Source organism: Streptomyces sp. NPDC101237, assembly GCF_044767465.1.
Taxonomy (GTDB): domain Bacteria; phylum Actinomycetota; class Actinomycetes; order Streptomycetales; family Streptomycetaceae; genus Streptomyces; species Streptomyces gramineus.
Map to the genome: position 1 here is coordinate 1 of NZ_JBIWNY010000029.1, position 57,671 is coordinate 57,671.

Consider the following 57,671-nt stretch of genomic DNA (forward strand, 5'->3'; position numbering starts at 1 on the left):
GACGAGATCGGCATGGGCGACAACATCTGGCTCGGCGACCGCGACGCCGTCCGCACCCCCATGCAGTGGACCCCCGACCGCAACGCCGGCTTCTCGTCCTGTGATCCGGGACGGCTCTTCCTGCCGACGATCATGGACCCGGTCCACGGCTACCAGGTCACCAACGTCGAGGCGTCCATGTCGTCGCCCTCCTCGCTGCTGCACTGGACCCGCCGGATGATCGAGATCCGCAAGCAGAATCCTGCCTTCGGACTGGGGTCCTATACCGAGCTGCAGTCGTCGAACGCGGCGGTGATCGCGTTCCTGCGGGAGTACGAGGACGACCTCGTCCTCTGTGTGCACAACTTCTCCCGCTTCGCCCAGCCCACCGAGCTGGACCTGCGGCGCTTCAGCGGCCGGCACCCGGTGGAGCTGTTCGGCGGGGTCCGGTTCCCGGCCGTGGGCGAGCTGCCGTACCTGCTGACCCTGGCCGGACACGGCTTCTACTGGTTCCGACTGCGCGCGGAAGGGTAACCGGAACCAAGGCACCCCGGGCGGCGGCCACCGCCCGTCCGCCCGGGGCACGCTTCACCGACGCCCCCGACGACCGGGGAAAGGACGTACCGCCATGGCGGAAACGGTCACCTCTTCCACGCCCCCTCTGCTCGCCTCGCTCGATCCCCTGCTGCGCGAGTGGCTGCCCCGGCAGCGCTGGTTCGCGGGCAAGGGCAGTCCGGTCACCGGCTTCGCCACCGTGGCGGAGACCGAACTCCTGCCGTCCGACAGCAGGCTGGGCCTGCACCACCTGCTGATCCGCGCCGAACAGCCGCCCGCGCCCGCCTCGGCCGGCGACTGCTACCAGCTCCTCATAGGCACGCGCGAGGCGCTGCCGCCGCGGCTTGCGCCCGCGCTGATCGGCCATCTCACCGAGGGTCCGCTGGCCGGACGCACGGTGTACGACGCCCTGTACGACCCCCGGCCCGCCGAGCTGCTCCTGGAGGCCCTGCGCACCCGGGCCCGGATCGGCGGGCTGTCCTTCGAACGCGCCCCCGGCACGGAGATCCGCGACGGACTGGTGGCCCGGCTGCTGACCGCCGAGCAGTCCAACTCCTCGGTCGTCTATGGAGATACGTTCATCCTGAAGCTCCTGCGGCGCGTCGTGCCCGGCGTCAACCCGGACCTGGAGCTGCCCCTGGCCCTGGCCCGCGAGGGCTGCGCCCGGGTGCCCGCCCCGGCGGCCTGGCTGCGGGCGGAACTGCCCGAGGAACCCGGCGCGGCCTGGACGCTGGCCGTCCTGCAGCCCTTCGTGAGCGGCGCGGCCGACGGCTGGGAACTGGCCCTGCGCGAGCTGGCCAAGGGCGAGGACTTCGCCGCGGACGCGCGGGCGCTCGGGCGGGCCACCGCCGAGGTGCACACCGCGCTGGCCCGGGCACTGCCGACCGTCACCCTCGGACACCACCAGCTGGAGTCGACGGTCGCGGGCATGACCGAGCGGCTGACGGCGGCCGCACAGGCGGTGCCCGCGCTGCGCCCCTACGAGGACGGGCTGCGCTCGGCCTACGAGGCGCTGGCGGGCCTCGCCGCCGAGGGCCGCACCTGGACCGCCCAGCGGGTCCACGGCGACCTGCACCTGGGCCAGTGCCTGCGCTCGCCGTCCGGGGAGTGGTCCCTGATCGACTTCGAGGGCGAGCCGGCCCGCCCGCTGGCCGAGCGCCGGCTGCCGCAGCCGCCGGTCCGCGACATCGCCGGCATGCTGCGCTCCTTCGACTACGCGGCCCACTCGGTGACCCCGCCGGCCCGCGCCTGGGCCCAGCTGTGCCGGGCCGCCTACTGCTCCGGGTACGCCGAGATCACCGGCACCGACCCCCGCACCGACCCCGTGATGCTGCGTGCCTACGAGACCGACAAGGCCGTCTACGAGGTCGTCTACGAGGCCCGGCACCGCCCCGACTGGCTGGCCGTGCCCCTGTCGGCCGTCCGCCGCCTCGCCACCTCCGACTCGACCTGACATCCCCGGGAGACGCGTCCGTGACCTCCAAGAAGTCCGTATCCGTAGCCGCCGACGACCGCGACCGGCTGCTGCTGGGCACCCACCACGACCCGCACTCCGTCCTGGGCGCGCATCCGGTGCCGGGCGGCGGGATAGCCGTGCGGGCGTTCCGTCCCTACGCCCGCGGGGTGTCGGTGGTGGCCGGCCGGGATCTGCGGGCCGAACTGCACGACGACGGCGACGGCTTCTTCTCCGTCCTGCTCCCCCTGTCCGACGTGCCGGTCCACCGGCTGCTGGTGGAGTACGAGGGGACGGTCCAGGAGTCCGAGGACTCCTACCGCTTCCTGCCCACGCTGGGCGACCTGGACCTGCACCTGCTGGGCGAGGGCCGGCACGAGCGGCTGTGGGAGGTGCTCGGCGCGCACCCCATGACCCACCAGGGCGTGACCGGCACCCGGTTCGCGGTGTGGGCGCCGAACGCGCGGGGCGTCCGGGTGGCCGGCGGCTTCAACTTCTGGGACGGCACCGGCCATCCGATGCGGTCGCTCGGCTCGTCCGGGGTCTGGGAGCTGTTCGTGCCGGGCGTCGGCGCGGGCGAGCTGTACAAGTTCGACATCACCCGTCCGGACGGATCGCGCACCCTGCGCGCCGACCCGATGGCCCGGCGCACCGAGGTGCCGCCGAGCACGTCGTCCATCGTCGACACGTCCCGGCACGAGTGGACCGACGGCGAGTGGATGGCGCACCGGGGCGACACGCCGGTGCACGAGGCGCCGTTCTCGGTCTACGAGGTGCACCTGCCGTCCTGGCGTCCCGGCCTGACCTACCGCGAACTGGCCGACCAGCTCCCGCGCTACGTCGGCGACCTGGGCTTCACGCACGTCGAGCTGATGCCGGTCGCCGAGCATCCCTTCGGCGGCTCCTGGGGCTACCAGGTCACCGGCTTCTACGCGCCGACGGCCCGCCTCGGCACCCCGGACGACTTCAAGTACCTGGTCGACGCGCTGCACCGGGCCGGCATCGGCGTGATCATGGACTGGGTGCCGGCGCACTTCCCGCGGGACGACTGGGCGCTGGCGGAGTTCGACGGGCGGCCGCTGTACGAGCACTCGGACCCGCTCCGCGCGGCCCATCCGGACTGGGGAACCCTCGAGTTCGACTTCGGGCGCCGTGAGGTGCGCAACTTCCTGGTGGCGAACGCCCTGTACTGGTGCGAGGAGTTCCACATCGACGGGCTGCGGGTGGACGCGGTCGCCTCGATGCTCTACCTGGACTACTCCCGCGAGGAGGGCCAGTGGACGCCCAACGAGCACGGCGGCCGGGAGAACCTGGACGCGGTGGCGTTCCTCCAGGAGATGAACGCGACGGTCTACCGGCGGGTGCCGGGCGTGGTGACGATCGCCGAGGAGTCCACGGCGTGGGACGGCGTGACCCGGCCGACCGACAGCGGCGGTCTCGGTTTCGGCCTGAAGTGGAACATGGGCTGGATGCACGACTCGCTGGAGTACATGTCCCACGAGCCGGTGCACCGCAGGTACCACCACCACGAGATGACCTTCTCGATGGTCTACGCGTACAGCGAGAACTACGTGCTGCCCATCTCCCACGACGAGGTCGTGCACGGAAAACGCTCGCTGGTCTCCAAGATGCCCGGCGACTGGTGGCAGCAGCGCGCCAACCTCCGCGCCTACCTGGGCTTCATGTGGGCCCACCCCGGCAAGCAACTGCTCTTCATGGGGCAGGAGTTCGCCCAGGGTGCGGAGTGGTCGGAGGCGCACGGCCCGGACTGGTGGCTGCTGGACCCGGCCTACGGGGCCGAGGCCGACCACCGGGGCGTGCGCGACCTGGTCCGCGACCTGAACTCCGTCTACCGCGCGACGCCGGCCCTCTGGCAGCGGGACACCTCCATCGCCGGGTTCCAGTGGATCGCGGGCGACGCGGCCGAGGACAACGTCCTGGCCTTCCTGAGGTACGACGCCGAGGGCAGCCCGCTCCTCGCGGTCTCCCACCTCGCCCCGGTGGTCCGCGCCGACTACCGCCTGGGCGTCCCGGACGACGTCCCGGCCTGGCACGAGGCCGTCAACTCGGACGCCGCCCGGTACGGCGGCAGCGGCATCACCAACCCCGACCCGGTGAAGCCGGAGCACCACGAGTCCCACGGCCGCCCCACGAGCATCCGCCTGACCCTGCCCCCGCTGGCTACGGTGTGGCTGCGGCCTGCCTGAGCCCGTCCGGCAGCGGGCCGGTGTGCAGCACGCCCAGGCGCTGGGTGGCCCGGGTCAGCGCCACGTACAGGTCGCTGGTGCCGTAGCGGCCCGGTTCGACCACCAGGACCGAGTCGAACTCCAGGCCCTTGGCCTGGCGCGGGTCCAGCAGCACGACCGTCCGGGTCAGGTCGGGTTCGGCGCCGGCCGTGACGCCGTCCAGGCGGGCGGCCAGGGCGCGGTGCAGGTCGCGCGGTGCGATCACCGCCAGCCGGCCGTCCGCCGGGGTGAGTTCGGCGGCGGCCTTCGCCACGGCGCCGGGCAGGTCGTCGTCGGCCTGCCGGATCCAGGGGCGCACTCCGGTGGACCGCACCGAGCTGGGCGGTTCGAAGTCCGGGTCCCCGGCGCGGACCACGGCCGCGGCGAGGTCCATGATCTCGGACGGGGTGCGGTAGTTGACGCCGAGGCGGGTGTGGTCCCAGCGGTCCTCGACGTACGGTTCGAGGATCTTCGACCACGAGCCCACGCCCGCCGCCTCCGCGGTCTGGGCGGGGTCGCCGACCAGGGTCATGGAGCGGGTCGGGCTGCGCCGCATCAGCAGCCGCCAGGCCATCGGCGACAGCTCCTGCGCCTCGTCGACGATGATGTGCCCGAAGGCCCAGGTGCGGTCGGCCGCCGCGCGTTCGGCGGCGCTGCGGAAGTCCTCCTCCTCGTGGCGTTCGGCGAACCGTTCGGCGTCGATGATGTGGTGCGCGGACAGGACCTCCGAGGCGTCGGGGTCGCTGTCCTCCTTGTCGTCGAACTCGTAGGTCCGGGAGGCGTAGGAGACGTCGAGAACGCCCTGCGCGTAGGCGATCTGGGTCTCGCGCTCGCGTTCGGCGCGGGCCCGGGCGACCCGCTCGTCGACACCGAGCAGCTCGGCCGCCTCGTCGAGCAGAGGGACGTCGGAGACGGTCCAGGCGCGGGTGACCGGGCGCCGGATCGCGGCCGCGTCCTGTTCGCCGACGTACCCCTCGGGCGCGGCGAGGAAGTCGGCGACCAGGCGCTGCGGGGTCAGCCGCGGCCACAGCCGGTCGACGGCGGACCACACCTCGGGGTTCTCGGCGAGTTCGTCGCGGATCTGGGTGACGTCGGAGGCGTCCAGCAGGCTGCTGCCGTCGAAGGGGTCGGTGCCGACCCGCTCGGCGTACAGGTCGGTGAGGGTGTTGAGGATGTGCCCCTCGAAGTACTCGCGGGCCACGTTGTGCGCGAGCCCGGCGGCCCGGGTGCGCTCACGGGCCACGTTCACCAGGCCGTCGTCGAGCATCAGCACCTCGCGGTCGTGCTCGACGGTGACGACCGGGTCGGGCAGCGCCTGCCGGTCGCGTACGACGGCGGCGAGGACGTCCGCCATGTCGGCGCGGCCCTTGACGGCGGCCGCCTGCGGGGTGTCGGCGGCCGTGGCCTTCACGCCCGGGTACAGCTCGCCGACCGTCGCGAGCAGCACGCCGGTCTCGCCGAGCGAGGGCAGCACCTCGCCGATGTAGCCGAGGAAGGCGGGGTTGGGTCCGACGATGAGCACGGCCCGCTTGGCGAGCAGTTCCCGGTGCTCGTACAGGAGGTAGGCGGCCCGGTGCAGCGCGACGGCGGTCTTGCCGGTGCCCGGACCGCCCTCGACGACCAGGATCCCGCGGTGCGGTGCCCGGATGATCTCGTCCTGCTCGGCCTGGATGGTCTGCACGATGTCGTTCATCCGGCCGGTACGGGCCGAGTTGAGGGCGGCCAGCAGCACGGCGTCGCCGGACGGGTCCTCGTGGCCGGTGCGCTCCTGGTCGCCGAGGTCGAGGATCTCGTCGTGCAGGGAGGCGACTTTCCGGCCGTCGGTGGCGATGTGCCGGCGGCGGCGCAGGCCCATCGGGGTGTGGCCGGTGGCCAGGTAGAAGGGGCGGGCGACCGCGGCGCGCCAGTCGATGAGGAGCGGGGTGCGCTCGGCGTCGTCGCGGCGCAGTCCGATCCGGCCGATGTGGTGCTTCGTGCCGGAGGTCAGGTCGATCCGGCCGAAGCAGAGCGAGCCGTCCACGGCGTTCAGCGCGGCCAGCAGCCCGGAGCGCTCGGCGACCAGGATGTCCCGCTCCAGGCGGGCCTGCATCGGCTTGTCGCCGAGGGAGAGGGCGTTCGCGACCGAGTCCTCGGTGTCGCCGCGCAGGGCGTCCACCCGTGCGTACAGTCCGTCGATGAATTCCTGTTCGTGCCGCAATTCATCGTCCGGAAATTCGGTGTTTGACAATTCCACTCCCGCCCGGATATACTGTGCCCACTGAACTTCTTCGTGGCTCGATCGATATCTCTGCCGATCTGAAGTCACGAACTCTTGAATATACGCAAAAAAATCCCCCGAGCGCAATTGCCGGGGGATTTCCTGCGTTCGGGGCGGGTTCAGAGGACGTCGGACAGCTCCTCGCGCAGCCGCCGTCCGGGCCGGGCGCCGACCATCGCCTTCACCGGCTCGCCGTCCCGGAACACCATGAACGTCGGCATCGACAGCACCTTGTAGGCGTTGGTCGTCTCCGGGTTGTGGTCCACGTCCAGCTGGACCACCTTCACCCGCTCGCCCTCCTGCGCCGCGAGGGCCGTGAGCACCGGCGCCATCTGCCGGCACGGCGGGCACCAGTCGGCGGTGAACTCCACCAGCACCGGCCGGTCCGCCCCGATCACCTCCGCCGCGAAGTCCGCGTCCGTCACCTCGGCCACACCCGCTGCCCTGCTCATACGCCGTCCCCTCCCAGCTCGCACACCGGTTCCGGACCACCCGGAACCTCCGCCTCGGCGGCCAGCCGCGCCCGCGCCCGCTCGGCCCGCTCCAGCTGGGCCCCGACCTCGGCCCGCACGGCCTGCAGCTCGCCGATGAGCGAGTCCAGCTCCGTCAGCTTGCGCCGGTAGACCGCGAGCGACGCCGGACAGGTGTCGCCCTGGGGATGCCCGGCCCGCAGGCACTCCACGAACGGCCGGGTCTCCTCCAGCTCGAAGCCGACGTCCTGGAGCGTCCGGATCTGCGTGAGCAGCTTCAGGTCGCGCTCGTCGTAGGTCCGGTGGCCGTTGCCGGAGCGGCGCGCGGGCAGCAGCCCGCGCTCCTCGTAGTACCGCAGGGTGCGGGTGGTGGTGCCGGCCCGCGCGGCCAGCTCGCCGATGCGCATGGGTACGACGGTAGGGCTTGACGCCGACGTCAAGGCAAGCTCGGCTGCATCCCCGCGGATTCCTCGACTTCGAGCAGGGAGGCGCTGCGCCGCTCCTCGTCGAAGGCCCGCCGGCCGCCGCGCAGCCCGAACAGCCGCTTGGCGAGGGCGATGTAGAGCACCGCGAGAACGTTCAGCACCAGGGTGGCGATCTTCAGGTAGCTGACCTTCTCGGTGAGTTCCCAGATCTCCAGCGGCAGGAAGGCGGCGGTGGCGACCACCGTGAGGTATTCGGCCCACCGCTTGGCGTACCAGAGCCCGACCGCCTCGACGAGTTCGATCAGCGCGTACGCCAGCAGCAGCCCGGCCACCAGCAGCAGGGTCGAGTGCCTGTAGCCGAAGGCCTTCTGTATGGAGCCGACGACGGGCGAGTGGTCGAGGTCGTAGTGGAAGTGCTTGAAGACCGGGCGGAAGGTGTCCAGGTACTCGTTGAAGAGCCGGCGCACCGCGTCCTGGCTGTTGCTGAACTTCCACACCGCGACGGCGACGAGCACGATGAACACCCCGCGCACGGCCCGCTCGACCGCCAGGAAGCGCAGGATGAACAGGTCCCGCAGCACCTTCCCGCGCGGTACCAGCGGGGCGTCGGCCGCCGGGCCCGAGCCGTGCGGCTCGCCGAGCGCGAAATCGCCGCAGCGCAGGCAGCGCCAGGCCTCCCCGACCGCGGTCTGGGCGTGCAGCCGGACCCGCAGCCGCGGGTCGTCGGGGGCATAGGTCACGTGCCCCTTGCGCGCGCAGTGCCGACGGTCCCAGTCGATCTTCATCCCCCGTGCCTCCATGCCCTTGCCGACGTGCCGTTCCGGTTGGTCCGGAGCGGCACGTTAGTGGATACGGCCGGCACGTGCGGGTCCGGGGGTCAGTGCGCCCCGCTCCGCGCCGGCTCCCGTTCCTCGGCCGGGGCCTCCGCCACCGCCGGCGTGCGCCCCGGCAGCAGCACCGCCACCAGCACCGTCCCGAGGCCCAGCAGGATCGCGCCGACCAGGCTGGTGTGGGCCACCGCGGAGGCGAAGGAGGAGCCGACGGCGTCCGCCATCTGCTCCGCGCCCTGCTTCAGTTGCCCGGCCTGCGCCTTCAACTGGGCTGCCTGCCGCGGGTCGGTGGCCTGCGCGGCCCGGGCGGCGGTCCGGCGGGCCTGCTCGCCGATGCCCCGGGCGACCGCGTACCCGGCGCCGACCGAGTCCTGGGCGGTGGCCAGCGCGCTCGCGGGGAGCCTGCTGCCGCGGGTGGCGTCGGTGAGGTGGTTGCCGTAGGAGGTGGCGAGCAGCGAGCCGAGGACGGCGATGCCGAGGGAGCCGCCCAACTCCAGCGAGGTGTCGTTGACGGCGCCGCCGACGCCGAGTTCGGACTCCGGGAAGGCGCCCATGATCGCGTCCGTGCACGGCGAGAGCGCGAGGCCGATGGCCAGTCCGAGGATGATCAGCGGGGCCACGAAGTCCCCGTACCCGGAGGCGGCGTCGACGCGGGTGAGCAGGGCGAGCGCGGTGGTGCCGCCGGCCATGCCCGCGGTGACCGTCCACCTCATGCCGACGCGCGGGGTGAGCCAGCCGGTCAGGGCCGATCCGGCGAAGACCGCGCCGGCCAGCGGCAGCATGCGCACGCCGGTGCCGAGGGCGTCGTAGCCGAGGACGAACTGGAGGTGCTGGGTGAGGTAGTAGAAGGCGCCGAAGACGGCCAGGAAGAACAGGGCCACGGCGAGGTTGGAGCCGGCGAAGCGGCGGTGGGCGAAGCGGCGCACGTCCAGGACCGGGTGCGGGTGGCGCAGCTCCCACAGGACGAAGGCGACCAGACCTGCGCCCGCGACCACGGCGGCGGTGACCGCCTTGACGCCCCAGCCGAAGTGCGGCCCCTCGATGATCATGTAGACCAGCGCGCCGATCCAGAGCACGGAGAGCAGTCCGCCGACGTAGTCGATGCGGTCGTGGTGGCCGGCCCTGCTGGGCGGCACGAGGACCAGCGCGCCGACGGCCGCGACGGCGGCGATCGGCACGTTGATGAGGAAGGTCGCGGACCAGCCGTGGTCGCGCAGCAGCGCGCCGGCGACCACCGGCCCCGCGGCGATGGCGAGGCCGGCGGTGGCGGTCCACAGGGTGATGGCCTTGGCCCGCTCGCGGCGGGGGAAGGTGGCGGCGAGCAGCGAGAGGGTGGCCGGCATGATCAGCGCGGCGCCGGTGCCCATCACGGCACGGGCCGCGATCACGGTCGCGGCGCTGTCGGCCAGGTAGCCGAAGACGGCGCCGCCCCCGAACACGGCGAGGCCGAGGACGAGCGCCCCGCGGCGGCTGTACTTGTCGCCGATGGCGCCGAGCAGCAGCATCAGGGCGGCGTACGGGACGGTGTAGCCGTCGATGACCCACTGGAGGTCGGCGCTGCCGAGCCCGAGGTCGGCGGTCATGTCGGGCGCGGCCACCGTGAGGGCGGTGTTGGCCATCACGATGATCAGCAGGCTCAGGCAGAGCACCAGCAGCGCCCACCAGCGGCGCGGATAGGGCCCCTCGGCCGTCTCCACCGGTTCCTTCATGACGAGTCGCATGACAGGGATCGCCTTCCTCACGCGTCCAGGTGCCGTCGGGTCCGTACGGCGGGACTTGCACAGTGGCGTGCAATTGCACAACCATGTGCAATGTAAGGGATCTGCACAGCCTTGTGCAAACGGCGGAGGTGAAGCACGTGCGGAGAGTCGGTGGGCCGGGCCGCCGGGCAGGCACAATGGCAGCCATGACCACGGGTAACCCCTCCCGCGCCGACCTCAACCGGCGGCGCATCCTCGACGTCGCCCTCGCCGAGCTGCTGCGCGACCCCGACGCCTCGATGGACCAGATCGCGCGCGCGGCGGGGGTCGTACGACGGACCGTGTACGGCCATTTCCCGAGCCGGGAGGCGCTGATCGGCACCCTGGTCGACGACGCGGTGCGGACGCTGACGGCGGCCGACGAGGGGGCCCGGCGCCAGACGGCGGATCCGGCGGAGGCGGTGGCCCGCTCGGTGCTCGCCGTCTGGGAGACCGCCGACCGCTACCGGCTGCTGATCGGCCTCGCCCAGCGCACCGTCACCATGCGGGGCATCCGCGACCGGCTCACCCCGCTGCGCGAACAGAAGGTGGAGCTGCTGCGCCGCGGCCTCGACGAGGGCGTCTTCACCTCACCGCTGCCGGCGCCGGCCCTGGCGTACGTGCACGAGCAGCTGCTGTTCGCGGTGATGGAGGCGGTCAACGACGGCCTCCTGGACGCGCGGAAGGCGGGCCGCGCCGCCGCTGTCAGCGCACTGACCGCGGCGGGCGTGCCCGCCTCAAGGGCCACCGAGTTGGTGGCCGAGCTGAGCGAGTAGCCGGATCGGGCTCCGGGCGGCCGGACGCGGGGGAGCTGCCGGCCGCCCGGAGGCTTCGGCCGGACGCCCGGCCCCGGTTCAGGCGGGGCCGGACGTCCGGAGCGGAGGGACCGGGCACGTGGCGCCGGGGTCCGCGGAGCGCGGCCGGCCGGCCGGCGCTCAGGCTTTCGCCAGCTCCTCGCGCTGCTCGGGCACCTCGGGCGTACCCGGCTCCCCGTCGTCCAGCAGCGTCTTCTCGTCGAACGGCAGCTCACCCGCGAGCACCTGCCGCACGCGGCCCTTGTCGATCTCCTTGGTCCAGGTGCCGATCAGGACCGTGGCGACCGCGTTGCCGGCGAAGTTCGTCAGCGCGCGGGCCTCGCTCATGAACCGGTCGATGCCGACGATCAGGCCGACGCCGTCCACCAGCGCGGGCTTGTGCGACTGCAGGCCGCCGGCCAGCGTGGCCAGACCGGCGCCGCTGACCCCGGCCGCGCCCTTGGAGGCCAGCAGCAGGAAGAGCAGCAGCGGGATCTGCTCGCCGACCGACATCGGCGTGCCGAGGGCGTCGGCGATGTAGAGCGACGCCATGGTCATGTAGATCATCGTGCCGTCGAGGTTGAAGGAGTACCCGGTCGGAACGGTGATGCCGACGACCGGCTTGCTGACGCCCAGGTGCTCCATCTTCGCGATGAGCCGCGGCAGCGCGGACTCGGAGGACGAGGTGGACAGGATCAGCAGGAACTCGCGGGCGAGGTACTTGAACAGGGAGAAGATGTTCAGACCCGCGACGGCCCGGAGCATCGCGCCCAGCACCACGAAGACGAACAGCACGCAGGTGACGTAGAAGCCGAGCATCAGCACGGCGAGGCTCTTGAGCGCGTCGAGCCCGGCGGAGCCGACCACGGCCGCGATGGCGCCGAAGGCACCGATCGGCGCGGCCCACATGATCATGCCCAGGATGCGGAAGACCAGCCGCTGGATGTGCTCGACGCCCCGCAGCACCGGCTGCCCGGCCGATCCCATGGCCTGCAGAGCGAACCCGGCGAGCAGCGCGATCAGCAGCGTCTGCAGCACCTGGCCCTCGGTGAAGGCCGAGACGAACGTGGTCGGAATGATCGACAGCACGAAGTCGACGCCGCCGAGCGCCTCGGAGTCCACCTGGGCGTGCCCGGTGGCCTTGAGGGCGTTGGTGATGTGCAGCCCGTCACCGGGGTGCAGGATGTTGCCGACGACCAGGCCGATGGTGAGCGCCACCAGCGACATCACCAGGAAGTAGCCGAGCGCGATCCCGCCGACGGCACCGACCTTCGCGGCCTTGCGCACCGACCCGATGCCGAGCACGATCGTGCAGAAGATGATCGGCGAGATCATCATCTTGATCAGGTTGACGAACCCGGTGCCGAGCGGCTTCAGCTCGACGCCCGCGTCGGGCCAGATGAGCCCCACGGCGATGCCCAGGGCCACCGCGACGATCACGGCGATGTACAGGTAATGGGTACGGTCCCGCTTCGCAGCGGGAGCGGCAGGTGCCGTACTGGGGGTGCTTGCGGCGGCCACGGCTGCCCTCCTTGACGTCTTCGTCGGCATCACCGGCGTGCGGCTCACGTCCGGGGGATATGGGGGTTGCCGTGACTATCTCCCGGCCTGTGAGCCCGGTCACCCTTCCGTTCATTTAGTTCATCGCCGGACCGGGAGGCACACTGCTGGCATGCGCCTCCCGACCGTCCCCCGACCCCGCAGCCTGGCGGGACAGCTCTTCGCCATGCAGGCCGTGCTGATAGCGGTACTGGTCGCCGGGTACGCGCTCTTCAGCTACGTCAGCGACCGCCACCAGGCCGAGCAGGCGGCCGCCCGGCAGGCGGCGGCGGTCGCCAGGTCGGTCGCCGACGCCCCCTCGGTCCGCGCCGCGATCCACACGCCGGACCCCTCCGGGGAGCTGCAGCCCTACGCGCTCCAGGTCATGCGGGACACCGAGGTCGACTTCGTCACGATCATGACCCCGGACGGCATCCGCTGGACCCACCCGGACGAGAACGAGATCGGCCGGCACTACCTGGGCCACATCGAGGCCGCCCAGCAGGGCCACACCTTCAGCGAGACCTACCGGGGCACCCTCGGCCCGTCGGTGCGCACGGTGACGCCGGTCCTGGACAACGGCCGGGTGATCGGTCTGGTGAGCGCGGGCATCCGGGTGGAGGCGATCAGCCGGCGGGTGCAGGAGCAGGTGACCGCGCTGCTCGGCGTCGCGGGCGGCGCGCTGGCGCTGGGCGCGGTCGGCACGTTCGTGATCAACGCCCGGCTGCGGCGGCACACGCACGGCATGAACGCGGCCGAACTGAGCCGGATGCACGACTACCACCAGGCCGCGCTGCACGCCGTCCGCGAGGGCCTGCTGATGCTGGACGGCCAGTTCCGGGTGGCCCTGATCAACGACGGCGGCCGGGAACTGCTCGGCGTGGGCCCCGAGGAGGAGGTGGTGGGCCGCTCGGTGGCCGAACTGGGCCTGCCGGCACCGCTGACCGGCGCGCTGCTGGCCGCCGGACCCCGGGTGGACGAAGTGCATCTGACGGCGGACCGGGTCCTGGTGCTGAACACCTCGCCGGTGTCGGGCGGCGAGCGCCGCGGCACCGTGGCCACCCTCCGGGACGTCACCGAACTCCAGGCGCTCACGGGTGAGTTGGACTCCGAGCGGGGTTTCACGCAGGCTCTCAGGTCGCAGGCGCACGAGGCGGCGAACCGCCTGCACACCGTGGTCTCCCTGATCGAACTGGGGCGCGCCGCGGAGGCCGTCGACTTCGCGACCGCCGAGCTGGAGCTGGCTCAGGCCCTGACCGACCAGGTGGTGGCGGCGGTCAGCGAGCCGGTCCTGGCGGCGCTGCTGCTGGGCAAGACGGCGCAGGCGAACGAGCGGGGCGTCGAGCTGGTGGTCTCGGACGAGAGCCGGCTGGATGACGGTCTGCTACCGGAGAGCCTGTCGGCGCGCGATCTGGTCACCGTCCTCGGCAACCTGATCGACAACGCGGTGGACGCGGCCCAGGGGACGGTACGGGCGCGCGTGACAGTGACCGCCTTCGCGGAGGACGCCGAGCTGGTGATGAGGGTGACGGACACGGGTGCGGGGGTCGACCCCGCCCACGCCGAGCTGGTCTTCCAGCGCGGGTTTTCGACGAAACCGGCGGGACCGGGCGGCCGGGGCCTCGGACTGGCGCTGGTCCGGCAGGCGGTGACGCGTCTCGAGGGCACGCTGACCGTGACGGAGGCGCCGGAGGGCGGCGCGGTGTTCGAGGCGCGGCTGCCGCTGCGGGCGTCGCTGGCGGGAGGCGGGGCCCGGTGACCGGGGAGCCGATCAGGGTCCTGGTCGTCGAGGACGACCCGGTGGCCGCGGACGCGCACGTGATGTACGTGGGCCGGGTGCCGGGGTTCACGGCGGTGGGCAAGGCGCACACCGGCGCGGAGGCCCGACGCGTCCTCGACCGCACGCCGGTGGACCTGCTCCTGCTGGACCTGCACCTGCCGGACGTGCACGGCCTGCAGTTCGCGCGCTCCCTGCGGGCCGCCGGCCACCAGGCCGACGTCATAGCGGTGACGTCGGCGCGGGATCTGGCGGTGGTCCGCGAGGGCGTCTCGCTGGGCGTGGTCCAGTACGTGCTGAAGCCCTTCACCTTCGCGACCCTCCGGGACCGGCTGACCCGCTACGCGGAGTTCCGCGCCGCGGTGGGCGAGGCGAGCGGCCAGGACGAGGTGGACCGCGCCCTCGGCGCCCTGCGGGCCCCCTCGCCCGCCGCGCTCCCCAAGGGGCTCAGCGCCCCGACCCTGGAACGGGTCACGGTCGCGCTGCGGGAGTCGGCGCAGGGCCTGACCGCGGCGGCGCTCGCGGAGACCGTGGGGATCTCCCGGATCACGGCCCGCCGCTACCTGGAACACCTGGTGGAAGCGGGCACGGCGGGACGCAGTCCGTTGTACGGACAGGTGGGGCGGCCGGAGCTGGTGTACCGGTGGGGACGGGGGCGGTAGAGCCGCTCCCCCGCGCGGCCCGGCCGCGGCGCCCGTGCCGCGCGGGCACCGGCGCCGGGGCGTCAGGCGGCGGCCCGTGCCCGTCCCGCCGGCCTCGTGTACAGCAGCACCTGCACGCCGAGTCCCACCACGGCGAGCGCCTCGGCCACCGACAGCCCGACCAGCAGTCCCCCGCCGGACCGGCCGGCCCAGAACACCACCAGCGCCGCCAGCGGCACCGCGCAGAAGGCGGTCAGGTCGATCGCTGCCTGGATCGCCTTGCGGGTCCGCCGCCGGACGTCCGTGCGGTGGTAGGCCTCCCAGCCGAAGCCGGCGAACTCGCCCTCGGCGGCGGCCAGCCGGCCGAGCCGCGGCCCCAGGTCCTCGCGCACGTAGTGCCCGATCGCCGAGATCTTCTCGTCGTTGACCAGGTAGGTCCATCCCAGCACCACGCACACCGGCGGCAGCGCCAGCAGCATCGACGGCTGCCCGGCCTGCGCGGCGGCGGCGATGACGGCGGCCACCACGCCGAGCGTCACGTACAGCAGGTTGTCCCGGAACCCGATCCGCGCCTTCTGCTCGTCCTTGACCGTCTGGTACTCGGCGAGCAGCAACTGCCCGACGGTGACCTCTTGTTCCGGCATCCGGCTCTCCCCCGCTCCGACGGCCCGTCCGACGCCGGACGACCATACCCCCGTCCCCGCGGGCGACCTGCCGCCACCGTCGACGGATGCCCGCGCGCCGGCCCGTCGCCGTCGTCCCGGCCGACGACAGGCCGGCGTCCGCCGACCGCGTCCGCCACCACTGCGACGACGCCCGCGCCATCGAGACGGCAGGCTCCGGCGCGGCGGACGCCCCCCGGGGGCACCGGGACGGCTCGGGGACCTACGGGGTCGACCACGTCGACTTCAGGGGCGGCGTCTTCCGCGGTCCCGTGACCGGCAAGCGGACCGACAAACCCCCGCACGCTCATTGACCTGACTAGACCACTCCACTTACCTTCACTGCGCAAGAGACGAACCCCCAGGCCACAGCGGAGTGGCCGCCCAGGAGGTCGTGCCCGTGCGCCCCACCGCCGTCAGCATCCTTGCCCTCTCCCTCGTCACCGCCGCCGCTTCCCTCACGGCGTGCGGCAGCGGGTCCGGGAGCGGTCCCGACACCGTGAAGATCTCCTTCAAGCAGTCCACGGACAACTCCGTGAAGGTGATGGACACCTATCTCGCGGACATCAAGAAGCAGTTCGAGAAGGAGTACCCGGGCAAGAAGGTCGAGCTGGTCCCGATCAAGGCGCCCGACTCCGAGTACTACACGAAGCTCCAGCAGATGCTCCGGTCGCCGCGGACCGCTCCCGACCTGGTCTACGAGGACACCTTCCTCATCAACTCGGACATCACGAGCGGGTACTTGAAGCCGCTGGACTCCTACCTCGACAAGTGGCAGGACTGGGGGCAGTTCATCGACACGGCGAAGTCGGCGGCCCGCGGCGAGGACGGGAAGACGTACGGCGTCCCCGACGGCACCGACACCCGCGGACTCTGGTTCGACAAGCGCGTGTTCACGAAGGCCGGGCTGCCCCTGGACTGGCAGCCGAAGAACTGGGACGACGTCCTCGCGGCCGCCCGGACCATCAGGAAGAAGGTCCCCGGCGTGACCCCGCTCAACGTCTACACCGGCAAGCCCGCCGGCGAGGCCGCCACCATGCAGGGCCTGGAGATGCTGCTGTACGGGACCAACGACGGGACCAGCGACCCGCTGTACGACAAGGGCAGCAAGAAGTGGATCACGGGGAGCCAGGGGTTCAAGGACGCGCTGTCGTTCGTCGAGACCGTGTACAAGGAGAAGCTCGGGCCGGACGTCTCCGACGCCCTCGACCCCAACTTCAGCACCGCCGTGCGCGGTGACCTCCTGCCCCAGGGCAAGCTCGGCATCGACCTGGACGGGTCGTGGCTGCCGCAGGACTGGCTCCAGGGCAGCGGACACGAGTGGCCCGACTGGTCCAAGCAGCTGGGACTCGCCTACATGCCCACCCAGCACGGCCAGGCCCCCGGCAAGGTGAGCATGTCCGGCGGCTGGACGTGGGCGATCCCGGCCAAGGCCGGCAACCCCGACCTCGCCTTCGACTTCGTCAAGACCATGCAGACCAAGGCGAACGCCCAGAAGTGGTACATCGCCAACTCCGGGATCGCGGTGCGCAAGGACGTCGCGGGCGATCCGTCGTACACGTCCGCCCAGCCCGGCATCAAGTTCTTCACGGACCTGGTCGCCAGCACGCACTACCGGCCCGCCTATCCGGCCTACCCGAAGGTCTCCACCGCCGTCCAGGAGGCCATGGAGAGCGTGACGACCGGTGACGCGTCCGTGGACAAGGCGGCGAGCCAGTACGACGCGACCGTCAAGGACGTGACCGACGGCCAAGTGGTCTCCCCGTGAGCCAGCCCGTGCTCACCCGGCGGCTGCTGCGCGCCCTCCCCCTCACCCCGGCCCTGGTCCTGCTGGTGCTCTTCCTCGGCGGGCCGATCGTCTACTGCGCCTGGATCGCCTTCACCGACCTCCAGCTCACCGGCCAGGCGCACTCCTCCTTCGTCGGCCTCGCCAACTTCCGCAGGGCCTTCCGCGACGACGCCTTCCTGAACGCCGTCTGGCTGACCCTGGTCTTCACCGTGGTGTCCTCGCTGGTCGGGCAGAACACGCTGGGGCTCGCGCTCGCCGCGCTGATGCGGCGGGCGTCGAAGCCGGTGCGGACGCTCACCGGCGGGATCGTGATCACGGCGTGGGTGCTGCCGGAGGTCGTCGCCGGGTTCCTGCTCTACGCCTTCTTCCGGCGCGAGGGAACGCTCAACGCCATCCTGGACCTGCTCCATCTGCCGTCCCAGAACTGGCTGTTCACCCTGCCCATCCTGGCCGTGTCGTTCGCCAACGTGTGGCGGGGCACCGCCTTCTCGATGCTCGTCTACTCCGCCGCGCTCGACGAGATACCGAACGAGATCGAGGAGTCGGCGGAGGTCGACGGCGCCGGCGGCTGGCGGCGGATGTGGCACATCACGCTGCCGATGATCCGCCGCTCCATCGGGACGAACCTGATGCTCAACACCCTGCAGACACTCTCCGTCTTCGGGCTGATCTGGGTGATGACCCGCGGCGGCCCCGGCGACAGGAGCCAGACGCTCCCGTTGTTCATGTACGAACAGGCCTTCCAGAACAGCATGATCGGGTACGGGACGGCCGTCGCCCTGCTGCTGCTCCTGGTCGGCTCGCTCTTCTCCGTCGTCTACATGCGGCTGCTGCGCACGGAGGTGTGAACGGAACAGATGCCCCGCAACCGCCGGCGCTCGCGCCGTCTCGCCGCCGACCTCGGACTGCTCGTCGTGGCCGCCGCCTTCGTGCTGCCGCTCGCCTGGGTGCTGCTCTCCGCCGTCGACCCGCACGCCGATCTGCGGGTGCGGATCCCGGACGGGTTCACCTTCGCCAACTTCGACGCGATCCTCACCCCGGACATCACCTACACCCCGCTCCTGAACAGCCTGATCCTGTGCGGCGGAGCCACCGCGCTCACCGTGGTCTGCGCCGCCCTCGCCGCCTACCCGCTCTCCCGCTTTCGCTCCCGGTTCAACCGGCCGTTCCTGCTGTCCATCCTCTTCGCGACCAGCCTGCCGATCACCGCGATCATGGTGCCGGTGTACGCGCTGTTCGTCCGGGTCAACCTCATCGACACCGTGCAGGGCACCATCCTGTTCTTCGCCGCCTCCCAGCTCCCCTTCGCCATCTGGCTGATGAAGAACTTCATGGACGGCGTGCCGAAGGAGCTGGAGGAGGCCGCCTGGACGGACGGCGCGGGCCCCGCCCAGTCGCTGGTGCGGATCGTGCTGCCGCTGATGGGGCCGGGGCTGGCCGTCGTCACCGTGTTCGCCTTCGTGATGATGTGGGGCAACTTCTTCGTCCCCTTCATGCTGCTGCTCTCCCCGGACCAGATGCCCGCCTCGGTCAGCATCAACGACTTCTTCGGCAACCGCGGCATGGTCGCCTACGGCCAGCTCGCCGCCTTCTCCGTCATCTACTCGACGCCGGTGATCCTGCTCTACGTCCTGGTCGCGCGGAGGCTGGGCGGAGGGTTCGCCCTGGGCGGCGCGGTCAAGGGATGAACGGACCGGGCCCCGCACCGCGTCCGTACGTTCGCACCATCCGTGTTCCTGGCCGAACGGACCGTGGTCACCGCCCGCCCGCGCCCCTACCTTGTGCGCTGTGCGCCGACCCCCAGCTCTGCCGAACCAGCCAGGTCCTCCCTTCAACGCCCCCGCCGCCCGCAGGCTCCGTGCCGGTCTCGGCATGGGCCCCGAGCACGTGGCCCACCATCTGCGGGTCTCGTACGGCATGCCGTACGCCACGCCCGATCTCGTGGTCGCCTGGGAGCGCGGAGCGCTGATCCCCAGCAGTCCCGAACTCACCGCGCTCTCGGGCGTGCTGTGGTGCACGCCCGGCGAACTGATCGGGCGGCCGCGGACGTTGCGCGACCACCGGATCGCGCGCGGGCTGGCTCCCGAGGACGTGGCGCTGGCCGTGGGCCTGGAACTCCACGCCTATCTGGCCGTGGAGGAGGACGGGCGCTGGCCGGGCACGGACCGCCAGTCCGCCGTCCTCGCCGACCTGCTCCGGCTCTCCCTGCCGGACTACGTCACCGTCACCGGCAAGGAGGAGAGGCTGGCCGACCTGCTGCGCAGTGCCGTCACCACCCGCTGGCAGGCGTACGTCCGGCCGGTCGGCAGACTGGTCCCGCTGGACCGCCGGGCGACCGAGAACGCCCTGCGGGCGCTGCACGAGGACTACCAGGGCCGGATGACGGCGACCCTGGCCTGGGGGAACATCCCGGCGAGCGCGTCGGCGGACGACAGGGGCGACGAGTTTCTCGCGGGGATCGTCGCCCACTTCTGGAACACCGTCGAGGACAGACATCCCTAGGGAGCCGCGGAAAACCGCGCGACCAGCCCTCCGCCGGCCCGCGGTCCGGCCACGACCCTGCCGGTCAGAAGACCGACTCGGCCTCGTCCATCCGGTCCTTCGGCACCCGCTTCAGCTCGGTGACCGCCTCCGCGAGCGGCACCATCACGATGTCCGTACCGCGCAGCGCCGTCATCCTCCCGAACTCGCCCTGGTGCGCCGCCTCCACCGCGTGCCACCCGAACCGGGTCGCGAGGACGCGGTCGTAGGCGGTCGGGGTGCCGCCGCGCTGCACGTGGCCGAGGATGACCGGCTTGGCCTCCTTGCCGAGCCGCCGCTCCAGCTCGTACGCGAGCGCCGTGCCGATGCCCTGGAACCGCTCGTGGCCGTACTGGTCGATCTCGCCCTTGCCGTAGTCCATGGAGCCCTCGGCGGGGTGCGCGCCCTCGGCCACGCAGACCACGGCGAACTTCTTGCCGCGGGCGAACCGCTCCTCGACCATCTTGGCCAGGTCGGCGGGGTCGAAGGGCCGCTCGGGGAGGCAGATGCCGTGGGCGCCGGCGGCCATGCCGGACTCCAGGGCGATCCAGCCGGCGTGCCGGCCCATCACCTCGACGACCATCACGCGCTGGTGGGACTCGGCGGTGGTCTTCAGCCGGTCCATGGCCTCGGTGGCGACGCCCACCGCCGTGTCGAAGCCGAACGTGCGGTCGGTCGAGGAGATGTCGTTGTCGATGGTCTTCGGGACGCCGACGACCGGCAGGCCGGCGTCCGACAGCATCCGCGCCGCCGTCAGCGTGCCCTCGCCGCCGATCGGGATCAGCGCGTCGATGCCGAACTCCTCGACCATGTCGGTGGCCCGGTCGCACGCCTCGCGCAGACGGTCCCGCTCCAGCCGCGAGGAGCCCAGGATGGTGCCGCCGAGGGACAGGATGCCGCCGACCGCGTCCAGGTCGAGGGTGCGGTAGTGGCCCTCGAGCAGCCCCCGGAAGCCGTCTTCGAAACCGATGACCTCGTCGTCGTACTGCGCGACCGCGCGATGTACCACCGATCGGATGACGGCGTTCAGGCCGGGGCAGTCGCCGCCTGCGGTGAGAACTCCGATGCGCATGGTGGTGTGTCTCCTGCTCGCTGTCGTTACCGGTGAGCCGATCCGATTGTTTCATGCCGTACGGGGCGGTGAAATCCTGACGGGCGCCTTATCCGGCGTCGGGGGTATTGTCAAGAGCGTCCGCTCACCCCGGTGGGCGATTTTTATGCGGCCGCACAGGAATCACGCAGAGACTCACACAGAGACGGAGTGCACACGTGACGCGCAGCGTGTACGTGACCGGGATCGACCGCGGCGACGGCCGCCAGGTCGTGGAGCTGGGCATGATGGAGCTCCTGACCCGCCAGGTCGACCGGGTGGGCGTCTTCCGCCCGCTCGTCCACGACGGCCCCGACCGCCTGTTCGAGCTGCTGCGTGCGCGGTACCGCCTCTCCCAGGACCCGGCGACCGTCTACGGCATGGACTACCACGCGGCCTCCGCCCTGCAGGCCGAGCGCGGCGCCGACGAACTGGTCTCCACCCTCGTCGACCGCTTCCACCTGGTCGCCCGTGACTACGACGTCGTCCTCGTCCTCGGCACCGACTACGCCGACACCCAGTTCCCGGACGAGCTGTCCCTCAACGCCCGGCTCGCCAACGAGTTCGGCGCCTCGGTGATCCCGGTGGTCGGCGGCCGCGAGCAGAGCGCCGAATCGGTGCTCGCGGAGACCCGGAACGCGTTCCGGGCGTACGACGGCCTCGGCTGCGACGTGCTGGCGATGGTCGCCAACCGGGTCGCCCGCGAGGAGCGGGACGAGATCGCGGGGCGGATCGACGGGCGGCTTCCGGTCCCGGTGTACGTGCTGCCGGACGAGCCCGCGCTGTCCGCGCCGACCGTCTCCCAGATCGCCCACGCGCTCGACGCGGAGGTGCTGCTCGGCGACGACTCGGGGCTGGCCCGGGACACGCTGGACTTCGTGTTCGGCGGCGCGATGCTGCCCAGCTTCCTGCCCGCCCTGACCCCGGGCTGCCTGGTGGTGACCCCCGGCGACCGCGCCGACCTGGTCGTCGGCTCCCTCGCCGCGCACAGCGCCGGCACCCCGCCGATCGCCGGCGTGCTGCTCACCCTGAACGAGCGGCCCAGCGAGGAGATCCTCACCCTCGCCGCCCGGCTCGCCCCGGGCACCCCGGTCCTGTCGGTGCCCGGCAACAGCTTCCCGACCGCCGCCCGGCTGTTCTCCCTGGAGGGCAAGCTGAACGCGGCCACCCCGCGCAAGGCGGAGACCGCGCTCGGCCTGTTCGAGCGGTACGTCGACACCGCCGGCCTCAGCAAGCGGGTCTCCGCGCCGAGCAGCGGTCGCCTCACCCCGATGATGTTCGAGCACCAGCTGCTGGAGCAGGCCCGCTCCGACCGGCGGCGGGTGGTGCTGCCGGAGGGCACCGAGACGCGGGTCCTGCACGCGGCCGAGGTGCTGCTGCGCCGGGGCGTGTGCGACCTGACGCTGCTCGGTCCGGTGGACCAGATCCGCAAGAAGGCCGCCGACCTCGGGATCGACCTCGCCGACGCCCAGCTGATCGACCCGGCCGTCTCCGAGCTGCGCGACACCTTCGCCGAGCGGTACGCGCAGTTGCGGGCGCACCGGGGCGTGACGGTGGAGCTGGCCTACGACGTGGTCACCGACGTCAACTACTTCGGCACGCTGATGGTCCAGGAGGGCCTGGCGGACGGCATGGTCTCGGGGTCCGTGCACTCCACGGCGGCCACCATCCGGCCCGCCTTCGAGATCATCAAGACAAAGCCGGGCTCGTCGATCGTCTCGTCGGTGTTCTTCATGTGCCTGGCGGACAAGGTGCTCTGCTACGGCGACTGCGCGGTCAACCCGGACCCGGACGCCGAGCAGCTCGCCGACATCGCCATCCAGTCGGCCGCCACCGCCGCCCAGTTCGGCGTGGAGCCGCGGATCGCGATGCTGTCGTACTCCACGGGGACGTCGGGTTCGGGAGCGGACGTGGACAAGGTGCGGGAGGCCACCGGGCTGGCGCGCTCGCGGCGGCCCGACCTGAAGATCGAGGGGCCGATCCAGTACGACGCGGCCGTGGAGCCGAGCGTCGCGGCGACCAAGCTGCCCGGCTCCGAGGTGGCCGGACAGGCCAGCGTGCTGATCTTCCCGGACCTCAACACCGGCAACAACACCTACAAGGCCGTGCAGCGGTCGGCCGGCGCGGTCGCCGTCGGTCCGGTGCTGCAGGGGCTGCGCAAGCCCGTCAACGACCTGTCCCGGGGCGCCCTCGTCCAGGACATCGTCACGACCGTCGCCATCACGGCGATCCAGGCCCAGAACCTCGATTCCTCCAACGCGAAGGCCCCCGCCCAGTGAGTCCCACCCGTGTCCTCGTCCTCAACTCCGGTTCCTCCTCGCTGAAGTACCAGCTGCTGGACATGCGGGACAGCAGCCGCCTCGCGGCCGGCCTGGTCGAGCGGATCGGCGAGCAGACCTCCCGGATCCGGCACGCCTGCCTGGCCACCGGCGACACCCGTGAGCACAGCGGCCCGATCGCCGACCACGACGCGGCGTTGAAGGCCGTGTCGCAGGAGCTGTCCAGGGACGGGCTCGGGCTGGACTCGCCGGAACTGACCGCCATCGGGCACCGGGTGGTGCACGGCGGGATGTTCTTCACCGAGCCGACCGTCGTCGACGACGAGGTGCTCGCCGAGATCGAGCGGCTCATCCCGGTCGCGCCGCTGCACAACCCGGCCAACCTGACCGGCATCCGTACCGCGCGGGCGCTCCGTCCCGACCTGCCGCAGGTCGCCGTCTTCGACACGGCGTTCCACACCACCATGCCGGAGTCGGCGGCCCGGTACGCGATCGACCCGAGGATCGCCGACCGGCACCGCATCCGCCGCTACGGTTTCCACGGCACCTCGCACGCCTACGTCTCCCGCGCGACCGCGCGGCTGCTGGGCAGGTCGCCGGAGGAGGTGAACGTCATCGTGCTGCACCTCGGCAACGGGGCGTCCGCCTCGGCGGTCGCGGGCGGCCGGTGCGTGGACACCTCCATGGGGCTGACGCCTCTGGAGGGGCTGGTGATGGGCACGCGTTCCGGTGATCTGGATCCCGCCGTCATTTTCCATTTGGCGCGTGTTGGCGGAATGTCCATGGATGAGATCGACACTCTTCTCAACAAGAGGAGCGGTCTGTTCGGACTGTGCGGTGACAACGACATGCGGGAGATCCGGCGCCGGATCGACGAGGGCGACGAAGAGGCCGAACTCGCCTTCGACATCTACATTCACCGCCTGAAGAAGTACATCGGCGCCTACTACGCGGTGCTCGGCCGGGTGGACGCGGTGGCGTTCACGGCCGGGGTCGGCGAGAACGCGGCGCCGGTGCGGGCGGCCGCCGTCGCCGGCCTGGAGGGGCTGGGACTGGCCGTGGACCCGGAGCTGAACGCCGTACGGGCGGACGGGCCGCGGCTGGTGTCGCCGGCGGACGCGCGGGTCGCCGTCGCCGTGGTGCCGACGGACGAGGAACTGGAGATCGCCACCCAGACCTACGCACTGGTCGGCGCCGGCACGAATGACAGCTGAGCATATCGGCGCCCATTTGTATCTTCCGCCAGACGGAATATTCCGCAGCGAAACAAAACGATAGGATCGCCCCATGCGCCGTTCGAAAATCGTCTGCACCCTCGGCCCCGCGGTCGACACCCACGAGAAGCTCGTCGCCATGATCGAAGCCGGCATGAACGTGGCCCGCTTCAATTTCAGCCACGGCTCGCACGCCGAGCACCAGGGACGCTACGACCGCGTCCGGGCCGCCGCCAAGGAGACCGGCCGGGCCATCGGTGTCCTCGCCGACCTGCAGGGCCCGAAGATCCGTCTGGAGACCTTCGCCGAGGGCCCGGTGGAGCTGGAGCGCGGTGACGAGTTCGTCATCACCACCGAGGACGTCCCCGGCGACAAGACCATCTGCGGCACGACCTACAAGGGCCTGCCGGGCGACGTCTCGCGCGGCGACCAGATCCTCATCAACGACGGCAACGTCGAGCTGAAGGTCCTGGACGTCGAGGGCGCGCGGGTGAAGACCATCGTCATCGAGGGCGGTGTCGTCTCCGACCACAAGGGCATCAACCTGCCCGGCGCGGCCGTCAACGTGCCCGCGCTGTCCGAGAAGGACGTCGAGGACCTCCGGTTCGCGCTGCGCATGGGCTGCGACATGGTCGCGCTGTCCTTCGTGCGGGACGCCAAGGACGTCGACGACGTCCACAAGGTGATGGACGAGGAGGGCCGCCGGGTCCCCGTCGTCGCCAAGGTGGAGAAGCCGCAGGCGGTGGAGAACATGGAGGGCGTCGTGATGGCGTTCGACGCCGTCATGGTGGCCCGCGGCGACCTCGCCGTCGAGTACCCGCTCGAGAAGGTCCCCATGGTGCAGAAGCGCCTGATCGAGCTGTGCCGGCGCAACGCCAAGCCGGTGATCGTGGCGACCCAGATGATGGAGTCGATGATCACCAACTCCCGGCCGACCCGCGCCGAGGCCTCCGACGTGGCCAACGCGATCCTGGACGGCGCGGACGCGGTCATGCTGTCGGCGGAGTCCTCGGTCGGCGCCTACCCGGTCGAGACGGTCAAGACGATGTCGAAGATCGTCGTCGCGGCGGAGCAGGAACTGCTGAGCAAGGGCCTGCAGCCGCTCGTGCCCGGCAAGAAGCCGCGTACGCAGGGTGGTTCGGTGGCCCGCGCGGCCTGCGAGATCGCCGACTTCCTCGGCGGTCGCGGCCTGGTCGCCTTCACCCAGTCCGGCGACACCGCCCGGCGCCTGTCCCGCTACCGGGCCCAGCAGCCGATCATCGCCTTCACCACCGACGAGAACACCCGCAACCAGCTGACGCTCAGCTGGGGCGTGGAGTCGCACGTGGTGCCGTTCGTGAACACCACCGACGAGATGGTCGACATGGTCGACCAGGAGCTCGCCAAGATCAACCGCTTCGACGCGGGCGACACCGTCATCATCACGGCCGGTTCGCCCCCCGGCGTCCCCGGCACCACCAACATGCTCCGGGTCCACCACGTCGGCGGCTCCGCGGGCAACTGAGGCGCCGGTACCGGTTCCCGTACGACACCGAGGGCGCTCCCCGCGACGGGGGCGCCCTCGGTGTCGTACGCGTGGTCCACGCACCGTGGCCCGGTCTCCCGCCTGAGGCGGACGACCGGGCCACGGCTCTGCGCGCGGCTCCCGAACGGGTCTGCGGACGGCGCTCAGCCGGTGCCGTCGGTGGTGTAGACGTGCATGCCGGGGACGTGCAGGGTGCCGCCGAACTGGGCCGCCTGGACGACCTTCACGTTGGTGAAGTAGATCAGCGGGATGTTGAGCGGCGGCGGGCTGTCCGGGCTGAACGTGATCGGGATCAGACCGAAGAGGTTGCCGGAGATCGACTCCGTGTACATCGTGGTGTCGCCGTCACGGATGGTGGACGTCGAGCCGGACCTGGCCTGCACGTGGTAGGTCTTGCCGATCGTCTTGTCCTTGACCGTCTGGTGCAGGTCGCCGATGTCGGTGCCGCCGGAGATGACGTACTTCAGCACCTTCTTCGTCTTCCCGCTGGCCGTCTTCACCTCCACGACACCCTGGTAGTCGGCGCTCTTGAGCAGCAGCGAACTGGCGCTCAGGTACCAGGGGTCGTCCGCCACCGCGACCTTGTTGTCGACACCGCTGACGTCGTCGGTGGCGACCTTGCAGTCGTCGGGCACCGCGCCGGCGCTGTCGGACGGGCTCGGTGTGGCGCCCGCGGTGGCGTCCTCGGCGCCCTTGGTGACCTCGCCGGCCGCCTTGGTCGCCGTGCCGGTGGTGTCCTTCACGGTGTCCGTGACCGTCTTGGCGGCCTTGGTGACCGTGTCCTTGACCGTGCCGGAGGCGCTGTCGTCCTTGGCCGTGCCCGACTTGTCCGTGGACGAGGACTTGTCCGCGGACGGCGACTTGTCCGTGGAGGACGAGGACGCCGAGGCCGACGGCGTCGGGCTCGCGGCCGAGTCCGACGAGGACGAGCCGGCCGCACCGCCGCCGAGGATGCCGCTGATGGCATCGCCGATGGAGCCCAGCAGGCCGCCGCCGGCGCCGTTCGCGGAGGCGGACGGCGAGGGGGTGGCCGTGGCGTCGGAGCCGGACGAGCCCGAGTCGCCCGAGGACGAGGAGGACTTGGACGGGGTCGGGGTCGGGGTCTTCGCGTCGTCGGAACCTGAATCCGACGACGAGGACGTACCCGAGTCCTTGCCCTTGTCCTCGTTCTTGCCCTCACCCTTGTCCGACGACGAGTCCTTGGAGCCGGAGGACGCCGAGGGGGACGGCGTGGCCGACTCCTTGGCGTCGTCGCTCGCGCTCGCGGAGGGCGAGGCGGAGTCCAGGGCGGAGACGCAGTCCTTGTAGTCGTCGGCCTGCTGGCTGTTCGACGCGGTCGACGTGTTGTTCGTGTCGGCGATCGCGAGCGTGGACGTGAACCCCATGCCCATGATCACGGCCGTCGGCATCGCCACGGAGGCGATCGCCTTGCCGGCCGGCATGTGGAACCTGGTGAACAGCGGCTTCTTGGGTGCCGCGTGGCGCGGCCCGGTTCTCCCACGGGACGCGTCCACGTCGATCCCGTGGGTCACCTCGTCAGCCGGCACTGTGCCTCCCGTTCGCCCCGTCCAGCGGGCTCGTTCCTGACAGGTCATTCGCCTTGCCCATGCCGTCCGAGTCCCGCGGGTGGGTGTCCGCACCGGGGGTGTCCGCACCGGGGGTGTGGTCCCCGGTCGGCGGGACGTCGCCCTCCGGCTGCGGCGTGCCCGGCGCCCAGGCGGCCTCGGGCTGCGGCGGGGCGCCCGGCGACCAGGCCACGGCCATCGCCCCGCCGATCAGGGCGAACAGGAAGCCCACGATGAAGCCACCGAAGTTGGACACGGGCAGGGACACCAGCGCCAGCAGGATCGCGGCGACACCCGCGAACGTGCGGATGTGTTTCTGGAACCAGACACTGATGCCGAGGACGACGAGCAGCACACCGATGATCAGGGACCCGGCTCCCGCGGTGGTCGCCATCGCGATGGTGAGATGACCGAGCTGGAGGTGCGCGTACGGGAAGTACATGATCGGGAAACCGGCGATCAGGATGTACAGACCGGCCCAGAACGGCCGCGTGCCCCGCCAGGAGCGGAACTGCAGCCTCCGGCGGTCGAACTGGCCGGGTGCGGCAGGAGTCTCGGCGCTCATGGAAAACAGCTCCCTGGTGCGGCGTTGCTGTGGTGGTGTTGCTGTGGTTGGGCGGTGCCGTCGTGTGCACCGCATGTGAAGACCGCGGGAAGAAGGGTCAGGCGGGGGTGCCGTCGGCGCCCCCGCCCGTCACGGAGTGCTTAGTAGCACTCCGCTCCCTTCGTCGAGATCGACATGTGCAGACCGCTCAGCTTGAAGGTTCCGGCGGTGGTGGCCCACGCCGTCTGCTGAACCTTGGTCAGGGAGGCGTGGTCGGCCTCCTGCGCGAACCCGTTCGGGTTCGTCTGGCCGGCCTTGGCCTCGTCCGACTTGATGCCGGGACCCTTGGTCGAGCTGCCGGCCGCGACACCGATGTTGATGTTGGTGAACGTCGCGTCGGCGCTCAGGTCGTCGAGGTCGATGTACAGCTTGCTGGCCTCGACCGGCTTCTTGGCGTCGGTGCCCGCGTGCAGGATCAGGCTGACGTTTCCGAAGATCGGGACGTTCGGCGTGACCACGGACTGGCACAGGTTGTTGATCGTCGCGCTGTTGAACGCGGAGACCGCAACCGGGTGGATCGTCTTGTCACCGGCGAGGGTGACACCCGAGTCGACGGCTCCGTACTGGACGAAGCCATCACCTTCGAGCTGGTCGGCCGTGACCTTGAACTGCTGGCCCGACACGCTGAACGACGCGGCGAGAGCGCCCTGCGCGAGGGCGACACCTATCGCGGCCGTAGCGGCGACGCTGGGCACCATGACCACAGCGAAGCGCTTCCATCTGGTCCCGCCACGCACCTGGGACTCCATATTTCCTCCTTCTCGGACGTACATCTCCTGGCCCGGAATCGCCCCCAACGGCGGCTCGGCCGGGCAGGGATGGGAGAAGTGCTACGTCCTCGGAAGGGGAGCGCCCGCACTCGGAGGCACGAACCGCACCTCGATCACCGGCGATCACCCCCGAGCGACAACCACTGGTCGCGCCTGACACGCATCACGCACAACCCTGCTGGACAGGCTCCGCCTCGCGGCGAAGACCCCCCTGCCCAAGAGCCGGCGTCACTGCCGCCGACTCTGCTCGGTGGGGACCCAGATGAGCCCGCGGACCCGACCGGCTGTCGGGGTACGGCAATGGACCGAGCGTCGCCGATCGTGGTGCATTCTCGCCGCCCGCACAAGGGGCTTCGTTACTGGGTAGTAACGGCCGGATAACCGATGAACGACCCGGTGGTCTCGGAGAGCGACGCAGGGTCGCATCGAGGGGCAGAGCAAAACAGTTGATCCCTGGACAGAACCAGACAGATCAAGGCCCCTGATTTACTACGAGTAACAGCGGCCGCGATTACCAAGATTTGGTAAAGAGCGGCCGCTGTGACCTCTTCCCGGCGAATCTTTCACGCCGGCATCACAGGACGTGACGTTTAGCGACTGGTCAGAACCGTGTTCAGACCGCGCCTCAGAACAGCGCCCGTGCCAGGGCCCTGCGCGCGTTCACCACCCGCGGGTCGTCCGTGCCGACGACCTCGAAGAGCTCCAGGAGCCGCCGCCGTACGGCGTCCCGGTCCTCCCCCGCCGTCCGCCGCACGGCCTCGATCAGCCGCCCGAAGGCGTCCTCGACGTGGCCGCCCACCAGATCCAGGTCGGCGCCCGCGATCTGCGCCTCGGCGTCGGCCGGCTTGTCGGCGGCCGCCGTCCGCACCGCCTGCGGGTCCATCCCCTGGACCCGCTGGAGCAACTCGGCCTGCGCGAGCCCCAGCTTGGCCTCGCTGTTGCCCGGGTCGTCGCCGAGCACGTTCTTGTACGCCTGGACCGCGCCGGCCAGGTCACCCGCGTCCAGCGCCTGGACGGCGGCTTCGAGGAGGGCGTCGTAGGGGCCGGCGGGTGCCGCGGCGCCGGCCGCCGGGACGGCCCCCGGCTGCGCGTCGGGGTCGACGGTCAGACCGGTCAGACCGAACCGCTCCTCGGCCACCTGGATCAACTGGTCGAGAGTGCCGCGGATCTGGTCCTCGGCGGCGGCGCCCTGGAAGAGCGGCAGCGCCTGCCCGGCGACCACCGCGAACACCGCCGGGATCCCCTGGATCCCGAACTGCTGCATCAGCATCTGGTTGGCGTCGACGTCGATCTTGGCCAGCAGGATGCGGCCGTTGTACTCGACGGCGAGCCGCTCCAGGACCGGGCTCAGCTGCTTGCAGGGCTGACACCACTCGGCCCAGAAGTCGAGGACGACCGGGACTTCGGCGGACCGCTGCAGGACATCGCGCTCAAATCCGGCTTCGTCGACGTCGATGACGAGATCGGCCGGGGCGACGGCACCGGCTCCGCCCTGGCGGGCCGTTTCGGCGCGCGTCTGCTCGGCCTTGGCCTTGGCCTCCTGGGCGGCCTTCACCGCGGCGAGGTCGACGACGCCGCTCATGGACATGTTCCGTGGCTGCATGCGTCTATCCTCCCCCGTTCCCGCGTGTGTGTGAAAAGCGTGGTGAAAGCCGGGCCGAACCTGTGCCCGGCGGGAGCACGGGGTCCCCACCCCGTACCGTGGTCGTCGCCCGTGCGGTCACCCACGAGCTTTCGCTACGAGTCGTAGCGTAATGCCACCGGGAGCCCCCGCGACACCCCTTCCCGGTGATCTCCCTCACGACGTCACATGAACCGCCGGTTATGGTCGTGGGATGCAGAGCCGCACCCCCGCCAGCCGTACCGGGCGCCCGCGCAGTGCCGAGGCGGACGCCGCGATCCTGGCGGCGACCCGGCAGGCGCTGGTGGAACTGGGCTGGTCCAAGCTCACCTTGGGAGACGTGGCGACGCGCGCGGGGGTGGCGAAGACGACCCTCTACCGCCGCTGGGCGGGCAAGAACGAACTCGTCGTGGACGCCGTGGCGGAACTCTTCGACGAACTGGAGCTGCCCGACTGCGGCAGCCTCGCCGACGACATCGAGGGCGTGGTCCTGCAGTTCGCGGCGATCCTGGACCGCCCCGAGGCCAAGAGCGGCCTGATGGCGGTGGTCGCCGAGTCCACCCTGGACGACGCGCTGCGCGAGCGGGTCCGCACCTCCATCGTGCAGCGGCAGATGCGGCTGGTCCTGGAGGGCCGGGAACGGGCTCAGTTCCGCGGCGAACTCCCGCCGGAACCGGACCCCGAGGAGTCCGCCCGCACGGTCGAGCTGATCTTCGACATGGTGGCGGGTGCGGTGGTCCACCGCACCCTGGTGAGCGGCAAGCAGGCGGACGAGCAGTGGGTCCGCGACTTCACGCGGGTCCTCCTCCAGGGGCTGTCCTCGGAATCCGGAGAGGGTTAGGGGGCGGCGGCCCGGGGGGGCGCCGCCACCCGAACGAGGGACCGCACGAGGGGCCCCCGCGTCACGGGGCGTCGCGGGCGCGGTGCTTCCCCTCCCTGATCGCGCGGCGTCGCGCGTCGTCCGTGGGACCCGCGGGACCGGCCGGGGCGGCCTCGGTCCGGCGGGGGATCGCCGCCAGATAGGCGTCGCCGCGCCGGTGTACGACGAGGGCGGGACGGGCATCGGGGGTGTCCGGGCCCGTCGCGTGGTGACGCCGGTGGGAGCCGTCCTCGGCGACGACGATCAGATCGCGGCCGATGTGACGGGCCGCGAGGGCCGCGGCCAGGTCCGCCGTACGGGCGTCCCAGCGGCGTGCGGTCACCAGTGCCGTCCTGAGGAGTGCGCGTCGCTGCCCGGCGGTGAGTCCGCGGACGAGTTCGGCGGGCAGCCGGCCGCCCGAGTCGCGGATGGAGTCGCGCAGTTCCGGGCTCCGGGCGAGGGTGTCGGCCGCCACCGCCTCCACCTCGGCGAGGTGATGGACGGCGTGCGGGTCCACGTGCGCATCGTGCCCGGCGAGCGCCTCGGCGGTCGCCGCCTGCGCCAGTCGCCGTGGCCGGCCGGTGTCGCCGGCGGCCATGCCCACCGCCGCCCAGAATCCGTTGCCGTCGGCCGCGCGGCCGGGCCGGAGGGGGTCTTCGTGCCGCCCGGGGACGACCGGGAGACCCTCCCGGTCCACGTGCGGTCGGTGCAGGTCGTAGACCACCGTGCCGCCCTCCGGGTCGGTCATGGCCAGGGTGCGGTGGTCGGTCGCGGTGTCGAAGACCGGGCCGGGTTCGGCGCCTTCGGCGGCGGGCCGCGTCCGCCACGGCGGGGTCGCGTGGGCCGGACGGACCGGGACCGCCATGTCGTCCGTGCCGTCCGTCGTGACGACCGGGACCGCCGGCTTCGGCTTCGCGGCCCTCGGGGCTTGCGGACCGGTCGAGCGGAGGTTCGGGGGGTGGGGCGGGGTGAAGGTCGTCGCCGCCGGCTCGTCGAGGTTCCCGCGCCGCAGCTCCTCCTGCCTCTCGGCGCCCAGTTGGTGCCAGGCGGTGAGCCGGTCGGCGCCGCGGCGCAGCCGGGCGAGTTCGGTGTGCAGGGCCCTGCCGTGGTCGTGCAGCGCCGTCAGATCGGCGGCGACCTCGTCGACCGCGGCGCGGGCCAGGCCCTCGGCGGTTCTGGCGGCGGTCAGTTCGTCGGCGGCCGCTCGACGGGCCTCCGCCAGTCGCCTCCGGGCGTCCTCGACCAGAGCGTCGCGCAGCCTGGCCCACTCCTCGTGGTCGGCCTCGGCGTCGTCCTCGGCCTGCTCCCTGAGCAGCGCCGTCAGCGCGTCCCGGGCTTCCCGGACCGCCGGGAGCGCGTCCACGTCCCGGTCCGCCAGTCCTCGGGCGACCTGGCGGGCCTGGTTCCACGCGGCCTCCCGCTCGGCCCCGGTGCCCAGGCGCAGGTCCCACAGGGCCTTGTCGTTGGCGACGAGGGCGGCGCTCGCCTGCTGGACGGCGTCCCACGCCTCGCGGGCCGGGGCCGGGTGGTTGGTGTCGTCGAGCAGCCCGAGCCGGAGGGCGACGTCCTCGCGGACCCAGACCAGGGCCGTGGTCTCGGTCTCCATCGCCTGGGCCTCCCGCCGCGCGGCGTGGAAGACGCCCCGGACGGCCGCCGCCAGGGCCGCGTCCTTCAGGTCGTGGTGCACCCGCGCGACGCTGAGCCACCGCACCGGGAGCGCGTACAGGTAGGCGCGCGTCCTGTTGTCCGGCTTCACGTTCACCGAGCCGAAGCCGTCCAGCGCCGTCCCCCGGGTCTGCGAACCGCCCGTCCGCCGGCTTCCGCCGACGGCGCCCTGCGCCGAGCCCGCCGGGGTCGGGCCGGCCGGTCCGGCGTCCAGCGTGTGCCCGGACGAGCCGCTCTGCGCGAACGTCGACGCGTTGCCGTGGGCGTTCTGCGTGGGCGTCTCGAACTTCATGCCGTCCGCGACCGTCAGCAGCCGGGCCCGGCCGAACTCCGGTCTGGAGTAGAGGTCGAGGCGGCCGCTGGCGCCACCGAGGGGGCCGCGCCACTCCAGGCCCGGCACCTGGTAGCCGTCCGCGGTGAGCGCCCGCCCGAAGAACGCCGTCAGGGCCATGCCCGACGTCGCGGTCTCCAGGCTCTCGCGCGGGCCGGTGCCGATCCTGGTGAGCGGGGTGTCGTGGGCCTTCGCCAGGACGGCCCCGTCGTCGATGTGGGCGTTCAGCGGCAACGCGAGGGACGCGTCGTACGCGGCGCCCAGGCCGAGGATGTGTGCCAGGCGCAGTTCCTCCAGGCCGAGGAAGCCGCGGACCACGAAGCCCTCGGCCGGCATCTCGAAGGGACGGCTGCCGCCTTCCGCGCCGGGGTGGTCGACGGCGCGCCAGGCGTCCAGCCCCGCCGGCAGCGGCACCCGGCGGGTGCGGCCCGGCCGGTCGAGTTCGGCGGGTGCCAGCGGATCGGGCCGGTCGCCGGCTGCGGGGGTGGGCCGCATGAGGCTGATCGGCACGTGCCTCGTCAGGGAACCGGCGGGCGCGGAGGCGTGGACGCGCTGGGCCGGGGCCGTCTCCCCGGCCTCGGCACCGGCCATCACCAGGGTGATGCGGAGCTCGTACTGCTGGGCGGACACGGCGTGCAGGTCCGTGTACGTCACGATCGTCCCGGAACTGGTGGTGTCCGTCCGCGTGGTACCCGCCGTCCACGCGGTGGAGGCCGACTCCGAGACGGCGGGCCCCGCCGATCCGACTCCGCCGGACCCGGTGTCGGCGCGCGCGGACACGGTGACTCCGACGGTCTTGCCAAAGGTGCGGGTGCGCACCTGCTGGTCGGTGACCGTCGCCAGCGTCTGCTGCTCCATCTCCGCGCTGTGGTCCAGTCCCAGGAACCTGTGGTCCGGTTCGGCGGCGGGAACCACCTGGACGATCAGTTCTCCCTCGTTCTCGATCAGCCAGCGGCCGATCTGTACCGGCACCGCCACTCCCGGGCCGGCCAACTCGTTGCCCAGGGCCCGGATCACCCGGCCGGACACCAGGTGGCGGAGCCGATCGGCGCTGTCGCCCTTGAGGTTCAGCCGGCCGAGCTGTTCGTCCAGCCGCAGCAGCGCGCCCGCGGGATTCAGCGAGTCGACCGGCCAGCCGTCGAACGGCACCTGTCGCAGCCACGGGAACTCCGACCAGGCGGACTCCTCGTACCAGGGGACACCGCCGTACTCGTCGCGCAGCGCGCCTGTTTCGTAGGCCGCCTTGACAGGGACGAGGCCGAACCACCGTGCCGTGTGCCTCTCGCCGTAGGCGTCGGCGAGCGACGAGGGCACCAGGGGGGTGCCGTGCGCGGCCGTGCCCGCACGGGTGGAGGCCACCGTCCATTCGTGCTCCGCCGGCGCGCTCCCGAGGACCTGCCGTCCCGTGGACTTGCGGTTGGACACCTGGGTGACGGTCCGCTGGGTGACGACGGAACGGGACGTGCTGACGCGGCCCGCGAGGGAGAGGCCGACAGTGGTGGCGACCCCGGCGTGGTCGACGGACGTCAACTGGTTGATGCGCCCGCCGAAGTCCAGGGTGCTGGTCCTGCCGTCGCGCCCCGTGGCGCCCATGGCCGCGACGGCGGCCCCCTCGGACTCGATGTCCGTCGGGCCGCCGAGGACCTCCACCGTCGACTCCCCGCCGGGGGCCCGGTCCAGCAAGGTGATCCGGTGGCGGACACGGGATTCCCGGTCCGCCAGGTACGGCGTCCCGGTGGTCACCGACCGATCCACGCCCATCGGTGTGGCGAGGGCCCCGAATCCCGCGACCAGGTTCTCCAGTCCCAGATCCAGCTGCCATGCCGTACGGCCCTCGGTGCCCGCCAGGTTCAGCCCCCACGCACCCCGTGACGCCCGGTTCATGACTCTCTCGGCCACCGCGGGCAGCCCCCGGACGTCCATGTGCAACGTGCTGACCGGGTACTGCCCCAACGACCTGGAGCGCCGCGTGACGGTGCTGATGTTCCGTGCCGTCCTCGCCAGCCACTCTCTCGTCCCCAGCGCCATGGCACGGGCGTACTCGACCGTCATCGGCCTCGGCACGGGGGGCTCCCCGGCGTGCGCGGCCACCATTCCTTCCCGCACGGCCTCGTCCGGGGACCCGGTGTATTCGACGGGGACGCTGAGCACCGCCTCGGCGTGGCCGCCCGCGCTCCGTTCGTCGTCCGAGGCCCCGGGATCCACCAGCGTCCGGTGCCGGTCCTGGAAGACGAACGCCTGCGTGTCCAGGAGATGGGCCGACGGCAGGCCCCGCAGCCACCGGCGCGGCCGCCAGTGGCCGTCGCTGCTGACGGTGAACCGGACGCCGTAGCGGTACCAGTCCATGCCGCCGGTGGTGATCGAGGTGGTCTCGTCACCGCCGGACAGCGCGTAGCCGCTCTCCGCCTCCGTACGCCGGCCGATACGGATGCCGAGGGCCGCCGTCTCCGCGTGCCCCGGCAGGCCCGCGGTGCCGGACGACCCGTCCCGCAGGGACACCGTGCCTTCGATACCCACCTGCCAGGAGCGGCCGCCGCCCCGCTGCCCGGCGACGGTGTCGGCGCCCGGGGCGCTGAAACGGCTGCGCTGATCGGTCCGCCGGCCGAGGTACCGCCTGGTGGTCAGCTCCGCGTCGACCCGCACCTCGATGTGCCGGCGTCCCAGGGGCGTCCACTGGTCCAGGTTCATCCGCAGACCGGTGTGCAGCATCACGGCCAGGTTGGCGTTCATGCTCTGGGGCGACAGCCGTTCGAGGACGTCGCGGGTGTTGTGCAGCACCGTCAGGAAGTGCTCCGTCCCGCCGGTCCACCGGGGGTTGGCCGGGTACAGCTCGGCGAGCGAGGCGACCACGTCCGGGTAGGCGTGGTCGAGTTCCCTGAGCACCTGTTCCGTGAAGGACGACGAGGCCCCCGTCCTGGCGCCTCGGTCCTGCGGTGCGTCACCGTCCGGGAAGCGCACTTCGTGCACCCGGCTCACGCCGAGCGAGTGCTCGGTGATGAGCCTCGGCACCGGCCCGCCCTCCCTGGGGGCGGCCACCTCCCCCCGTCCGACGAGCCGCTCGGCCTCGCCGACGGGCAGCCTCACCAGGACCGACACGGCGCCGTTCGCGCTCGTCGCCGCACGCCGTTCGCCCTTCCGCAGGGTCTGGTGCCCGGCGGCGTTGCGCGCGGGGTCGCCCGACGTCCTGCCCGTCACCAGGGCCGGACCGTGGACGACCAGGTTCCCGTGCAGCCGGTACAGCGCCGTCGGTACCCCCTTGGCCTGTGCTCCGACCTTGATCCCGGCCGCGCTCCCGAGGGCCGTGGTACGGGAGTCGAAGGCGCCGACGCGCGCGGTGCCGCCCACCTGGACGCGCAGGGAAGGACCGCCCGGGAGCGACGCGTTGAAGCTGGGCCCGAGGGCGCCGCCGGCCTCTCCCGAGCGCGAGACCCCCGCCGCCCGCTCACCGCGTACGGCCGCCTGCGCGATGTCGCGGATCTCCGCCGCCGTCGTCATCGGGCCGACCTTCTCCAGCCGCTCCGGCCGGAGTTCCAGGCGGACGACGCCCAGCGGCCGGTGGCCGTCGGCACCTCCGTACAGGACGGGGCTCAGGACCGGTCCCATGAACAGCGAGCGCGCGCTCTGCCGGAGACCGTCGGCCGAGAGCAGGTCGGTGATCCCCTCGGCCCCCTTCGCCCCCGGCGCCGTTCCCAGCATCCGCAGCACCCGTTCGCCGAGGGTGGGGTCGGCGACGACGTCCTCGACGCTCACCTCGTGGAGCCTGCGCCCGTCGCGCATCGGGATCTCCGCCGGGAAGGCCGAACCGCTCTCCGGCACCATGGTCGTCAGGAAGTCGGCGAGCCGCATGGAGAGTCCGTCGCGCACCGAGAACCGCAGCTCCGCGGGCTGCCCCGACTCGTCCGCGGGGAGCAGGCGGCCGTCCGTCCCGACCGGCCGTCCGGCCCGGTCGGTGATCCTGAACTCGTAGGCGAGGGCGTCGAGATGGACGTGGGAGGCGTCGGTACTGCGGGTCTCGGTCTGGTTCACCGTCTGGTTCTGCAGGGTGAGCCGCGACGACCTGCCGAAGACGGCCCTGGCGAAGCCGGTGAACCAGCCCGCGGCGACCCCGCCCGCCGGCCCCACGCCCACCGAGGCTCCCACGCCCCACGAGGACGAGTTGGTCCAGGCACGGCCGCCGCCCTGGGTGACCCGGCGCGCCACGTCGATCTTGGCCGGGTTGCCGAGGCCGAAGGTGAAACGTTCGGGGACACCGTGCGGTCGCGCGGTCAGCTGCATCCGCAGGTGCAGTCCGTCCTCGGTGTTGTAGTCGAACGTCCTGGCCCCGCCGATGAATCCGCTCGGATCGCCCTCCAGTGCCCGTATCAGCGGTTCCCGCAGGTCGGACCGCCGTCGTCCGCCGGACGCGGGCCGGATGCGGCGATGCCCCTCCAGCCAGTCGGCGGCTTCCCGTACGACCAGGTCCGCGCCGCGGATCTCGTGGCGGCCCGCGCCGAGCGCGATCCGGCCCTCGCCCTCGGAACCCGTCAGGTAGGAGGGCAGCCGGGAACCGTCGCTGAACAGCACCTGCCGGGCGTTCCGCGCCGGCGGGGGCAGTTCGCGGTCGATCCACGGCGGCCGCCGCCGGTTCAGGTCTTCCCCGACCGGCACCATGCGGGGCTCGGCCGCGTCGGGGCGGGGGCCACGCGGCGCGGAGGGTCCCGCGACCGGTCCGTCCGGGGGACCTTCGTGCCCGGTGCTGCGCGGGATGCCGCGCCTGGGGGACGAGGGGCCGGCCTCCGGCCGCGTCCCGCCCCGCAGACCACCGAACCGGACACCCCTCAGATGCAGAGCGGTGGCCTCGGCCCGCGCCTTCACGTCCATGCGGGTGAAGGCCGCGCCGTGCGTGCGCTCCAACTCCTGTACGGCTCTCAGCACGCCTTCCGTCGACGCCGCACCGCCGCCGTCCCCGCGCAGGCGCGTCTTCACCGACACGAGGAAGTCGTCGGGAAGCCGGGCCTCGCCCACGGTGATGACGGCGCGTCCCGTACGTCCCTCGCCGGGCGCGTCCAGCTCGACGCCGGCCTTCAGCCGTGCGGCCAGACCGGGCTGCCGGGCGTCGAGGCTTCGCTCGAAGGCGGCGCGAATCCGGTCGGCCCACACCGTGCTGCTCCGCAGCGACCTGCCGAAATGCGGCTCGCCGGCCACGGCGGCGGCACGGTGGACGGTGTACGTCACCTCGGGCAGCGGCCGTCCCGTCCTGTCCCGTTCCGCCACGTCGTGGGCCACGTCGGCGGCGAGCGCGTCGATACGCGCGCTCCCGTCGCGGCCGGGGCCCGGGTGCAGCAGGTCGAGGGCGAGGGCGGACGGATGCCGGGGCTCGGCCTTCCCGGGCGTGGCCGGGAACCGCTGCGCTGTCGACGGGGGCGGGGGCGGGTCCACCGGCGGGTGGACCCGCCCCGCGGTGGAGTCGGGCCGGGGGTGCGGGCGCGCGGTCGACGAGGCAGGGGCGGCCGACCCAGGAGGGGACACGACGAGGTTGGCAGCGGCCTGAGCATCGGCGTCGACGGGGGGCTTCACGACGGCTCGCGGTCCGGTGGCCTGCGGGTTCACGACGGCTCGCGGTCCGGTGGCCTGCGGGTTCACGACGGCTCGCGGTCCGGTGGCCTGCGGGTTCACGACGGCTCGGGACTCCGCGGTCCCGCGTCCCTCTGCCCCGGCTCGCGGCTGCGCGGCGCCGTCCGTCCCGGCGGCACCGTGCGTCTCCGTGACGGCCGGGGTCCTCGTGCCGCTGCCTGGTGCCCGCGGCGGGACGGTCTCCGTGGACAGACCCCGGCCGCCCGCGGTGACGTCCCTGCCCCGGCCGCCGCCTGACGTGGCGGTGGCGCCGGTGTGACCGAGGGGAGCCGGTGCGGGTGCGGGGACACGGTCCCCGGCCTGCGCGAGGCTCCCGGTGAGGCCGGCCGGAGCGCCCGCGGCGGGGGAGCGCAGAAGGGTGGTGACGCCGGACAGGCCGCCCTCCTGCGTGAACGCCGCCCCGCCGAGGGTCCCGTGCACCGTGGCCGGGACGGCGGACACCGGCGCGGACTGCGCGGAGACGACGGTGCGGCGCACGACGTCCTGGAGCCCCAGGTCGGCGACGGCCGTCCCGGTGCCGGGCGAGGTGCGGGTGCCCAACGCGCCGGTGCTCGTGAGGTGTCCCGTACGAAGGGTGCCGGCGCCGGGCCGGCTGCCCGCACCGGTCGGTGCGGTCGCCGGCTCGCCCAGCGTCAGCCCCAGGGCGTTCGTCCCGTGCGGCCCGGATCCAGCGGCCTCGGCGGACCCCACGCCTGGGTGGGCGGACCCCTCGGACCCGGCGGACCCGGCCGCCTCGGCGGTCTCGGCTGAGCCGACGGAATCGACCGCCTTCTCCCCCGCGCCCGCATCCGTACTCGCCCCCGTGGTGAGCCCGCTGCCCACGTCAGGGAAGCCCGGCAGGTGCGGGACGTGCGTGTTGACATGGATCTCGGCGCCGGAAGCCCCGGCGAACCGGAACTTGTGGCCGCCCTCCAGCGCGCCGATGAACCCCGAGGTGACCGCCGATCCGAAGGCCGACGTGTCGTCGCCCCAGATGGCGAAGGTGACGCCCTCGGTCAGGCCGCCGGTCACCCCGCCGAGCAGCAGCCTGCCGCCGAGCGACTCGGCGAATCTCGGCCTCCACGCCCGCCCCGCCCCGAAGACCAGGCCGCCCACGGCGCCGCCGATCGCACCCGACTCGACCGCGGACACCGTGGCGTCCTTGTCCCACTCGTGCCGGTGCCCCGCGAGGAACTGGCCGACCTGCACCAGTACATCGCTGACGAGGTTCAGCGCCACACCCGACCCGATCGACACCAGCAGGTTCTTCAGCAGCATCGTGACGATCGCCCGGCCGCCCGCCACCACCGTCGGAACCGCTTCCGGCAGCGCGAACAACAGGAAATGCAGGATCTGGAGGAAAACCAGGATCGACTGCGTGATGATCATGGCTTTCGCGTATTCGACCTGAAGTGCCGTGCGCCCCGAGAGATCGCTCATCCGGCCCGCGGACTCGGCGAGTCCCGGGACCATCCTCTCCATCTCCGTCACGAAGTCGCGGAACTCGTCCGCGATACGGCCGCCCACGCTGTCCAGCAGCACGCCGCCCGACGCACCCAGCTCGCCGCCCAGACCGTGCAGCTGCCGCGCGCCCTCCTCCCACGCCTCGCCCAGCTGCCGCAGGCCCGTCTCACTGCCCTTCGGCCAGTTCTGCCCGACGATCAGCGCGGCCACCGAAGCGACCGCGTCCGGCATCTCCAGGTCACCGTCCACAGGAACCTTCACAGGGCAAGCGGCTCGGCATCACGAGCCAGAATGCTAAGCGAAAATCGCGGGAATCGGATAAGTAATTCGCGCCTCGCGGATTGCCCCATAGTGCAATCCGAAAACCTCGGCGAATGCGTTCACGGCCGGTTCGTCGGCCGTTAACCGAGAATTCGTCCGGGCCATATCCCCGGGGAAATAGAGGGGAATTCCCGCACCGCCCGCACCGCCCGCACCGCCCCCGGCGCACGAGCGCCGGGCGCGGTCCGGGAGAGGGGGTCAGGACAGGCCGGTGGCCCGGACGACGGTCTGTGTCACCGCGTCGCCCCGGCCGTCCGAGGCATACACGCGCAGGGACAGGAAGCGGGCCGTCCGCGGCGCGTCCAGGCGGACCCGGGAGAGCGGTCTCACAGGGGGTCCTTCACATGAGGTCCATGCACATGTCCGGCGCGGCCCAGCCAGTTGGATGATCCAACGAATCGCCGGACGGGACGCACACCGCGAGGCCGCCCGTTCGGGCACGGACCCTGCCCTGGACCTCGACGGTCTCAGCCGAGGTGCCACTTCTGGTTCGACGTGCCGCCGCACTGCCACAGCTGGAGCCGGGTGCCTGCCGCGGTGCCCATGTCCTTGGCGTCGACGCACCTGCCGATCTGCGTGTTCACCAGGTCGTGCGAGCTGTTGAGGTTGAAGCGCTGCGCCCAGCCGCCGTTGCAGCGGGCCAGCTGGATGGTGGCGCCGTCGTTCTGCGAGGCGCCCGCGATGTCCAGGCACATGCCCATCGACCGCACGCTGCCGTCCGAGGCGAACACCCACTTCTGCCAGGAGCTCCCGGTGCAGTTCTGGAGGGTCAGCGGGGAGCCGTCGGACGCCTTGCGCGCGGACACTCCGACGCACCGGGAGGACGCGTAGCCGACGATCATCGACCCGGCGACGGTGGCGTGGGTGGACGCGGGCTTGGACGGTGTCCGGTTCTGGGTCTTGGTGGTGTTCTTGGTGCCGGTGGAGCCCGTGGCGGTGTGCGAGTCGGAGGCCTCGACCGCCTTGCCGCCACCGGACGAGGCGCCGGAGTGCGTGGACTTGGCGCCGCCGCCGGCCGCCGTGGCGCCCGAGGGGTGTACGGCGCCGCCGTCCGCCGCGTGCGGGGTGACCCGCGGGGCCCCGGACCGGTGGTGCCCGGCCCCGGTGGAGGGGGACGCGGTGGCCGCCGGGGGCACGGCGTCACCCGGAGCGGCCTTCGGGACGGTACCGTCCTCGACGTGCATGGCACGGGGCCCGGCGTCCCCGTCGCCGCCGGGGACGGTCATGAACGCGACGGTGCCGAGGCCGAGTGCCGCCAGTACGGCCACGGCCGTCATGACGCCGACGAGGCGTACGTTCCGCTCGGACTGCGCCTGGGGGGACGAGCCGCCGGTGCGGGCGGCGACGGTGCCGGCCTTGGCCACCACCATCCGCAGCAACCTCCCGGACCGGCCCTCGGAACTCCCGTCGGGGGCCCCGCCGTGGTTCTCGCCCTGGTTCCCGCTCAGGCCTTCGGGCCGGCCGGCGCCCCGGGCCTCGCGGCGGTTCAGGCCGTCGCCGGAGTCCGCGTCCGGGCCCTCTCCCGGGCCGCCGTCCGGGCCGGTCCCGTCCGGGCCGGCGGGCGGAGCCACCGGCGCCTCGCCGGCCGGCCCGGACGCTCGGGAGGGTTCAGCCCGTTTACCGGCCGGCACTGCCGCCGTAAGGCCCACCTGCGCCGTCCCCGCCGCCGCCTTCGGCTCGGTCTTCGACTTCGTCCGCGGCTCCGGCTGCTCCGCCGCGCCCGTCGTCCCCGCCGCCGTGGCGGGGATCGCCGCGTTCGCGCCCAGCGGCGACGACTCGGCGGCCGGGCTCTCCTCGCCGCCGGACGGCGAAGTCCCCGTGGACGCCGGGCCGTCCGCGCCGGGTTCCGGCCCGGCCGACGCCGACGGGGCGCCCGCGGACTCCGTCTCGCCCAGCCAGGGCAGTGGCTGTTCCCAGACCGCCGTCTCCCCGGTCGACTCCGCCGGTCCGATCCTCTGTGCCATGTGTGCCCCGCCCGCCTCAGCGCCTCGTGGTCTACGAACGCCCGACCCTAGGAGCCGCGCTGACCCAAGTACCGCGACGGCGGCCAACGTTGCCCGGTAGGGCCAAGGGTCTTCCCGGACGTCACCGAGCCCGGCCCCTCGCCGGCCCGAGCCGTACCTCTGCCCGTTCGGTCATGCTCCCGTCCCCCCGGGACAGACATCGCCCGTGACGGCCGGTCGGCGTTTGGGCCGCTGCCTAGGCTCTGGAGACTCCAGCCGCAGGAAGCAGGGAAGCGGGAACGCACGTTGAGCACCATGGTCGCCAAACGTCCGCCGCGCGCCGAGGGCCCTCCGATGCCCGAGGGACAGGTGGAGCTCGCCGAGCCCCCCGTCCTCAGCGAGCCGGCCACCGCCGACTTCGGGTCGGTGATGCTGTATCTGCCGATGGGCCTGGGTTCCGGGGCCATGGTGCTGATGTTCTCCGTCGGCAGCGGCGGAGCCGCCACTTACATGATGTCCGGGATGATGGGCATCGCGATGGTGAGCATGACGCTCACCCAGGTCATCCGTCCCGGCTCGGACCGGCGCCGCCGGATGCGCGCGGAACGCCGTGACTATCTGCGCTACCTAGGCCAGAAGCGCAAGCAGGCCCGGCAGGCCGCCGACGAGCAGCGTGCCGCGCTGCTGTGGGACAACCCGCCCCCCGGTGACCTGTGGGCACTGGCGCGCGGGACCAGGCTGTGGGAACGCAGGCCGGGGCACGAGGACTTCGCCCGGGTGCGCATCGGGCTCGCCACCCGCCGCGCGGCGCTCGACTTCATGCCGCCGCAGACCAAGCCGGTGGAGGACCTGGAGCCGCTGTGCGCGATCTCGCTGCGCCGGTTCACCAAGGCCCACCAGACGGTGCCGAGGCTTCCGGTCCCGCTGTCCCTGCAGCGGTTCACCAGCGTGGAGTTCACCGGGGAGACCGACGGCGCGCTCGCGCTGGCCCGTGCCATGGTGGGCCAGCTCGCCGTCTTCCACTCGCCCGACGAGATGCGCGTCGCGGTGCTCGGCGACGAGGCCGCCCGCAGCGAGTGGGACTGGCTGAAGTGGCTGCCGCACAACGCCCATCCGTACGAGCAGGACTCCGCGGGTCCGCTCCGGCTGGCCGCCGGCGACCACGACGCGCTGCTTGACCTGCTCGGGCCGGACGTCCGCGACCGCCCCGACCACGACCGGGACTCCTCGCCCAGCGTGGCCGAGCCGTTCACCGTGATCGTCGCCCAGGGGGCGCGGATCCCGGACGGCTCGCGGCTGCTGGGCGCCGGGATCCGAGGGGTCGTCCTGCTCGACCTGACCGGCGCGGTGCCCGGCGGCCCCAAGGTGCTCAGGCTCCGGCTCCACGAGGGGCGGGTCGACTTCCCCAACGGCACCGAGACGGTCACCGGGGAGGCCGACCGGCTCGGCGCCGTGGAGGCGGAGACACTCGGCCGCATGCTCGCCCCGATGCGCACCAGCGGCGGCGTCGACCTGGTGGACCGCCCCCTGGAGTCCGACTTCGACCTGACGACCATGCTCGGCATCCGGGACGTGCGCACCTTCGACGTCCACGCCAAGTGGCGTCCCCGGCTCGCCCAGCACGCCCGGCTGAAGGTCCCCGTCGGGGTCACCGGCGAAGGCGAGATCGTCGAGCTGGACCTGAAGGAGTCGGCGCAGGGCGGAATGGGCCCGCACGGTCTGCTGATCGGCGCGACCGGCTCCGGGAAGAGCGAGCTGCTGCGCACCCTCGTGCTGGGCCTGGCCGCGACGCACTCCTCGGAGATCCTGAACCTGGTCCTGGTGGACTTCAAGGGCGGCGCGACCTTCCTCAACATGGACCGCCTGCCCCACACCTCGGCCGTCATCACCAACCTCGCGGACGAGCTCCACCTCGTCGACCGCATGCGGGACTCCATCAACGGCGAGATGATCCGCCGTCAGGAACTGCTGCGCGAGGCGGGGCACGCCTCCCTCTACGAGTACGAGAAGGCCCGCGCCGCCGGAGCCACCCTCGCTCCCCTGCCCTCACTCCTCGTCATCGTCGACGAGTTCTCCGAACTACTCGCCAGCAAGCCCGAGTTCGTCGAGCTCTTCGTCTCCATCGGCCGCCTCGGGCGCAGCCTCGGCGTGCACCTGCTGCTCGCCTCCCAGCGCCTGGACGAATCGCGCATCCACCGCGTCGAGGGCCACCTCTCCTACCGCCTGGCCCTGCGCACCTTCTCCTCCATGGAGTCCCGCAGCGTCATCGGCACCTCCAGTGCCTACGAGCTCCCCTCCGCCCCCGGCAACGGCTACCTCAAGGTCGACACCACCAACCTCGTCCGCTTCAAGGCCGCCTACGTCTCCGGACCGGTCCCCGCACCGCCGGGCCCAGAAGAGGCCGGGCGCCGCGAAGGCGCGGTCCTGGAGGTGACGCCGTTCGGGCTGGAGCAGCAGGGCCCGCTCGCCTCCGTCCGCGCGGAGGAGGAGGCCGCGGCCCTGGTCTCGCTCGCCGAGCAGACCCTGCACGAGCCGGGTGCCGACGCGGGGGCGATCGAGGACGAGGGCGCGGGCGACAGTCTGCTCGACGTCATGGTGGACCGGCTGGAGGACAACGGCCCGCCCGCCCGCCAGGTCTGGCTCTCCCCCCTGTCGGAGTCGCCGCCGCTGGACCAACTGCTGCCGGGCATCGTCCCGGACCCGGAGCGCGGCATGAGCGCCGCCGACCCCCGCGCGCAGGGCGCGCTGCGCGTCCCGCTGGGCATGGTGGACCGGCCCTTCGAGCAGCTGCGCGAACTGCTGGTCGCGGACCTCTCCGGGGCCGACGGGCACGTGGGTGTCGTGGGCGCGCCCCAGACGGGCAAGTCGACGCTGCTGCGCACCCTCATGATGTCGCTGGCGCTCACCCACACCCCGGCCGAAGTGCAGTTCTACTGCCTGGACTTCGGCGGCGGCGGCCTGGTCTCCACCTCCGGCCTGCCGCACGTCGGCTCGGTCGCCACCCGGCTGGAACGCGACCGGGTCCTGCGGACCGTCGAGGAACTGTCCCAACTGGTCGAGCGACGGGAGCAGTTGTTCACCAGCCGGGGTCTGGAGTCGATGGCCGCGTACCGCGCCATGCGCGCGGAGGGCGGCGTCGTCGACCCCTACGGCGACGTCTTCCTGGTGGTGGACGGCTGGGCCACGCTCCGCCAGGACTACGAGGACCTGGAACAGCGGATCATGGAACTCGCCGCGCGCGGACTGTCGTTCGGCCTGCACATGGTGGTCGCCGCGGTCCGCTGGTCCGAGGTACGGCCCCGGCTGCGGGACCTGCTCGGCACCAAGCTCGAACTGCGACTCGGCGACTCGATGGAGTCCGAGGTCGGCTCCCGCGCCGCCGCCGGGGTGCCCCACCAGCCGGGACGCGGTCTGACCGGCACGGGGCATCACTTCCTGTCCGCGCTCCCCCGGCTCGACAGCTCCTCGCGCACCGACGACCTGACACCCGCCACCAAGTCCGCGGTCGCCGAGATCAGCACCTTCTGGACCGGCGACAGGGCCCCCGGCGTACGGCTGCTGCCGAACACCCTGGACGCCCGCCGCCTGCCCGCCCCCGCCGACGCCCGCGACCTCAGGTTCTGCCTCGGCTGGGACGAGCAGCGTCTGGCACCCGTCTGGCACGACTTCGGCACCACCCCGCACCTCCTCGTCTACGGCGACGGCGAGACCGGCAAGACCAACGCGCTGCGCCTCGCCATCCGCGCCATCACCAGCCGCTACCGCCCCGATGAGGCCCGCATCCTCCTCGCCGACCCCGGTCGCGGCCTCCTCAAGGACGTCCCCGAGGAGTACCGCGTCGGCTACGTCGTCGACCCCGACGCACTCGGCAGGCTCGCCGAGAGCGCCGCCGTCTCCGTCGCCAAACGCCAGCCCGGCGCCGACATCACACCCGAGCAGCTCGACAAGCGCGACTGGTGGGCAGGACCCCTCCTCTTCGTCCTCGTCGACGACTACGACCTCTTCGCCGGCGCCCCTGGCACCCCCTCGCCCATGACCCCGCTCGTCCCGCTGCTCTCCCAGGGCGCCAACATCGGACTCCACCTCGTCGTCGCCCGCTCCACCTCCGGCGCCATGCGCTCCGTCATGGATCCCCTCATCCGCCGCATGTGGGAACTCGGCAACCCCGCCCTCCTCTTCTCCTACCCCAAGGAGGAGGGCAAGTTCATCGGCGAGGCCAAGCCCCGCACCCTGCCCGCCGGCCGCGCCCAGCTCGTCACCCGGCGCCACATCAAGCTCGTACAGACCGGCCTGGTCTCGGCGGGCCCCGTACCGACAGGAGCCCGATGACCACGGCCGCATCGCTGACGGAGAAGGCCACCGAGGTCTGCCGCGTCACCGTCGAGACGCCGGACGGCCGCACCGACCTGTCCGTCCCGGTCACCACCCCGGTGTCCGCGCTGCTGCCCGCCCTGCTGCGGCAGCTGCCCACCACCGCCGCCGCGGACGGCGACCCGTGGGTGCTGCAACGGCTGGGCGAGGAGCCCCTCGCACCCGACGCCACCCCGGAGACCGCCGGGCTGCGCCACGGCGACGTGCTGCACCTGCGGCCGGCCGACGCGCCCCTGCCCGCGGTGCACTTCGACGACCTCGCCGACGGCGTCGCCAGGACCGTGGGCGGCGGCCCCGGCCGCTGGCGGCCGGCGTTCACCCGCGGCCTCGCCCTCGGCCTGGTCTGCCTTGCCCTCGCGGGCGTGGCCGCCGTCCTGCTCGGCGCGGGCCCGAGCCACCGCACCACCGCCGCGGCCGCCGCCGTCGCGGTGGTGCTGACGGTCGCCTGCAGCGCCCTGTCCCGCTTGGGCGCCGATCGCGGCAGCGTCCTGGTCGCCGGGCTGGGCGCGTTCGCCTTCGCGGCCGGCACCGGTCTCATCGTGCGCGCGGACCCGGACGGCGGCCACGCCACCCGGCTGATCGGCACCCTGCTGGGCTGCGGTTTCGTGATCGCGCTCGCCGCGCTGCTGTTCGCGCTGGGCGCGCTGCCGCTGGTGGTGCCGGGCACCGTGCTGCTCACGGCGGTGGCCACCGCGGGCACGGCGGGCCTGACCGAGATGCTCGGTCTGCGCGGCTCGCAGTCTGCTGCGGTGACCGCCGTGGCGCTGTTCGTGCTGGGCCATCTCGCGCCCCGGCTGGCGCTGCGCACCGCCCGGCTGCGGGTGCCCCGACTCCCGCACGACGCGGACGAACTCCAGGAGGACATCGAGCCGGAGACCGGCACCGAGGTGTCGCTGCGGGTCTCCGTCGCCACCGCCTGCCTCGACGTGATCGGCATCGGTTCGGCGCTGTTCTGGCTCGTCGCCCTCTGGCAGGTGACGGTTCACGAGCACGGCTGGGCCGGCTGGCTGCTGCCGGCCGCGCTCGGCCTGGCCGTCCTGCTGCGCGCCCGCGGCACCAACGGCACCCTCCAGCGCATGCCCGCCGTCCTGGTGGGCTCCTACGCGCTCGCGCTGGTCCTGGTGGTGCGCGCCGGGCATGCCGGGGCGGGCGGCCGCACCGCCGCCCTCGTGGTGCTGCTCGTCGCCGCCGTCCTGCTGCTCGTCGGCGCGTGGCGGCTGCCGCAGGCGCGGCTGCTGCCCGTCTGGGGCCACCTCGGCGACCTGCTGGAGATCATCACGGCGATCACCCTGCTGCCGCTGCTGCTCCAGGTCCTCGACGCCTACGCCTACTTCCGCGGCCTCGCGGGCTAGGGACGGACCGACGTGCAGACACGACGCGATCACGTACAGGCCTACCAGTTCGCCATGGGACGCCTGGCCTCCGCACTCGTCAGCGGCGACCCGGGCCGGGGCGAGAGCCCCACCCGGCGCTCCGCGCTCGGCTCCGTCTTCGGCGTCGGCCTGGTGGCCCTCCTGTGCGCCGGCTTCGGCGTCTACGGCCTCGTCTCCCCGGTCGCCAAGAACGACTGGCGCAGGGACGGCGCCATCGTCCTGGAGGAGAACACCGGCAACCGCTACGTCTACGCGGGCGGTGAACTCCGCCCGGTCCGCAACTACGCCTCCGCGCTCCTCATCGCCGGCGAACGGACCGCCCCCGCGACCCCGTCGGCGAAGTCGCTGGCGGGGGTCCCGCACGGCACCCCGGTCGGCATACCGGGCGCCCCCGACAACGTGCCCGACGCGGCCGGCCTCACGCCGGGCTCCTGGGCGCGCTGCCTGCCGGGGACGGCGAACGCGGACGCCGGGCAGAGCCTCGCCTTCGGGCCGCTCGTCTCCGCCATGCACGCCCTGCCGGCCGGCCGGCAGGCGCTGGTCGACGGCCCCCAGGGCGCCCGCTACCTGCTGCTGCGCGGCGTCAAGCACCCCGTGCCCGACCGGGCGGCCCTGATCGCGCTCGGCCTGGACGACCAGCCGGCGTTCACCGCCACCGCCGACTGGCTGGCCGGCCTCCCGACCGGCGCCGCGCTCGCCGCGCCCGTACCGCCCGGCACCGGGAAGCCGGCCGGTGAGGTGGCCGGGAAGCCCGCCGCCGTCGGCCAGTTGTTCCGCACCAGCACGAGCGGCACCGAACGCCACTACCTGCTGCGCTCCGACGGCCTGGTCCCGGTCAACCCGACCGCCTACGCCCTGCTCGCGGCCCGGCCCGGCGCACCGGAGCCGCGGCGGGTCGAGCAGACGGACATCGCGATGGCCCGGGTCTCCGCCGACCGCGGCCCCACCGACCGCGTCCCGGACGTCCTCGGCGTCCCCGCCCTCGACAGCGGCTCCCCGTGCCTGGTGCGGCTAGCCCACGACAAGTACAAGCTGGTCGTCAGCCGCTTCGAGGGCGGACGGGTCGCCCTGCCGGCCGGCGGCGGTGTCCTGGCCGTCCCCGACGGCAGCCACCTCACCTATCTCATCACCGAGCAGGGCGTGAAGTACCGGATCGCCGACGACGACGCCGTCCGAGCCCTGGGCCTCGGGGGCGCCAAGAACCGTATCGGCCTGCCCGCCGGCGTCCTCGCGCTCCTGCCGGACGGGCCGGTGCTCAGCCGCGCAGCGGCCGGAAGGGGGTGAGCCCGGTGAGCAGGCTCCGGCTGCGCACGACACGGGTCGGCAACGCCCTGCTGGTCCACCCGCGGGGACACTTCGACGAACGGGCGGCCGGGTTCGCGGAGGGACTGAGCCACGATCCCGGGCACACCCTCGTCGTCGTCGACCTGCCCGCCGGGGCGCTCGCCGACGAGTGGCGGACGGTCGCCAGACTGCTGTCCTCGTCCCGGTACGGCAGTCTGCGGATCGTCTTCGGCCGCGACCGCGGCGAGGACGTACGCAGGGCCGCGGGGCTGATCGCCGAACGGCTCGGCCGCGACGTGCTCGCCGCCGACGGCCTCCTCGTCCCCACCGTGACGGGCGGCCTGTTCGCGGCGGGTGACGACGCCGCCTGGCTCCGCTTCCGGGCCGGCCGCCCCACGGAGCCCGACTCCCGGCGCTTTCCGCGGCCGCACTGGGAGTCGTCGCTGCCGACCCGCGCCCGCGCGGTCAGCGCCCGCACCACGGCCCAGCCGGTCCCGTCCGGGGTCTGGCTGCGCCACACCGACCGCGCCCTGCTGCCCGGTGACCACCGGCGCACGGTCGAGACCGTCCCCACCGACCCGCACCGGCTCCTGGTCGTCCTCGGCAGCCCCGGCACACCGCCGCTGCCGGTGGACGACGTGGCCCGGTACTGGGACAGCGTGCGTCCCGACGCCCGCTCCTCGGTCCGCTTCCACCTCTACGGCACGCTCGACACCCCCGAGTCCCTGACTCCCGGACAGTGCCTCGCCGACGCACTGGACCACGAGGTGGTCCTCTACGCCGACCTGCCCGACGGGACGCCGGCCGTGGCGGGTGGCGACGGGAGCCTGGCCTATGTCCCGGCTCGCACGGCCGCCGTGCTGGTGCCGCCCGCGCCCGGCACCGGCGAGGCGGAGACGCGGGAACCGGCCGCCGACGGCGGCGGACTCGCCGCCCGGACCGCCGCGGCGGGGGTGGCGGGCGGTGCGGAACTCACGACGGAACACGCGCCCGCGGGCCGCGCGGCCACCGTACGGCCGCCCGTCGTCCAGCAGGCACCGCCGCCGCCCCGGGTCCAGATGGAATCCGGGTCCTCGCGGCTGCCGACGGGGGCCGTACGGGAGATACCGGCACCGGTCGGCACGGGCGCCGCACAGGAAACCGGCCGCGCGCTGCCGCGGGCGGGCGAGACTCCGGCCACGGGGGCGGACACCCCGGCCGGAGCCTCGGTGGAGGGCCCCGCCCCGACTCCCGCGCCGGACAGGGCCGTCGAACCCGGAAGCGAGTCCGGGGCCGAAAGAGGACCGGGCGCCGACGGGGAGTCCGAGGCCACGCGAGGGCCCGAGACCGAGAGCGGATCCGAGGGCGGGACCGAGGCGGGCGCCGACGCGCCGCTGCCTCCCGTCGTACCCCCGGCCCCCGCCCTGGACCTCACGCCCTCCGCCCCCGTGTCGCTCCCCGACGAGGCACCGGCCGCCGCCCCCTTCTCCTCGGGGCCAGGACCGGGAACGGCGCGGGAGCCCGAGACGGCCCCGCGGCCCACTCGCCCCGCCGCGCCCCGCTTCCGGCTGGAATCCGCCACGCCCGTACCCGAACCGGACCCCGCCCCGGAGCCGGGACCCGAGCCCGACCCGGAACCGGCAGCCGCGCCGACGACCGAACCCGCCCCGCCGGCGCCGCCCCCGGCCCCGTCCGGCCCGGCGGAACGGGTCCGGGTGCAGCCCGTGCCCGCCTCCGCAGCGTGCGCCATCCCGCCCGAGCGCGGCGTCGCCAGAGAACGGGACTGGCTGCGCCGTATGTTCAGCGAGCAGTACAACGCCACCGCCGGCGCCGTCTCCCGGGTGATGTCGGAGACCCCGGGCCTGCGCGGCGGCACCCGCACCGAGGCCGCCGACGCGCTGACCGACCTGGTCGCCGTACGCCTGTACCTGTCCGGGGACAGTCACGGGGCCGACACCGCCGTCCGTACGGCCGCCCCGGGACCGCACGTACCGCTCGCCCGCTGCGTGACGGCGGGCCTGCGCAGACTGCCGTCCTACCGCGGCCCCGCCCTGCTGCGCACCCGGCTCACCGACGCCGAGCGTGCCTGGTACCACGAGGGCCGGCTGGTCACCGAGTGGGCGTTCTGCCACGCCCGCACCTCCCTGCACCCGGGTCCCCGGGGCGTCGGAGCCACGGACGTGCTGATCTGGTCGATGACCTCGCGGCGGACCGCACAGCTCGACCCGGCCCTCGGCGACCGGGTGCTGTTCCTGCCGGGAACCGTCTTCAAGGTGCTGCGCAGCGACGGCGACACCGTGCTGATGCGGGAGGTGTCGGCGTCCGAGATCTCCGCGGACGGCCGCGTCGACGTCCAGCAGGTGCGCCTCGACGAGATCGCCGTCAAGGGGCTGGGAAACATCCTGGACGCCCTGGAGAAGGCCGGTACCGACCCCGCGGCCGGGAGCGCCGACCCGCCCGGACTCGTCGTCACCCCCGACACGGGCCGTTCAGGCAGTGAGGAAGAAACCAAGCCATGAGCAGGCAAGTGCTGTTGGTCTCCCCGGACCGCCCAGGCGCTCACCGTACGATCGCCGGCGCGCTGGCCGAGGCGACGGAAGGCGCCCTGGTCACCGTCGCCCCCGGCCGGTACGAGGAGAACCTCGACATCACCCGGGCCGTCACCCTGGCCGCCGAGAGCGGCACCGGCACCGTCCAGGTGCACGCGGCCACGGGCAGCACGGTGATCGTGGAGGCGGACGCGGTCCAGCTCTCGGGCCTGGTCCTGTCCGGGGCGGACCCGGAGGCGCCGGTGCTCGACCTGCGGCGGGGACAGTCCGCGCTGGACGGCTGCGTGATCGAGGGGGCGGCCTGGACGGCCGTCCTGGCCTGGAACGAGGGCGTGCTGGCGGCCCGCGGCTGCCGGGTGGTCAACCCGAACGGCGCGGGCGTCGTCGTCACCTCACGGGGCGGCAACGTCCTTGAGGACACCGAGATCAGCGAGCCGGGCTCGTCGGCCGTCGTGGTCGCCGAGCACGGCCGTCTCGACGTGCGCGGCTGCCGCCTGGACCGCCCCGGCGGCAACGGCGTCTGCGTCAACGGCAACGCCTCCGCGACGGTCGAGTCCACGCGGATCACGGGCAGCGCCAAGCCGGCCGTCGCCGTCGAGCAGGAGGCCGGGGCCACACTGGTCCAGGTCAACGTCACCGGCAGCGCGGTGCTCGACGCGTACCTCACCGGACGCGGCGAGACGACCCTCACCGACTGCGACTTCGCCGGTTCCGCGGGGCAGTCCGTGCACGTCGCCGAGGGCGCGGCACCCCAGCTGCGCCGCTGCCGGGTCAGCGGGGCGGCGCGCGCCGGCGTCCAGGCCACGGGAGGCGCCCGGCCGCGCTTCGAGAACTGCGAGGTCACGGACTCGCCGATCGGCCTGCACGCCACCGGCGCGGGTACGGCCGTGAGCGCGACCGGGCTCACCGTCCGCGACGCCGCGACCGCCGCCGTGCAGGTCTTCGACGGCGCCGCCGCCGAGCTGGAACGGCTCGCCGTCACCAGCGCGTCGGGCGCCGGCGTCCGCGCCCAGGGCGGCGCCCAGCTGACGGTGCGCGACAGCACCGTCGATCTGAGCGGCGGCCAGGGCCTCGCGCTGGCCGACACCGCGAGCGCCTTCCTCGCCGGCTGCACCCTGCACGGCTGCGGCGCGGTCGTCGGCGAGGGCACCGAACTGGTCGTGCACGACAGCGAGTTCACAGACTCCACCACGGACGCGATCCGGGTGCTGGCCGACGGCTCGCTGATTGCCTTCGGCTGCCGTCTGACGGGCGCCCGCGGCCACGGCGTCAACGCCCACGCCGACGCGCGCACCGACCTGAGCAACTGCGTCGTCTCCGACAACGCCGCCGACGGGACGGGCGGCACCGCTCGCGACGCGAGGGCCGGCGGCCGACCGGACGCGGGACGTGCCCCGCACGAGGTGGCCCCCCGGTCCGACACGGGCAGGAACGCCGGCACGGGCCCGCTCGCCGAACTGGAGGCCCTGGTCGGCCTGGACAGCGTCAAGCACGAGGTCACCGGGCTGATCAACCTCAACAAGATGACCCAACGGCGCACGGAGATGGGCCTCCCCATGCCTCCGATGAGCCGCCACCTCGTCTTCGCGGGGCCGCCCGGCACCGGCAAGACCACCGTGGCCCGCCTCTACGGCGCGGTCCTCGCCGAACTCGGCATCCTCAGCAAGGGCCACATCGTCGAGGTCGCCCGCGCGGACCTGGTCGCCCAGATCATCGGCGGCACCGCCATCAAGACCACCGAGGTCTTCAACCGGGCGCTCGGCGGAGTCCTGTTCATCGACGAGGCGTACACGCTGACCAACCAGTCGCGGGGCACGGGCCCGGACTTCGGCCAGGAGGCCGTCGAGTCGCTGATGAAGCTGATGGAGGACCACCGCGACGAGATCGTCGTCATCGCGGCCGGCTACTCCGAGCACATGGACCGGTTCCTGGCCTCCAACCCCGGCATGGCCTCCCGCTTCGCCCGGACCATCGAGTTCCCCAACTACTCCCCGGACGAGCTGGTCACGATCGCCCGGAACCTGTGCGACAAGCACTACTACGAACTGGCCGACGACGCGCTGCTCGCCCTCCACCGCTACTTCGAGGACGTCCCCAAGGGCCCGACGTTCGGCAACGGCCGCGTCGCCCGTCAGGTCTTCGAGTCGATGATCAGCACCCAGGCGTCCCGGCTCGCCACCCAGGCCGCGGAGCACGACGGCGAACTGAGCCTCCTGACCGGCGCGGACGTCCCCCGAGCGGCCCCGGCCGCACCGGGCCCGCAGCCCGCCCCGCCCCCGGCACCGCCCAGGCAGCCCGCACCGCCCGCACCGCCGGCGCCGGACACACCGACCGCACCCACCTCACCGACCACGACGGCATACGACGATCCCGCCACGGACGTGCCGCCGCTCCCCGGACCGGAGGCGCCCGCCGCCGCACCACCGCTCTCCCCACCGGCGGCCCCGGCTCCCGTACCCGAAGCCGAAGCCCCTGATCCCGGTCCAGCGGCTCGGCACCTGGAGGCGTTGACCGGGGTGGACGGGGTGGCGGCCGCGCTGGCCGCCCGCGTGGAGGCGCTCGTCAGGCTCGGACAGGGCACCGCGGGCCTCGCGGACGTCGTACTCGAAGGGCCGCCGGGCAGCGGGCGCCGGGCCGTGGCCGCCGCCTACGGCCGTACCCTCGCCGAACGCGGTGTCATCCCGTCCGGCGCACTCGTCCACCTGCCGCTCTCCGCCGTCCCGGCCCGCTGGCCCCTCCAGCCCGCCGCCTATGTGGCCCACATGTTCCGGGAGGCGGCCGGCGGCCTCCTCGTGGCCGAGGCGGACTTGGCCTTCGAGCAACGTCCGAACCGCGAACAGGCTGCCGTCGCCGCCGTGTTGGCCGCCGAGGCGGAGGCCCGCGACTCCGACGGCCCGGTGCTGGTGCTGTCCGGGAGCGCCCCCCGCCTGATGGACCTGCTGCGCGAACACACCGATCTGGCCGCCGCGTTCGCCGAGTACCTCCGGCTCCCGGCCTGGACCGGAGAGGGCCTGGCCGAGCTGACGAGCCGCCGGCTGAGCGCCCTCGGGTTCCGGGTGGACGACGAGATCAGGGCGGTACTGGTCGCACAGGACCCGGCACACGGCGCCCTGGGCGCACACCGGCTGGCGGACACCATCGCGGCGGGGGCCCGGTCCGACGGCCTGACGCTCGACGACCTGGCCGAGCACCTGCCGCTGCCGGGCGCCGAAGTGCTGGCCGTCCCCTGACGGACCGAAAGGGCAGACGGTCCGAACAGCAGGGCAGCAAGCCCGGAAGGTGCTCGTGGTCCACCGTGCGCCTCACAGACCATCGATCGCACAGGCATGAACCGCACCCACGAAGGGAACAGGCGTGGCCACCACGGACACCTCGGTAAGCCTTGCGGGCATGAAGTCCGCCCAGGGCGACTTCCAGACCGCCCTGGACGAGGCCAACAGCTCGTACACCCAGATGGCGAGCCAGATCGACACCCTGCGCGCGAGCTGGACCGGCGACGCGTCCAGCACCTTCCAGAGCGCCATGGACACCTGGCTCCAGGACTTCGCCGCCGTCCGCGGCCAGCTGAGCCTGATGCTGGAGAAGCTCCAGTCCAACACGGGCACCTACACGAACACCCACCAGACCACCACCGACGCGGCCGCGCAGGTCAGGCAGGGCATGTCCGCGGGCCTGCCGGGCTTCTGACCAGGCCGACCCGAGCGCTCCCCCGACTCCCCCCGAGGAACCACACGATGCCCACGTACACAGTGCAGATGGACCAGGTCGAGTACGTCATCGGTGAGATGGCAGCGATCAGCAAGAAGATCCAGGAGACGCTCACGACCCTGGACAACGGCGCGAAGATGAACCTCAGCGAGTGGACGAGCGACGCGCGCGCCACCTACGACGCGGCCAAGGCCAAGTGGGACGCGGCCGCCGCGGACATGGCCGTCCAGGCCTCCAACGCCACGAACTCGCTCGGCCACATCAACGAGGCCTACCACAACGGTGAGCGACAGGGCGTCAGCCTCTGGGAGCAGTGACGTGGCGACCATTCCCAAGGAGTCGGACGGCACTCAGCAGCCCACCACGGCCAAGCCCCCGGCCAACCCCCCCACCACCACCCCCTCCGGTCCGTGGAGCGGCGGTACCGATGTCCCGCATGTCCGTGGCGGCATCCACAACAGCCATCCGTTCACGCCGCCGCCCGTGCCCGGCGGCGACGGCGGCAAGGGGACATCCGTCGACACCCCGTCGATGGACCGGTTCGCCGAGAACATCGACCGGATGATCCAGCCGGTGAAGGACGCGCAGGGCCGCCTCGCGGCCGTCGCGGTGGCGCCGGGCGCCTTCTATCACGCGAACACCATGCGCGTGAAGGTCAACGGGCCCAACGCGGACTCAGGTTTGAAGAAGAGCTACACCGACGCCCTGACGGCGCTGGTCAAGGGGCTCACCGACACGCGTGACGGGGCTCGGAAACTGAGTCACGACTACGGCGCCGGCGAGGACGCCAACAAGGTGACGGCGAAGAACCTCGCGGACGCCTTCGCGCATGCACCCGGTGACTTCAACGCCATGATGACGGCCAACGGCGGCTCCGCCGCGCCGGCACCCGGAAGTTCCGGCTCGGGCACCGGGGGCGGTTCGGGTGGCGGGGGCGGCTCCGGCGGTTCGGGTGGCGGGGGCTCCAACGCGAAGGGCGCCGGCTCCTGAGGCTCCGCGCTGTGCAGTTCCCGGGCCGGAACCCGGGTCTCGACCGGACATGACAGTCCGCTGCCCGCCCTCCGGGCGCCGGCCGAAGGGCGGGCAGCGCGCACGCGGGCGCACCGCGCTACAGGAGAGCGAAAGTGCCGGATTACAACAGTGGTGGCTTCCACCAGGACGACCACGGGATGGTCTTCGGCAACCCCGACGGGTCGTCCAACGGCAGCGTCGCCGACTACGACACCTGGGACTGGAAGCAGATCCAGGCCGCCATCGTGGGCCTCGCCTCGGGAACGCCCAACGAAGCCGCCCTGGCGCACGCGCGTTCCGTCGCGGACCCGCAGTCGCTTCAGGTGGCCTCCGGCATCTTCTACGAGATCCAGCAGCTGCTGGAGGGCGTCGCGACCAGCCTGCACGACCAGGCCGACGCGCTCGCGGGCGACAAGGGGCCCTGGAGGGGGGACGCGGCCCAGTCGTTCGTCACCATGATGACGACCTTCTCCCAACAGGTCAGGGCCAACGCCGACGTGCTCTCGGGCGGTTCGACCGGGCAGAACTCCATTCCGAAGCAACTCGCCAACAACGCGGTCGCGTTGAACAACGCCCAGATCCTGATCAACGACATCAATGTCTGGTACGCCAGGGAGGCCCTCCAGGCGGGTGCCACGCAGGGCCCCGACGGAGCGGTCTCGGTGAGTCAGAAGCCCGAGATCGTCGCCCTGATGACCGAGGACATGCGCAAGGTCCTCAAGAGCCTGGCGTCCGAGTACCAGGTGACGGTGGACGCCATCACCACTCCTCCCCCTTTGAACGTCTCGCTCAACGGCGGAGGCGGACCCACTCCGGGCGGCGGCGACGAGTTCGGCGGCGGCGGTGGCCCCGGCTCGGCCGGTGGTGGCGACATCGCCGGGTTCCCGGGCGGGGGCGG

39 protein-coding genes (1 of these 39 running past the window's edge) are annotated in these 57,671 nt (G+C 72.8%); 24 read left to right on the forward strand and 15 right to left on the reverse strand.

All coding sequences use genetic code 11. From position 1 onward, the window contains the following. The 3 genes from ACIRQ9_RS33275 to glgB form a co-directional block, all read left to right on the forward strand. Positions 1–513 (forward strand): alpha-glucosidase C-terminal domain-containing protein (locus tag ACIRQ9_RS33275; RefSeq protein WP_404182004.1); only part of this gene is annotated, 513 nt, incomplete at its 5' end. A 94-nt stretch (positions 514–607) separates the two neighbouring features. Further along, positions 608–1,987, forward strand: a complete 1,380-nt coding sequence (locus tag ACIRQ9_RS33280) for a maltokinase (protein WP_404182007.1) — start codon at positions 608–610, stop codon at positions 1,985–1,987. A gap of 20 nt (positions 1,988–2,007) precedes the next feature. Next, positions 2,008–4,194 (forward strand): 1,4-alpha-glucan branching enzyme, encoded by a 2,187-nt coding sequence (gene glgB, locus ACIRQ9_RS33285; RefSeq protein ID WP_404182010.1) that lies wholly within the window; start codon positions 2,008–2,010, stop codon positions 4,192–4,194. Here the strand turns inward: glgB and ACIRQ9_RS33290 are convergent. The 5 genes from ACIRQ9_RS33290 to ACIRQ9_RS33310 all read right to left on the reverse strand — a co-directional run bounded on the left by ACIRQ9_RS33290 (position 4,169) and on the right by ACIRQ9_RS33310 (position 9,915). Continuing rightward, complete coding sequence (locus tag ACIRQ9_RS33290; RefSeq protein WP_404182013.1) at positions 4,169–6,409, reverse strand: HelD family protein; 2,241 nt, start codon at positions 6,407–6,409, stop codon at positions 4,169–4,171. The two genes, glgB and ACIRQ9_RS33290, sit on opposite strands and share 26 nt — an antisense overlap. 179 nt (positions 6,410–6,588) lie before the next feature. Then, the gene (trxA, locus tag ACIRQ9_RS33295; protein ID WP_404182016.1) at positions 6,589–6,921 is read right to left on the reverse strand and encodes a thioredoxin; all 333 of its coding nucleotides are present in this window, start codon (positions 6,919–6,921) and stop codon (positions 6,589–6,591) included. Continuing rightward, on the reverse strand, positions 6,918–7,346 hold the full coding sequence (locus ACIRQ9_RS33300) for a MerR family transcriptional regulator (protein ID WP_404182019.1): 429 nt from the start codon (positions 7,344–7,346) through the stop codon (positions 6,918–6,920). The genes trxA and ACIRQ9_RS33300 overlap by 4 nt, the downstream gene beginning before the upstream one ends. A gap of 29 nt (positions 7,347–7,375) precedes the next feature. Further along, a complete protein-coding gene (locus tag ACIRQ9_RS33305; protein ID WP_404182022.1) occupies positions 7,376–8,149 on the reverse strand; it encodes a DUF2127 domain-containing protein in 774 nt (257 codons plus the stop codon). 92 nt (positions 8,150–8,241) lie between these two features. After that, a complete protein-coding gene (locus ACIRQ9_RS33310) occupies positions 8,242–9,915 on the reverse strand; it encodes an MFS transporter (RefSeq protein ID WP_404182025.1) in 1,674 nt (557 codons plus the stop codon). A gap of 176 nt (positions 9,916–10,091) precedes the next feature. On the opposite strand from ACIRQ9_RS33310, the gene ACIRQ9_RS33315 reads away from it, so the two are divergent. Further along, positions 10,092–10,709 carry a TetR/AcrR family transcriptional regulator gene (locus ACIRQ9_RS33315; protein WP_404182028.1) on the forward strand — a complete coding sequence of 206 codons (618 nt, stop codon included), beginning with the start codon at positions 10,092–10,094 and terminating at the stop codon, positions 10,707–10,709. 159 nt (positions 10,710–10,868) lie between these two features. Here the strand turns inward: ACIRQ9_RS33315 and ACIRQ9_RS33320 are convergent, their stop codons facing one another. After that, a complete protein-coding gene (locus ACIRQ9_RS33320) occupies positions 10,869–12,278 on the reverse strand; it encodes a cation:dicarboxylate symporter family transporter (protein ID WP_404182210.1) in 1,410 nt (469 codons plus the stop codon). A gap of 121 nt (positions 12,279–12,399) precedes the next feature. Between ACIRQ9_RS33320 and ACIRQ9_RS33325 the strand changes: the two genes are divergently transcribed. Both ACIRQ9_RS33325 and ACIRQ9_RS33330 read left to right on the forward strand, forming a co-directional pair. After that, the gene (locus ACIRQ9_RS33325) at positions 12,400–14,025 is read left to right on the forward strand and encodes an ATP-binding protein (RefSeq protein WP_404182032.1); all 1,626 of its coding nucleotides are present in this window, start codon (positions 12,400–12,402) and stop codon (positions 14,023–14,025) included. Positions 14,026–14,087: 62 nt separating this feature from the next. Then, on the forward strand, positions 14,088–14,705 hold the full coding sequence (locus tag ACIRQ9_RS33330; RefSeq protein ID WP_404182213.1) for a response regulator: 618 nt from the start codon (positions 14,088–14,090) through the stop codon (positions 14,703–14,705). Between the two features lie 62 nt (positions 14,706–14,767). Here the strand turns inward: ACIRQ9_RS33330 and ACIRQ9_RS33335 are convergent, their stop codons facing one another. Beyond that, positions 14,768–15,328, reverse strand: coding sequence for a hypothetical protein (locus ACIRQ9_RS33335; protein ID WP_404182035.1), 561 nt, complete (start codon positions 15,326–15,328; stop codon positions 14,768–14,770). A gap of 86 nt (positions 15,329–15,414) precedes the next feature. Here ACIRQ9_RS33335 and ACIRQ9_RS33340 point away from each other — a divergent pair, with 86 nt between their 5' ends. The 5 genes from ACIRQ9_RS33340 to ACIRQ9_RS33360 all read left to right on the forward strand — a co-directional run bounded on the left by ACIRQ9_RS33340 (position 15,415) and on the right by ACIRQ9_RS33360 (position 19,637). After that, positions 15,415–15,660 (forward strand): hypothetical protein, encoded by a 246-nt coding sequence (locus ACIRQ9_RS33340; protein WP_404182038.1) that lies wholly within the window; start codon positions 15,415–15,417, stop codon positions 15,658–15,660. A gap of 80 nt (positions 15,661–15,740) precedes the next feature. Next, positions 15,741–17,114 (forward strand): extracellular solute-binding protein, encoded by a 1,374-nt coding sequence (locus ACIRQ9_RS33345; RefSeq protein ID WP_404182041.1) that lies wholly within the window; start codon positions 15,741–15,743, stop codon positions 17,112–17,114. Between the two features lie 8 nt (positions 17,115–17,122). Next, positions 17,123–17,983, forward strand: coding sequence for a carbohydrate ABC transporter permease (locus ACIRQ9_RS33350; RefSeq protein WP_404182216.1), 861 nt, complete (start codon positions 17,123–17,125; stop codon positions 17,981–17,983). Between the two features lie 9 nt (positions 17,984–17,992). Next, complete coding sequence (locus ACIRQ9_RS33355) at positions 17,993–18,823, forward strand: carbohydrate ABC transporter permease (protein ID WP_404182044.1); 831 nt, start codon at positions 17,993–17,995, stop codon at positions 18,821–18,823. Between the two features lie 100 nt (positions 18,824–18,923). Then, the gene (locus ACIRQ9_RS33360; protein WP_404182047.1) at positions 18,924–19,637 is read left to right on the forward strand and encodes a helix-turn-helix domain-containing protein; all 714 of its coding nucleotides are present in this window, start codon (positions 18,924–18,926) and stop codon (positions 19,635–19,637) included. Positions 19,638–19,701: 64 nt separating this feature from the next. Here the strand turns inward: ACIRQ9_RS33360 and ACIRQ9_RS33365 are convergent, their stop codons facing one another. Beyond that, positions 19,702–20,727 carry an ATP-dependent 6-phosphofructokinase gene (locus ACIRQ9_RS33365; RefSeq protein WP_404182050.1) on the reverse strand — a complete coding sequence of 342 codons (1,026 nt, stop codon included), beginning with the start codon at positions 20,725–20,727 and terminating at the stop codon, positions 19,702–19,704. A gap of 197 nt (positions 20,728–20,924) precedes the next feature. On the opposite strand from ACIRQ9_RS33365, the gene pta reads away from it, so the two are divergent. The 3 genes from pta (at position 20,925) to pyk (ending at position 25,742) form a co-directional block, all read left to right on the forward strand. Further along, positions 20,925–23,024, forward strand: a complete 2,100-nt coding sequence (gene pta / locus ACIRQ9_RS33370) for a phosphate acetyltransferase (RefSeq protein ID WP_404182053.1) — start codon at positions 20,925–20,927, stop codon at positions 23,022–23,024. Then, the gene (locus ACIRQ9_RS33375; RefSeq protein ID WP_404182056.1) at positions 23,021–24,238 is read left to right on the forward strand and encodes an acetate kinase; all 1,218 of its coding nucleotides are present in this window, start codon (positions 23,021–23,023) and stop codon (positions 24,236–24,238) included. Before pta ends, ACIRQ9_RS33375 begins: the two co-directional genes overlap by 4 nt. 73 nt (positions 24,239–24,311) lie before the next feature. Further along, positions 24,312–25,742, forward strand: coding sequence for a pyruvate kinase (gene pyk / locus ACIRQ9_RS33380; protein ID WP_404182059.1), 1,431 nt, complete (start codon positions 24,312–24,314; stop codon positions 25,740–25,742). 164 nt (positions 25,743–25,906) lie between these two features. On the opposite strand, the gene ACIRQ9_RS33385 is transcribed toward pyk, so the two are convergent. From ACIRQ9_RS33385 to ACIRQ9_RS33400, 4 genes are all read right to left on the reverse strand, one after another. Then, a complete protein-coding gene (locus ACIRQ9_RS33385; RefSeq protein ID WP_404182062.1) occupies positions 25,907–27,310 on the reverse strand; it encodes a hypothetical protein in 1,404 nt (467 codons plus the stop codon). Then, positions 27,300–27,893 (reverse strand): DUF6114 domain-containing protein, encoded by a 594-nt coding sequence (locus tag ACIRQ9_RS33390; protein WP_404182065.1) that lies wholly within the window; start codon positions 27,891–27,893, stop codon positions 27,300–27,302. Before ACIRQ9_RS33390 ends, ACIRQ9_RS33385 begins: the two co-directional genes overlap by 11 nt. A gap of 140 nt (positions 27,894–28,033) precedes the next feature. After that, positions 28,034–28,681 (reverse strand): DUF6230 family protein, encoded by a 648-nt coding sequence (locus ACIRQ9_RS33395; protein ID WP_404182068.1) that lies wholly within the window; start codon positions 28,679–28,681, stop codon positions 28,034–28,036. A gap of 646 nt (positions 28,682–29,327) precedes the next feature. Continuing rightward, on the reverse strand, positions 29,328–30,305 hold the full coding sequence (locus ACIRQ9_RS33400; RefSeq protein WP_404182071.1) for a tetratricopeptide repeat protein: 978 nt from the start codon (positions 30,303–30,305) through the stop codon (positions 29,328–29,330). Positions 30,306–30,537: 232 nt separating this feature from the next. On the opposite strand from ACIRQ9_RS33400, the gene ACIRQ9_RS33405 reads away from it, so the two are divergent. Next, positions 30,538–31,164 carry a TetR/AcrR family transcriptional regulator gene (locus ACIRQ9_RS33405; protein ID WP_404182073.1) on the forward strand — a complete coding sequence of 209 codons (627 nt, stop codon included), beginning with the start codon at positions 30,538–30,540 and terminating at the stop codon, positions 31,162–31,164. A 61-nt stretch (positions 31,165–31,225) separates the two neighbouring features. Here the strand turns inward: ACIRQ9_RS33405 and ACIRQ9_RS33410 are convergent, their stop codons facing one another. The 3 genes from ACIRQ9_RS33410 to ACIRQ9_RS33420 form a co-directional block, all read right to left on the reverse strand. After that, on the reverse strand, positions 31,226–40,495 hold the full coding sequence (locus ACIRQ9_RS33410; protein WP_404182077.1) for a hypothetical protein: 9,270 nt from the start codon (positions 40,493–40,495) through the stop codon (positions 31,226–31,228). 258 nt (positions 40,496–40,753) lie between these two features. After that, positions 40,754–40,885 (reverse strand): hypothetical protein, encoded by a 132-nt coding sequence (locus ACIRQ9_RS33415; RefSeq protein WP_404182080.1) that lies wholly within the window; start codon positions 40,883–40,885, stop codon positions 40,754–40,756. A 137-nt stretch (positions 40,886–41,022) separates the two neighbouring features. Continuing rightward, on the reverse strand, positions 41,023–42,519 hold the full coding sequence (locus tag ACIRQ9_RS33420; protein ID WP_404182082.1) for a ricin-type beta-trefoil lectin domain protein: 1,497 nt from the start codon (positions 42,517–42,519) through the stop codon (positions 41,023–41,025). Between the two features lie 294 nt (positions 42,520–42,813). On the opposite strand from ACIRQ9_RS33420, the gene eccCa reads away from it, so the two are divergent. From eccCa to ACIRQ9_RS33465, 9 genes are all read left to right on the forward strand, one after another. Further along, complete coding sequence (eccCa, locus tag ACIRQ9_RS33425) at positions 42,814–46,827, forward strand: type VII secretion protein EccCa (protein ID WP_404182085.1); 4,014 nt, start codon at positions 42,814–42,816, stop codon at positions 46,825–46,827. Then, positions 46,824–48,221: a type VII secretion integral membrane protein EccD gene (gene eccD / locus ACIRQ9_RS33430; protein WP_404182088.1), complete on the forward strand. Its 1,398-nt coding sequence runs from the start codon at positions 46,824–46,826 to the stop codon at positions 48,219–48,221. Before eccCa ends, eccD begins: the two co-directional genes overlap by 4 nt. Before the next feature lie 12 nt (positions 48,222–48,233). After that, positions 48,234–49,526 (forward strand): type VII secretion protein EccB, encoded by a 1,293-nt coding sequence (gene eccB / locus ACIRQ9_RS33435; RefSeq protein ID WP_404182091.1) that lies wholly within the window; start codon positions 48,234–48,236, stop codon positions 49,524–49,526. A 5-nt stretch (positions 49,527–49,531) separates the two neighbouring features. Beyond that, on the forward strand, positions 49,532–52,024 hold the full coding sequence (locus tag ACIRQ9_RS33440; RefSeq protein ID WP_404182094.1) for a hypothetical protein: 2,493 nt from the start codon (positions 49,532–49,534) through the stop codon (positions 52,022–52,024). Continuing rightward, positions 52,021–55,284, forward strand: a complete 3,264-nt coding sequence (locus tag ACIRQ9_RS33445) for a right-handed parallel beta-helix repeat-containing protein (RefSeq protein ID WP_404182097.1) — start codon at positions 52,021–52,023, stop codon at positions 55,282–55,284. The genes ACIRQ9_RS33440 and ACIRQ9_RS33445 overlap by 4 nt, the downstream gene beginning before the upstream one ends. Positions 55,285–55,408: 124 nt before the next feature. Beyond that, on the forward strand, positions 55,409–55,741 hold the full coding sequence (locus ACIRQ9_RS33450) for a WXG100 family type VII secretion target (RefSeq protein WP_404182100.1): 333 nt from the start codon (positions 55,409–55,411) through the stop codon (positions 55,739–55,741). 47 nt (positions 55,742–55,788) lie between these two features. Beyond that, complete coding sequence (locus ACIRQ9_RS33455) at positions 55,789–56,079, forward strand: WXG100 family type VII secretion target (RefSeq protein WP_404182103.1); 291 nt, start codon at positions 55,789–55,791, stop codon at positions 56,077–56,079. Position 56,080: 1 nt separating this feature from the next. Continuing rightward, positions 56,081–56,752, forward strand: coding sequence for a hypothetical protein (locus ACIRQ9_RS33460; protein WP_404182106.1), 672 nt, complete (start codon positions 56,081–56,083; stop codon positions 56,750–56,752). A 134-nt stretch (positions 56,753–56,886) separates the two neighbouring features. Then, on the forward strand, positions 56,887–57,671 hold the 5' portion of the coding sequence (locus tag ACIRQ9_RS33465; RefSeq protein ID WP_404182109.1) for a WXG100 family type VII secretion target. Its footprint extends 1,534 nt past the window's final position; 785 of the gene's 2,319 nt are visible here — the first part of the coding sequence; the start codon lies at positions 56,887–56,889; its stop codon lies beyond the right edge, outside the window.

Coding starts and splice junctions, on each gene's coding strand:
- ACIRQ9_RS33280 (WP_404182007.1), top strand. CDS start 608: ATGGCGGAAACGGTCACCTCTTCCACGCCCCCTCTGCTCGCCTCGCTC.
- trxA (WP_404182016.1), bottom strand. CDS start 6,921: ATGAGCAGGGCAGCGGGTGTGGCCGAGGTGACGGACGCGGACTTCGCG.
- ACIRQ9_RS33300 (WP_404182019.1), bottom strand. CDS start 7,346: ATGCGCATCGGCGAGCTGGCCGCGCGGGCCGGCACCACCACCCGCACC.
- ACIRQ9_RS33305 (WP_404182022.1), bottom strand. CDS start 8,149: ATGAAGATCGACTGGGACCGTCGGCACTGCGCGCGCAAGGGGCACGTG.
- ACIRQ9_RS33310 (WP_404182025.1), bottom strand. CDS start 9,915: ATGCGACTCGTCATGAAGGAACCGGTGGAGACGGCCGAGGGGCCCTAT.
- ACIRQ9_RS33315 (WP_404182028.1), top strand. CDS start 10,092: ATGGCAGCCATGACCACGGGTAACCCCTCCCGCGCCGACCTCAACCGG.
- ACIRQ9_RS33320 (WP_404182210.1), bottom strand. CDS start 12,278: ATGCCGACGAAGACGTCAAGGAGGGCAGCCGTGGCCGCCGCAAGCACC.
- ACIRQ9_RS33325 (WP_404182032.1), top strand. CDS start 12,400: ATGCGCCTCCCGACCGTCCCCCGACCCCGCAGCCTGGCGGGACAGCTC.
- ACIRQ9_RS33330 (WP_404182213.1), top strand. CDS start 14,088: ATGTACGTGGGCCGGGTGCCGGGGTTCACGGCGGTGGGCAAGGCGCAC.
- ACIRQ9_RS33335 (WP_404182035.1), bottom strand. CDS start 15,328: ATGCCGGAACAAGAGGTCACCGTCGGGCAGTTGCTGCTCGCCGAGTAC.
- ACIRQ9_RS33340 (WP_404182038.1), top strand. CDS start 15,415: ATGCCCGCGCGCCGGCCCGTCGCCGTCGTCCCGGCCGACGACAGGCCG.
- ACIRQ9_RS33355 (WP_404182044.1), top strand. CDS start 17,993: ATGCCCCGCAACCGCCGGCGCTCGCGCCGTCTCGCCGCCGACCTCGGA.
- ACIRQ9_RS33365 (WP_404182050.1), bottom strand. CDS start 20,727: ATGCGCATCGGAGTTCTCACCGCAGGCGGCGACTGCCCCGGCCTGAAC.
- pyk (WP_404182059.1), top strand. CDS start 24,312: ATGCGCCGTTCGAAAATCGTCTGCACCCTCGGCCCCGCGGTCGACACC.
- ACIRQ9_RS33390 (WP_404182065.1), bottom strand. CDS start 27,893: ATGAGCGCCGAGACTCCTGCCGCACCCGGCCAGTTCGACCGCCGGAGG.
- ACIRQ9_RS33395 (WP_404182068.1), bottom strand. CDS start 28,681: ATGGAGTCCCAGGTGCGTGGCGGGACCAGATGGAAGCGCTTCGCTGTG.
- ACIRQ9_RS33400 (WP_404182071.1), bottom strand. CDS start 30,305: ATGCAGCCACGGAACATGTCCATGAGCGGCGTCGTCGACCTCGCCGCG.
- ACIRQ9_RS33405 (WP_404182073.1), top strand. CDS start 30,538: ATGCAGAGCCGCACCCCCGCCAGCCGTACCGGGCGCCCGCGCAGTGCC.
- ACIRQ9_RS33420 (WP_404182082.1), bottom strand. CDS start 42,519: ATGGCACAGAGGATCGGACCGGCGGAGTCGACCGGGGAGACGGCGGTC.
- eccCa (WP_404182085.1), top strand. CDS start 42,814: ATGGTCGCCAAACGTCCGCCGCGCGCCGAGGGCCCTCCGATGCCCGAG.
- eccD (WP_404182088.1), top strand. CDS start 46,824: ATGACCACGGCCGCATCGCTGACGGAGAAGGCCACCGAGGTCTGCCGC.
- ACIRQ9_RS33445 (WP_404182097.1), top strand. CDS start 52,021: ATGAGCAGGCAAGTGCTGTTGGTCTCCCCGGACCGCCCAGGCGCTCAC.
- ACIRQ9_RS33455 (WP_404182103.1), top strand. CDS start 55,789: ATGCCCACGTACACAGTGCAGATGGACCAGGTCGAGTACGTCATCGGT.